The organism is Atopomonas sediminilitoris (assembly GCF_022601735.1).
Classification (GTDB): domain Bacteria; phylum Pseudomonadota; class Gammaproteobacteria; order Pseudomonadales; family Pseudomonadaceae; genus Atopomonas; species Atopomonas sediminilitoris.
The window spans coordinates 138,683-194,922 of record NZ_JAKUMM010000006.1; the positions used below are offsets into that span (position 1 = coordinate 138,683).

57 protein-coding genes (2 of these 57 running past the window's edge) are annotated in these 56,240 nt (G+C 57.7%); 26 read left to right on the forward strand and 31 right to left on the reverse strand.

Features of this window, described 5'->3' with window-relative positions:
- The 5 genes in view from dapC to MKI83_RS10715 are tightly spaced (at most 60 nt apart) and all read left to right on the forward strand, a layout consistent with a single transcriptional unit that may run on beyond the window.
- Positions 1–755, forward strand: partial view of a succinyldiaminopimelate transaminase gene (gene dapC / locus MKI83_RS10695; RefSeq protein WP_241585671.1) — the 3' portion only. Its footprint begins 448 nt before the window's first position; only the last 755 of its 1,203 coding nucleotides appear in the window; its start codon lies off the left edge, out of view; it ends in the stop codon at positions 753–755.
- The gene (locus MKI83_RS10700; protein WP_241585673.1) at positions 752–1,102 is read left to right on the forward strand and encodes an ArsC family reductase; all 351 of its coding nucleotides are present in this window, start codon (positions 752–754) and stop codon (positions 1,100–1,102) included. Before dapC ends, MKI83_RS10700 begins: the two co-directional genes overlap by 4 nt.
- Before the next feature lie 60 nt (positions 1,103–1,162).
- Entirely contained in the window at positions 1,163–2,197 is a 1,035-nt protein-coding gene (gene dapD / locus MKI83_RS10705; RefSeq protein WP_241585675.1) for a 2,3,4,5-tetrahydropyridine-2,6-dicarboxylate N-succinyltransferase, read from the forward strand.
- A 19-nt stretch (positions 2,198–2,216) separates the two neighbouring features.
- The gene (locus MKI83_RS10710) at positions 2,217–3,422 is read left to right on the forward strand and encodes an aminotransferase class V-fold PLP-dependent enzyme (RefSeq protein WP_241585677.1); all 1,206 of its coding nucleotides are present in this window, start codon (positions 2,217–2,219) and stop codon (positions 3,420–3,422) included.
- Positions 3,419–3,829, forward strand: a complete 411-nt coding sequence (locus MKI83_RS10715; protein WP_241585679.1) for a SufE family protein — start codon at positions 3,419–3,421, stop codon at positions 3,827–3,829. Before MKI83_RS10710 ends, MKI83_RS10715 begins: the two co-directional genes overlap by 4 nt.
- On the opposite strand, the gene MKI83_RS10720 is transcribed toward MKI83_RS10715, so the two are convergent.
- The 3 genes from MKI83_RS10720 to MKI83_RS10730 are packed head-to-tail and all read right to left on the reverse strand — an operon-like array spanning position 3,826 to position 5,599.
- Complete coding sequence (locus tag MKI83_RS10720; protein ID WP_241585681.1) at positions 3,826–4,224, reverse strand: VOC family protein; 399 nt, start codon at positions 4,222–4,224, stop codon at positions 3,826–3,828. The two genes, MKI83_RS10715 and MKI83_RS10720, sit on opposite strands and share 4 nt — an antisense overlap.
- Positions 4,225–4,283: 59 nt before the next feature.
- The gene (locus tag MKI83_RS10725; protein ID WP_241585683.1) at positions 4,284–4,580 is read right to left on the reverse strand and encodes a winged helix-turn-helix domain-containing protein; all 297 of its coding nucleotides are present in this window, start codon (positions 4,578–4,580) and stop codon (positions 4,284–4,286) included.
- Positions 4,577–5,599, reverse strand: coding sequence for an AraC family transcriptional regulator (locus MKI83_RS10730; protein WP_306423245.1), 1,023 nt, complete (start codon positions 5,597–5,599; stop codon positions 4,577–4,579). The genes MKI83_RS10725 and MKI83_RS10730 overlap by 4 nt, the downstream gene beginning before the upstream one ends.
- A gap of 114 nt (positions 5,600–5,713) precedes the next feature.
- Between MKI83_RS10730 and MKI83_RS10735 the strand changes: the two genes are divergently transcribed.
- Together MKI83_RS10735 and MKI83_RS10740 are read left to right on the forward strand one after the other, a co-directional pair.
- Entirely contained in the window at positions 5,714–6,550 is an 837-nt protein-coding gene (locus MKI83_RS10735) for a metal-dependent hydrolase (protein WP_241586270.1), read from the forward strand.
- Positions 6,551–6,639: 89 nt separating this feature from the next.
- Positions 6,640–7,488: a hypothetical protein gene (locus MKI83_RS10740; RefSeq protein WP_241585693.1), complete on the forward strand. Its 849-nt coding sequence runs from the start codon at positions 6,640–6,642 to the stop codon at positions 7,486–7,488.
- A 9-nt stretch (positions 7,489–7,497) separates the two neighbouring features.
- On the opposite strand, the gene MKI83_RS10745 is transcribed toward MKI83_RS10740, so the two are convergent.
- The gene (locus MKI83_RS10745) at positions 7,498–10,197 is read right to left on the reverse strand and encodes a winged helix-turn-helix domain-containing protein (RefSeq protein WP_241585695.1); all 2,700 of its coding nucleotides are present in this window, start codon (positions 10,195–10,197) and stop codon (positions 7,498–7,500) included.
- A 187-nt stretch (positions 10,198–10,384) separates the two neighbouring features.
- Between MKI83_RS10745 and arfA the strand changes: the two genes are divergently transcribed.
- Positions 10,385–10,540 carry an alternative ribosome rescue factor ArfA gene (arfA, locus tag MKI83_RS10750; protein WP_241585697.1) on the forward strand — a complete coding sequence of 52 codons (156 nt, stop codon included), beginning with the start codon at positions 10,385–10,387 and terminating at the stop codon, positions 10,538–10,540.
- A gap of 52 nt (positions 10,541–10,592) precedes the next feature.
- Here the strand turns inward: arfA and thrC are convergent, their stop codons facing one another.
- The 4 genes from thrC to xerD all read right to left on the reverse strand — a co-directional run bounded on the left by thrC (position 10,593) and on the right by xerD (position 15,155).
- The gene (gene thrC / locus MKI83_RS10755; RefSeq protein ID WP_241585713.1) at positions 10,593–11,999 is read right to left on the reverse strand and encodes a threonine synthase; all 1,407 of its coding nucleotides are present in this window, start codon (positions 11,997–11,999) and stop codon (positions 10,593–10,595) included.
- Positions 12,000–12,061: 62 nt separating this feature from the next.
- The gene (locus MKI83_RS10760) at positions 12,062–13,366 is read right to left on the reverse strand and encodes a homoserine dehydrogenase (protein ID WP_241585722.1); all 1,305 of its coding nucleotides are present in this window, start codon (positions 13,364–13,366) and stop codon (positions 12,062–12,064) included.
- Between the two features lie 64 nt (positions 13,367–13,430).
- Entirely contained in the window at positions 13,431–14,168 is a 738-nt protein-coding gene (locus MKI83_RS10765) for a DsbC family protein (RefSeq protein ID WP_241585724.1), read from the reverse strand.
- A gap of 90 nt (positions 14,169–14,258) precedes the next feature.
- On the reverse strand, positions 14,259–15,155 hold the full coding sequence (gene xerD / locus MKI83_RS10770; RefSeq protein ID WP_241586273.1) for a site-specific tyrosine recombinase XerD: 897 nt from the start codon (positions 15,153–15,155) through the stop codon (positions 14,259–14,261).
- 69 nt (positions 15,156–15,224) lie between these two features.
- On the opposite strand from xerD, the gene MKI83_RS10775 reads away from it, so the two are divergent.
- On the forward strand, positions 15,225–17,165 hold the full coding sequence (locus MKI83_RS10775) for a cation:proton antiporter (protein ID WP_241585735.1): 1,941 nt from the start codon (positions 15,225–15,227) through the stop codon (positions 17,163–17,165).
- A gap of 114 nt (positions 17,166–17,279) precedes the next feature.
- Positions 17,280–17,951: a cyclic di-GMP-binding domain-containing protein, MshE-related gene (locus MKI83_RS10780; protein WP_241585736.1), complete on the forward strand. Its 672-nt coding sequence runs from the start codon at positions 17,280–17,282 to the stop codon at positions 17,949–17,951.
- 132 nt (positions 17,952–18,083) lie between these two features.
- Here MKI83_RS10780 and rplS read toward each other — a convergent pair whose 3' ends face one another.
- From rplS to ffh, 5 genes are all read right to left on the reverse strand, one after another.
- On the reverse strand, positions 18,084–18,434 hold the full coding sequence (gene rplS / locus MKI83_RS10785) for a 50S ribosomal protein L19 (protein WP_241585746.1): 351 nt from the start codon (positions 18,432–18,434) through the stop codon (positions 18,084–18,086).
- Positions 18,435–18,475: 41 nt separating this feature from the next.
- Entirely contained in the window at positions 18,476–19,219 is a 744-nt protein-coding gene (trmD, locus tag MKI83_RS10790) for a tRNA (guanosine(37)-N1)-methyltransferase TrmD (RefSeq protein ID WP_241585756.1), read from the reverse strand.
- 5 nt (positions 19,220–19,224) lie between these two features.
- Positions 19,225–19,764 (reverse strand): ribosome maturation factor RimM, encoded by a 540-nt coding sequence (gene rimM / locus MKI83_RS10795; protein ID WP_241585767.1) that lies wholly within the window; start codon positions 19,762–19,764, stop codon positions 19,225–19,227.
- A 6-nt stretch (positions 19,765–19,770) separates the two neighbouring features.
- Entirely contained in the window at positions 19,771–20,022 is a 252-nt protein-coding gene (gene rpsP, locus MKI83_RS10800) for a 30S ribosomal protein S16 (protein ID WP_241585768.1), read from the reverse strand.
- Between the two features lie 142 nt (positions 20,023–20,164).
- Positions 20,165–21,541, reverse strand: a complete 1,377-nt coding sequence (ffh, locus tag MKI83_RS10805; protein ID WP_241585770.1) for a signal recognition particle protein — start codon at positions 21,539–21,541, stop codon at positions 20,165–20,167.
- A gap of 148 nt (positions 21,542–21,689) precedes the next feature.
- On the opposite strand from ffh, the gene MKI83_RS10810 reads away from it, so the two are divergent.
- Positions 21,690–22,490 carry a cytochrome C assembly family protein gene (locus MKI83_RS10810; RefSeq protein ID WP_241585778.1) on the forward strand — a complete coding sequence of 267 codons (801 nt, stop codon included), beginning with the start codon at positions 21,690–21,692 and terminating at the stop codon, positions 22,488–22,490.
- Positions 22,491–22,503: 13 nt separating this feature from the next.
- The gene (locus tag MKI83_RS10815) at positions 22,504–23,805 is read left to right on the forward strand and encodes an HlyC/CorC family transporter (RefSeq protein WP_241585780.1); all 1,302 of its coding nucleotides are present in this window, start codon (positions 22,504–22,506) and stop codon (positions 23,803–23,805) included.
- On the opposite strand, the gene MKI83_RS10820 is transcribed toward MKI83_RS10815, so the two are convergent.
- The 5 genes from MKI83_RS10820 to MKI83_RS10840 are packed head-to-tail and all read right to left on the reverse strand — an operon-like array spanning position 23,795 to position 27,037.
- Positions 23,795–24,517 carry an SGNH/GDSL hydrolase family protein gene (locus tag MKI83_RS10820; protein ID WP_241585782.1) on the reverse strand — a complete coding sequence of 241 codons (723 nt, stop codon included), beginning with the start codon at positions 24,515–24,517 and terminating at the stop codon, positions 23,795–23,797. The two genes, MKI83_RS10815 and MKI83_RS10820, sit on opposite strands and share 11 nt — an antisense overlap.
- Positions 24,514–25,695, reverse strand: a complete 1,182-nt coding sequence (purT, locus tag MKI83_RS10825; RefSeq protein ID WP_241585784.1) for a formate-dependent phosphoribosylglycinamide formyltransferase — start codon at positions 25,693–25,695, stop codon at positions 24,514–24,516. Before purT ends, MKI83_RS10820 begins: the two co-directional genes overlap by 4 nt.
- Positions 25,696–25,704: 9 nt before the next feature.
- Positions 25,705–25,908: a DUF1289 domain-containing protein gene (locus MKI83_RS10830; RefSeq protein WP_241585786.1), complete on the reverse strand. Its 204-nt coding sequence runs from the start codon at positions 25,906–25,908 to the stop codon at positions 25,705–25,707.
- A complete protein-coding gene (locus tag MKI83_RS10835; RefSeq protein WP_241585789.1) occupies positions 25,905–26,426 on the reverse strand; it encodes a gamma carbonic anhydrase family protein in 522 nt (173 codons plus the stop codon). Before MKI83_RS10835 ends, MKI83_RS10830 begins: the two co-directional genes overlap by 4 nt.
- Before the next feature lie 5 nt (positions 26,427–26,431).
- Complete coding sequence (locus tag MKI83_RS10840; RefSeq protein ID WP_241585791.1) at positions 26,432–27,037, reverse strand: CoA pyrophosphatase; 606 nt, start codon at positions 27,035–27,037, stop codon at positions 26,432–26,434.
- Between the two features lie 128 nt (positions 27,038–27,165).
- Between MKI83_RS10840 and MKI83_RS10845 the strand changes: the two genes are divergently transcribed.
- Entirely contained in the window at positions 27,166–27,723 is a 558-nt protein-coding gene (locus tag MKI83_RS10845; RefSeq protein ID WP_241585793.1) for an NUDIX hydrolase, read from the forward strand.
- Positions 27,724–27,800: 77 nt separating this feature from the next.
- On the forward strand, positions 27,801–28,307 hold the full coding sequence (locus MKI83_RS10850; protein ID WP_370867390.1) for a L,D-transpeptidase family protein: 507 nt from the start codon (positions 27,801–27,803) through the stop codon (positions 28,305–28,307).
- Between the two features lie 47 nt (positions 28,308–28,354).
- Here MKI83_RS10850 and MKI83_RS10855 read toward each other — a convergent pair whose 3' ends face one another.
- Positions 28,355–29,047 carry a lipopolysaccharide kinase InaA family protein gene (locus tag MKI83_RS10855; protein ID WP_241585796.1) on the reverse strand — a complete coding sequence of 231 codons (693 nt, stop codon included), beginning with the start codon at positions 29,045–29,047 and terminating at the stop codon, positions 28,355–28,357.
- A 201-nt stretch (positions 29,048–29,248) separates the two neighbouring features.
- On the opposite strand from MKI83_RS10855, the gene MKI83_RS10860 reads away from it, so the two are divergent.
- From MKI83_RS10860 to MKI83_RS10875, 4 genes are read left to right on the forward strand one after another with little or no spacing between them, the layout of a single operon-like run.
- Positions 29,249–29,467: a hypothetical protein gene (locus MKI83_RS10860; protein ID WP_241585806.1), complete on the forward strand. Its 219-nt coding sequence runs from the start codon at positions 29,249–29,251 to the stop codon at positions 29,465–29,467.
- Between the two features lie 49 nt (positions 29,468–29,516).
- Entirely contained in the window at positions 29,517–30,296 is a 780-nt protein-coding gene (gene yaaA / locus MKI83_RS10865) for a peroxide stress protein YaaA (protein WP_241585808.1), read from the forward strand.
- A gap of 2 nt (positions 30,297–30,298) precedes the next feature.
- On the forward strand, positions 30,299–30,760 hold the full coding sequence (locus MKI83_RS10870; RefSeq protein WP_241585810.1) for a multidrug transporter: 462 nt from the start codon (positions 30,299–30,301) through the stop codon (positions 30,758–30,760).
- Between the two features lie 21 nt (positions 30,761–30,781).
- Positions 30,782–31,600, forward strand: coding sequence for an SDR family oxidoreductase (locus MKI83_RS10875; protein ID WP_241585820.1), 819 nt, complete (start codon positions 30,782–30,784; stop codon positions 31,598–31,600).
- Positions 31,601–31,683: 83 nt separating this feature from the next.
- Here MKI83_RS10875 and MKI83_RS10880 read toward each other — a convergent pair whose 3' ends face one another.
- From MKI83_RS10880 to MKI83_RS10890, 3 genes are all read right to left on the reverse strand, one after another.
- Positions 31,684–33,051 (reverse strand): DUF1329 domain-containing protein, encoded by a 1,368-nt coding sequence (locus MKI83_RS10880; protein WP_241585822.1) that lies wholly within the window; start codon positions 33,049–33,051, stop codon positions 31,684–31,686.
- Positions 33,052–33,124: 73 nt separating this feature from the next.
- Positions 33,125–35,116 carry a DUF1302 domain-containing protein gene (locus tag MKI83_RS10885; protein ID WP_241585824.1) on the reverse strand — a complete coding sequence of 664 codons (1,992 nt, stop codon included), beginning with the start codon at positions 35,114–35,116 and terminating at the stop codon, positions 33,125–33,127.
- A gap of 250 nt (positions 35,117–35,366) precedes the next feature.
- Positions 35,367–37,049 carry a fatty acid--CoA ligase gene (locus MKI83_RS10890; RefSeq protein WP_241585826.1) on the reverse strand — a complete coding sequence of 561 codons (1,683 nt, stop codon included), beginning with the start codon at positions 37,047–37,049 and terminating at the stop codon, positions 35,367–35,369.
- Between the two features lie 223 nt (positions 37,050–37,272).
- Between MKI83_RS10890 and MKI83_RS10895 the strand changes: the two genes are divergently transcribed.
- Positions 37,273–38,454: an acetyl-CoA C-acyltransferase gene (locus tag MKI83_RS10895; protein WP_241585827.1), complete on the forward strand. Its 1,182-nt coding sequence runs from the start codon at positions 37,273–37,275 to the stop codon at positions 38,452–38,454.
- An 87-nt stretch (positions 38,455–38,541) separates the two neighbouring features.
- On the opposite strand, the gene MKI83_RS10900 is transcribed toward MKI83_RS10895, so the two are convergent.
- A complete protein-coding gene (locus MKI83_RS10900) occupies positions 38,542–39,024 on the reverse strand; it encodes a glutathione peroxidase (protein WP_241585829.1) in 483 nt (160 codons plus the stop codon).
- 15 nt (positions 39,025–39,039) lie between these two features.
- Complete coding sequence (locus MKI83_RS10905) at positions 39,040–39,522, reverse strand: FKBP-type peptidyl-prolyl cis-trans isomerase (protein WP_241585831.1); 483 nt, start codon at positions 39,520–39,522, stop codon at positions 39,040–39,042.
- Between the two features lie 245 nt (positions 39,523–39,767).
- On the opposite strand from MKI83_RS10905, the gene MKI83_RS10910 reads away from it, so the two are divergent.
- The 4 genes from MKI83_RS10910 (at position 39,768) to MKI83_RS10925 (ending at position 44,490) form a co-directional block, all read left to right on the forward strand.
- Entirely contained in the window at positions 39,768–40,973 is a 1,206-nt protein-coding gene (locus MKI83_RS10910; RefSeq protein WP_241585833.1) for an acetate kinase, read from the forward strand.
- Entirely contained in the window at positions 40,966–43,110 is a 2,145-nt protein-coding gene (pta, locus tag MKI83_RS10915; protein WP_241585835.1) for a phosphate acetyltransferase, read from the forward strand. Before MKI83_RS10910 ends, pta begins: the two co-directional genes overlap by 8 nt.
- A gap of 61 nt (positions 43,111–43,171) precedes the next feature.
- Positions 43,172–44,068 (forward strand): 1-acylglycerol-3-phosphate O-acyltransferase, YihG family, encoded by an 897-nt coding sequence (yihG, locus tag MKI83_RS10920; RefSeq protein ID WP_241585843.1) that lies wholly within the window; start codon positions 43,172–43,174, stop codon positions 44,066–44,068.
- Positions 44,069–44,097: 29 nt separating this feature from the next.
- Complete coding sequence (locus MKI83_RS10925) at positions 44,098–44,490, forward strand: hypothetical protein (RefSeq protein WP_241585851.1); 393 nt, start codon at positions 44,098–44,100, stop codon at positions 44,488–44,490.
- On the opposite strand, the gene MKI83_RS10930 is transcribed toward MKI83_RS10925, so the two are convergent.
- Positions 44,487–44,993, reverse strand: coding sequence for a DUF1993 domain-containing protein (locus tag MKI83_RS10930; protein WP_241585854.1), 507 nt, complete (start codon positions 44,991–44,993; stop codon positions 44,487–44,489). The two genes, MKI83_RS10925 and MKI83_RS10930, sit on opposite strands and share 4 nt — an antisense overlap.
- 69 nt (positions 44,994–45,062) lie before the next feature.
- Between MKI83_RS10930 and MKI83_RS10935 the strand changes: the two genes are divergently transcribed.
- On the forward strand, positions 45,063–45,449 hold the full coding sequence (locus tag MKI83_RS10935) for an MmcQ/YjbR family DNA-binding protein (RefSeq protein ID WP_241585856.1): 387 nt from the start codon (positions 45,063–45,065) through the stop codon (positions 45,447–45,449).
- Here the strand turns inward: MKI83_RS10935 and MKI83_RS10940 are convergent.
- Positions 45,437–46,405, reverse strand: coding sequence for an alpha/beta fold hydrolase (locus MKI83_RS10940; RefSeq protein ID WP_241585858.1), 969 nt, complete (start codon positions 46,403–46,405; stop codon positions 45,437–45,439). The two genes, MKI83_RS10935 and MKI83_RS10940, sit on opposite strands and share 13 nt — an antisense overlap.
- A 237-nt stretch (positions 46,406–46,642) precedes the next feature.
- Between MKI83_RS10940 and MKI83_RS10945 the strand changes: the two genes are divergently transcribed.
- Together MKI83_RS10945 and MKI83_RS10950 are read left to right on the forward strand one after the other, a co-directional pair.
- On the forward strand, positions 46,643–47,788 hold the full coding sequence (locus MKI83_RS10945) for a sterol desaturase family protein (RefSeq protein WP_241585860.1): 1,146 nt from the start codon (positions 46,643–46,645) through the stop codon (positions 47,786–47,788).
- A gap of 8 nt (positions 47,789–47,796) precedes the next feature.
- Positions 47,797–48,300, forward strand: a complete 504-nt coding sequence (locus tag MKI83_RS10950; protein ID WP_241585862.1) for a rod shape-determining protein — start codon at positions 47,797–47,799, stop codon at positions 48,298–48,300.
- On the opposite strand, the gene hemG is transcribed toward MKI83_RS10950, so the two are convergent.
- The 5 genes from hemG to hrpA all read right to left on the reverse strand — a co-directional run.
- Positions 48,297–48,827, reverse strand: coding sequence for a menaquinone-dependent protoporphyrinogen IX dehydrogenase (gene hemG, locus MKI83_RS10955; RefSeq protein ID WP_241585864.1), 531 nt, complete (start codon positions 48,825–48,827; stop codon positions 48,297–48,299). The two genes, MKI83_RS10950 and hemG, sit on opposite strands and share 4 nt — an antisense overlap.
- Positions 48,828–48,913: 86 nt before the next feature.
- On the reverse strand, positions 48,914–49,810 hold the full coding sequence (locus MKI83_RS10960; RefSeq protein ID WP_241585867.1) for a lipin/Ned1/Smp2 family protein: 897 nt from the start codon (positions 49,808–49,810) through the stop codon (positions 48,914–48,916).
- A gap of 934 nt (positions 49,811–50,744) precedes the next feature.
- Complete coding sequence (locus MKI83_RS10965) at positions 50,745–50,894, reverse strand: hypothetical protein (RefSeq protein WP_241585869.1); 150 nt, start codon at positions 50,892–50,894, stop codon at positions 50,745–50,747.
- Positions 50,895–51,814: 920 nt separating this feature from the next.
- Entirely contained in the window at positions 51,815–52,522 is a 708-nt protein-coding gene (locus tag MKI83_RS10970; protein WP_241585878.1) for an SPOR domain-containing protein, read from the reverse strand.
- Positions 52,523–52,750: 228 nt separating this feature from the next.
- On the reverse strand, positions 52,751–56,240 hold the 3' portion of the coding sequence (gene hrpA / locus MKI83_RS10975; protein ID WP_241585888.1) for an ATP-dependent RNA helicase HrpA. The gene runs 509 nt beyond the window's last position; 3,490 of the gene's 3,999 nt are visible here — the last part of the coding sequence; its start codon lies off the right edge, out of view — the gene reads right to left on this strand; the stop codon is at positions 52,751–52,753.

Below are 56,240 nucleotides of genomic sequence, written 5' to 3' on the forward strand. Positions count from 1 at the left end.
CCGAGCACGGTTTTATTCCGGACTTCAGCGCGGTGCCTGCCGACATTTGGCAGCGCTGCCAATTGCTGTTTTTGTGCTCCCCCGGCAACCCCACTGGGGCGGTGATTCCTAGCAGCACACTGCAACAACTGATCGCACTGGCCGATCAATACGACTTCGTGATCGCCTCCGACGAGTGCTACAGCGAGCTGTACTTTGATGAAGCCGCGCCGCCGGTCGGCCTACTGCAAGCCTGCGCCGAGCTAGGCCGCACTGACTTCGCCCGCTGCGTGGTGTTCCACAGCCTGTCCAAGCGCTCTAACTTGCCGGGGCTGCGCTCAGGCTTTGTCGCCGGCGACGCCAGCCTACTGCAAGCCTTTTTGCGTTATCGCACCTATCACGGCTGTGCAATGCCAATCGCCAGCCAGCTGGCCAGCATCGCCGCGTGGAATGACGAAGCCCATGTGCTCGCTAATCGCGACTTGTACCGCGCCAAGTTCGACGCCGTGCTCGCGATTTTGCAGCCGGTGCTCGACGTCGAGCGCCCCGATGCGAGCTTTTACCTGTGGCCGCGCACACCGATCAGTGACACCGAATTCGCGCGCCGCCTGTACGCGGCTGAACACGTCACCGTGGTGCCCGGCTCGTACCTCTCGCGCGAGGTCAACGGCGACAACCCTGGCGCTCAGCGCGTGCGTTTAGCCTTGGTCGCGCCGCTGGCCGAGTGCATTGAAGCCGCGCAACGTATCCGCCGCTTTGTGGAGAGCCTCGCATGATGACCCTGTACGGCATCAAAGCCTGCGACACGATGAAAAAAGCCCGCACCTGGCTCGATGAGCACGGCGTGACCTACACCTTTCACGACTACAAAAAAGACGGTGCGCCGAGCGCCGAGCTGCTCGCCACTTGGTGCGATGAGCTGGGTTGGGACAAGGTGCTGAACCGCGCCGGCACCACCTTTCGCAAGCTAAGCGACGCTGACAAAGCCGATCTCGACCAAGCCAAGGCCATCCGCCTCATGCAGGCGCAACCGTCGATGATCAAGCGGCCAGTGCTGGCATTGGCCGACCAGCATCTACTCGGCTTTAAGCCCGAGCTGTACGCCACTCATCTTGACGGCTAATGCCAGCTGCGCCGCGCTTTACACTGAATTGATTGCCACCCACAGACTTAAGGAAACGACATGACCGCCCTCTTTAGCCTCGCTTTTGGTATTGGCACGCAGAACAGCAACGGTGACTGGCTGGAAGTCTACTACCCCAAGCCGCTGCTTAATCCGCCAGCCGAACTGACCGCCGCCATTGCCGGCAAGCTGGGCTACCACGGCGGCAACCACGCCATCGCGCTGGACGTAGGCCTGTGCGCCGGCCTCGCCGAAGCCGTGCAAGCCGCAGGCTTTGCCGAGCAAGCGCAAGTGCTGGAGCAAATGACCCACAGCCGCAAGCCGCTGGTCGCCGTGTTATTGGCCGAAGACAACAACCCGGCTTCGACCCCCGAGGCTTACCTCAAGCTGCACCTGCTCTCGCACCGCTTGGTGAAGCCACACGGCGTGGTGCTGGCCGGCATCTTCCCGCTGCTACCGAACGTGGCGTGGACTAATCACGGCGCGATCGACCTCGCCGAACTGCCGCAGCGCCAGCTGCAAGCGCGCCTGAGTGGCGACGTGCTGGAAGTCAACTCGGTGGACAAGTTCCCCAAGATGACCGACTACGTGGTACCGAGCGGCGTGCGCATCGCCGACACCGCACGCGTGCGCTTGGGCGCTTACGTGGGCGAAGGCACCACCATCATGCACGAGGGCTTCGTCAACTTTAACGCCGGCACCGCAGGCACCAGCATGGTCGAAGGGCGTATCTCGGCGGGCGTATTTGTTGGCTTGGGTTCCGACTTGGGCGGCGGCTGCTCGACCATGGGCACCCTGTCCGGCGGCGGCAACATCGTCATCGCCGTGGGCGAAAAGTGCTTGATCGGCGCCAACGCCGGCATCGGCATTCCGCTGGGCGACAGCTGCACCGTCGAAGCCGGCCTTTACATCACCGCCGGCACCAAAGTGCTGCTGCTCGACGGCGAAGGCCAGCTGGTCAAAGAAGTGAAAGCCCGCGACTTGGCCGGCCAAGCCAGCCTGCTGTTCCGCCGCAACTCACTGACCGGCGCCATCGAGTGCAAAACCAACAAAACCGCCATCGAGCTCAACCACGAGCTGCACGCACATAACTAAGCCTCGTTAACGACACGCCATGTGGCATAACGACTTCCCCGCGCTGGCCGCTTTGGCTGCGCGGGGCATTACCTACTTAGACAGCGCCGCCACCGCGCAAAAGCCGGCGGCGCTGTTGCTTGCGCTACAGACTTACTTAAGCCAAGGCGTAGCCAATGTGCACCGCGCCGGCTATCGGTTGGCCGATGAAGTGACCACAGCTTTTGAAGCCTGCCGCGATGAGGTGGCCACGTTTATTGGCGCCGCCCAGCGCGACGAGATCGTCTTCACTCGCAGCGCCACCGAAGCCTTTAACTTACTGGCCTACGCCCTAGAGCCACAGATTCAAGCTGGTGACGAGCTGCTGCTCAGCCCGCTGGAACATCACGCCAATCTGCTGCCGTGGCAACAACTGGCCGCGCGCCGGAGTGCCACACTGGTGTGGCTACCCATCACCGCCAGCGGGCATATCGACATGACAGCGGCCAGTAAGTTGTTTAACCCGCGCACTAAGCTCTTGGCCGTTACCCAGTTATCTAACGTGCTCGGCACGGTTCAGCCGGTGCGCGAGCTGTGCGCGCTGGCAGAGCAGCACGGCGCGTTGTCGGTGGTCGATGGCGCACAAGGCATTGTGCATGGCACGGTGGATGTGCGCGCCTTGGGCTGCGACTTCTATGTGTTCTCGGCACACAAGTTATACGGGCCGGACGGCCTCGGCGTGCTGTATGGTCGCCACAGCCTGCTCAGCCAACTGCCGCCGTGGCAATTCGGTGGCGAGATGGTGCAACAGGTCAGCCGTGCCAGCGCCAGCTTTCAAGCCGCGCCACTGCGCTTTGAGGCCGGCACTCCGCCGATCAGCGCGGTACTCGCCCTGCGCGCCAGCTTGGCGTATCTGCGCGCGCTGGATCGCAGCGCCGTCGCTGCTCACGAAGCGGCGCTATTGCAGCACCTTAAAGACGGCCTCGACCAGCGTGCCGGTGTGCGCCGCTTGGGTGACAGCGATGCCGCGCTGGTGTCGTTTGTCGTCGACGCTGTGCACCACGCCGACCTTGCTCAATTATTGGATGAACAAGGCATCGCCGTGCGTAGCGGCCAACACTGCGCCCACCCACTGATGGCCACCCTTGGCGTGGCCGGCAGTACGCGCGTTTCCCTCAGCCTGTACAGCCAAGACGCCGACCTTGAGCGCTTTTTCACCGCGTTGGATAACGCCTTGGCGCTACTGCAAGAGGAACCCACGCCATGAGCCTGCCCGCCGCCGCACAACAAGTACTCAACCTGCTGCAACAATCGCCAAGCTTTGAAGGCCGCAACCGCGCTCTGCTGCAACTGGGCAACCAGCTACCGAGCTTTGCTAGCGAACGACGTAATGAGCAAGACCTCGTCCACGGCTGCGACAGCCAAGTCTGGCTACGTTGCGCCCAGCAAGGCACCGCGCTGCACTTTAGCGCCAGCAGCGACGCCCGCCTGATTCGCGGCCTGCTCGCCTGCCTGCTGCTGCGTGCCAATGGTTTAACAGCCGCCGAACTGGCGCACGTAGATTGGCCCGACTGGTTAACTCAGCTTGGCCTCAAACAACAACTCAGCCCTTCGCGGGCTAATGGGTTAAATGCGGTGGTGCAGCGTGTGCTCGCGCTGAGCCGCGCGACTTAAACGTCCTGCCACACCTCGCACTGAATCACCACCCGATAGCCGTCCACATCCTCAAAGGTTTTGCCCTGCACATCCCAGTACGGGTTGAACGAGGTCACGGGCGTAAAACCGGCTGCCGCCATCGCAGCGCAGCGGGCCTGCCACTCGGCTTCATCTGGCAGATAAAACACCAGCAGGTTGTCTTGCGTCGGTGCTTTGCCCACGCGATGGCCGTGGCAGTGGGTAAACTCCAGATGCACGCTGTGCGACTTCAGGCCGAGGATGGCGCCGTCAAAGCCGTGATGATCGGCAAAGCTGGCCAGCACCTGATAGCCCAGCCCTTGGCAGTACATCGCGACGACTTGGTCGAGGTGATCGGTGGGTCTGGCGACACGCAGGATGTGCAAACGCTCCATGTTATTGCTCCTTCTATTACGCCAGTTGTTGCGCCTGTTCTTGTGCCTGTTGTTGCGCCTTAGGGGTAATCCAACACCGCTTTGATCTGCGCCAGATGCGCGCTCACCCACGCGGGGTTAATCGCACCCCAGTCGCGAATCACATAAGCGCCGATATGGTTCGGCGCGCCGGGGGTTTGCGCAAACTCGCAGACAATATCCAGCTCGCCCAACGCGCTCAGGGTATCTTGCGCGGTGCGGCGCGGCATGCCGGTGGCTTCCATCAGCGCGGGAATGCTCGCCACGCCTTGTTCAATCAACCACGCGACGTATAAGCGCCGATAAAAGCTGGTTTTGGTTTTACTCGCAGCACTCATGGGCTCTCCTGCTCGGCGCGGTATTGACTGGGGTTGTTGCCGGTCCATTGTTTGAACGCACGGCGAAAATTTGAGGCATCGCTAAAGCCCAGCAGCGCGGCAATTTCATGCAGCGGCAGACGGGTTTCTAGGTACTGCAGCGCCAGGCTACGGCGCACATCGTCTAACACTTGCTGATAACTGGTGCCCTCACTGCTCAGATGTCGGCGCAAGGTGCGGCCACTGGTATGCAAAGCGCTGGCGGCATCTTCCAGCGAGGGGAAATCCCCCGGACGCGCCAGCAACAAGCGGCGCACGCGCGTCAGCAAACCATCGTGTACATCCAGCTTGGCCAGCAGGGCATCGCATTGACGCTCGCACATTTGCACGGTCGCGGGATTCGCCAGCGCCATCGGCCGCGCCAAGTAGTGTGCGGGAATGGTCAGGGCGTCCCACGGCTGATCAAAGCTCACCTCAGCAGCAAAAATCTGCTGGTACTGCGCGTGGTGACTTGGCCGTGGATGGCTGAAGGCCATGTGGTGGCCGGTAACTTTTTCGCCGAGCAAAAACTCGGCGATGCTAAACAAGCTGGCGAACAACGCCTCGACCGCAAACATCGCCAGCGGCCCCAGTGGAATCGACTGCTTGGCCTGCAGGATCACCGTATCGCTATCTGGCGCAGCCGGCAGCAGTTCCAGCTCATACGCCAAACCCAAGACCTTGTAATAGCGCAGCACAAACTGCAGCGCTTGGCGTAGGTCGCTACTGGCCATCACCGCATAACCCAGCATGCCGTGGCTCGACACATTGAGCTTTTGCCCAAAGGCCAAACCCAAGCCTGGGCTATCGCTACGGCTGATGGCCTCGGCGACCATGTAGCTGAAGTCGATAAAGCTCAAACGCCCATCGGGATTGGCCAACAACGCCGGCGACACCTTGCCCAAACGGCACAGCAGCTCGCTATCCACGCCGCGCTCTTGCGCTACGCTGAGCAAGGCTTGCACGTAACTGGTAGGGACCAACTCGGTGGTGGCTGTCATGCCCAAACGCATGGCGGACTCGCAAAATGGCCGGATATGACCTTAATAATGGCTGATCTTCACCTTGTCCGACAACCCAAGCCGGCGGATAGTCAAAACACAACCACAAGGAGGATCGCCATGACGAACCCCAACACCCTCACCATTGCCCCGCGTCGCCTGCAAGATCAGTTGCCTGATCCACTGCCGCGTTACTGGCATGGCGGCAGCGCCTTCAAGAGCCATTTCTTTAACGCCATGTCGGTGCTGTTCCCCAAAGGCGAGCGCTTTTTTATCGACTCCGTACGCCATTACCGTGAGCGCGCAGACGGCACGGCGCTGGCCGAACAGATTCGCGGTTTTATTGGCCAAGAAGCGCACCACAGCAACGAGCACATCAAGTACAACGAGCGCCTGCAAAACCTAGGCTACGACATCGCCGGCCTTGAGCGGGCTTTAGGCCGGCGCATTGGCTTTGCGCAAAAGCACCTACCCAAGCGCCGCCAGCTGGCCGCCACGGTGGGCGTTGAGCACCTGACCGCGATCATGGCCGACGCCCTGCTCACCCACCCCCAGTGGATGGACAAAGTTGACCCCACCATGCGCCAGCTATGGCATTGGCACGCGCTGGAAGAAACCGAGCACAAGGCCGTCGCCTTTGATCTGTATCGCCTGATCGGTGGCGGCGAAACCATGCGCCGCTTGGTGATGATCGAAGTTACGTTGTTCTTCACTTACGACGTGACCAAAGGCCTGCTGCACATGCTGAAAAAAGACGGCCTGCTGTTTAACTGGGCGACGTGGAAAGAAGGCTGGCGCTTTCTTTGGGGCCGCGAAGGCATTTTGAAGCCCATCATAAGGCCCTACTTAGACTACTACCGTCGCGGCTTTCACCCGTGGGACCACGACAACCGCACGCTTATGCAGCAATACCAAGCGCAATTTGCGCCCGCTGCCCCCAACGCCGCGTAAGCTTTTTCAGCCCACCCGACTTTGCGTAGGATTCACACCACGCCAAGTCGGGTTAAGCTTGCCGCCCGTTTACCGCTATTTGGGTTGTCATGCGTCGTTTATCTTGGATTACCTCACTGCTACTGGGGCTTGTGTGCGCTAGCGTGCAAGCGGCCGATATTTGGTATCTAGGGCAAAAAATCCCCGACCCGCAGCAACCTTGGCGCGCCGCCGACTACGCCCTGCTGCGCGAATCGCTGAGTAAGATCGACACCAACCAACCCGACGCCCTGCCACGGCGCAGCGGGCAATACACCGGCGCCATCTACCGCCGCCTGATTAGCGAAGAAAACTTTCGCTACCAACTGAACATCTACACCCCGTTGGAGCTGCGCCAATACGAAGCGCAAGCCATGCTCAACGAGCTCAAAGAGCTGATGCGGGTGTACTTTAACTTTCGCGCCAAGTTTCAACCCTACGGCAGCGAAGCCTTAGGCCTGATGAGCTACTCGCTGCGTCAACAAGCCGTGCAGTTCACCTTAACGGTGGAATACTGGACTACGCTGGCGCAAGCCGAGCAACAAAATCCCGGACGCTTAGACGGCCTTGCACAGACCAAGCAAGCGGCCGCCATGCTCACCAGCAGCGCCTTGGACTACCTTGGCCTCACCAGCCAATTCAGTCACAGCGACTTGAGCCTTTACAGTCACGAACTGGCGGCCTTGATGCCCGAGCTGTACGTGCACCTAGAAACCCCAGCCCGGGACGAGCTGCGCGCGCGCCTCACCCAACTCAGCGACGAGCATCCACTGCCCGAAGTCAAAAAAGCATTGAGCGAGTTGTTACCTGTGCTGCAAAACGTCGAATCAGACCTGCGCCAGAAAAGTGCCGAGCCCGTGCAAGCCCCCGCGCAAAAGGCCGCGCCGCGCTTAGATCTAAAGCTCGAAGAGGGGTTTTAAAGCTTAAGCTTAGCCCAGCAAGCCCAGCGCCTTCGCGCGCGCCACCGCCTGGGTGCGGCGCTGCACGCCCAGCTTGCCGTGAATATTGCGCACGTGGGTTTTGACCGTGTGCAACGAGATAAACAGCTTTTCGCTGATTTGCTGGTTGGATAAGCCCTGCGCCACCAATTGCAGCACATCAAACTCGCGATCGCTGAGCAGCTCCGTGCTCACCGGCAACGGGTCATCCCCCAGCTGCGGCGACAGCCACGCCTGTACCGCACTCGAGGCCTTATGCAACTGACTATGCAACAACTGCGGATAGCGCTGCAGCATGTCAAACAAATGCAGTCGTACGCCGCCACCGGCCAAGTGCAGCAGCTTGCTCATCTGCTCGTTCGCCGCCTCGTGTTGTCCGCGCGCCATGGCCACGTAAGCCAACTGCATATGGGCAAATTGGTGCATCAAACCTTGATGGCTGCTGGCCAGCGCTGCGTTAAGGGCTTGCTCACGCGCCTCAACCCCCGGCCAGTTACGCTCGACCGCATCGGTGCGTAACAGTAATATCTCGACCTGCAAGGCAATCTGCGGATGTAACTCAGGCGGCGCCGCGCGTGGCGCTTGGCAATACGCTTCGGCCAAGCTTTGCAGCCAGCTTTGCGCCGTTTGTAAGCGCCCTTGCTGCAGCCAAATCATGCATTTCTGCACGGTCATCATGCCCAGATAGTAAATCTGCGGCACATCCCACTGACTCATCAGCCGCTCGGCTTCTTCTAGCCACGCATACCCTGCCGCCAAGCTGTGTTTGCGCGCATCCAACATGGCCAAACCAAAATAGGCGGTTAATACGGCCACGTCGCGGCAGGCGCGGGCTTCTTCTAAGCCCAACAGCAACTCTTGGCGCGCAAAGTCAAAATCCGCCGCGAACAAGCTCACAAAGCCACGGTACAAGTGCAGACGCCCACGCACAGGGCTGAGCTTGCGCGCTTGGCGGGTTGGCACCAAGGCAAGGCCCTGCTGCACCTCATCCAGCGCCCGCTTGACCAAGCCACGCGCGAGCAGTACGCGCGCACGCTCATAATGCATCAGAGCTTCAAAGGCTGGGTTGCCTGAGCGGCGTGCTAGCTCGAGGCCACGCCGATTGTAATGCCGCGCCTGTTCAATATTGCCTTGCCCGATTTCGACACTGGCCAGCGCCGTTAGCAGCATCAACTGCGGGCCAAATAACTCATCAGGCATACCGGCCAGCGCTTGCTCACCCAGCTCACGGGCCTCCACCACCTGACCACGCGCCTTGGCCAACATGGCCTGCAAGGCCTGCCACTGCGCGAGTAAAACACGCTGCTGGCTCTCGCTTGGCGCCGGCAAAAAGCGCTGCAAATGTGCCAACAAATCTTCCGCCGCTTGCAGCTGACAAGCCAACAACAAAGCCCAGCTGTACAAAATAATGAGACGCGGCGAACTGTGCAGCAGGCTATCGGGCAGGATGCGTTTCCAGCGCAACAGCTGCACCACGTTTTGCTCGGAGAGCAGCTGCTCCTCGGAGAGGTTCTGCACTAAGCTGGCCACCACATCCGGCCGCTCGGCCAGCAGCGCATGCTCAACCGCATCTTCGGCCTCCCCCTGCTGCACAAACCACTGGCACGCACGCAGGTAAATTTGCGCAGGGTTGGTCAGCGCCAGCTCTTGTTGCCGTGCTCGCAGCAAGTCGCCAAACAAGTGGTGATAGCGATACCACTGTCCGCGCTCATCCAGCGGCACCAAAAACAACTGATGGCGGAACAAATAATCGATCATCGCCGCGCTGTCGTGACTGAGCCTGACGGCATCGCACAGCGCCGGACTGAAGCGATCCAGCAGCGCGGTGTCATACAAAAAGCTCTGCACATCCGCCGGCAAACGCTCGACCACTTCTTGCAGTAAGTACTCACTGATCAGCGGCGCGCGCCCCTGCAAGTGCGTCAACTCGAGCTCTTGACCACCATCACCGGCCATCCACAGCATTTGCAGACCAGCCAACCAACCTTCGCTGCGCAGCAACAAGGTTTCGACCAGCTCAGGGCTCGCCGCCACACCGCGCTTGGTAAGCCACTGCTCCACTTCTGCGGGCAACAGCCGCAAATCCAGCTCGTTGAGTTCCAGCAAGTGCCCTGCCAAGCGCAGACGCGCCAAATGCCAATTCGGCGCTTGGCGTGTCGTCACCATCAACGACAGCGAAGGCGGTACATGGTTGATGAGAAATTGCAGGCAGCGGTCCAGCACAGGGCCAGTCGCCAGATGGTAATCATCAATGATCAACAGCAGTGGCTTGCTCTCATCCAGCACCAGCTCAAGCGCCTCAAGCACTTCATCCAACCACTGTTCAAATGGAAAAGGCTGATGCCGCTGGCGCAAACGCAAACGCTCTAAAGCACCGCCTGCCAAGTCGGGATACAGCGTGCGTAGCGCTTCCAGCAGCTGCTCTAGGAATCGCCCCGGCTCTTTGTCTCGCGCGCTCAAACCCAGCCACAACACCTGCCAACCGCTAGGTAGCTGTTCACACAGCTCACTGGCCAACTGGCTTTTGCCAAACCCGGCCGGCGCACAAACCAAGCTCAAGCGCCCGCTCAAACCTTGGCGCAAGGCCTCGGTTAATCGCGGGCGATAGATATGCCCGGCGGGCAGCGGCGGACGAAAAAACCGCGCCGCACGCGAGTCGCTAGGGGTGGCCATGCCTTGCACTTCAGGCATTGTGACGGTGAACTCCTTGTTCTTGGGAACTGACAGGCTATCGGGTTGTCTCGCTAACTGCCTAGTGTGCCTGTAATAGTGAATACAGCGACATCACTTACGCGTAACCAATCGTAAACGAGCTAGACACTCGACCATAAAGCGCGCACGCTGCGCCCTGAAAACCACCCCGCAGAGGAGAAATCTCATGCCCCCACGTCGGCCATCCAAGGCCAAAGCCATGGTCAAGCAACCTTGTTTTCGCAGCCGCTGCGAAAAACCGAAAAAAGGTCGCGGCAGCTACCAACGCCACACCGACAAAGCCTCGCACGATTGCGAGGCTTTTGTCTTTTTAGCGGCATAAAAAACGGCCCCGAAGGGCCGCTTACAGACGATCTAACACCCAGCAACGCGGATTAAAGCGGCTTACCGCGATTGCCATGTTGACTGACAAACTGCTGCACAGCTTTCAAGTCATTAGCCAACACGGTGCAACGCTCTTCGCGCTGATGCAAATCGGCCAGATGCGCTGGCAGCTCAGGCGCTTGCACACCGGCCTTCTCTACCGCATCAGGGAACTTCACCGGATGCGCGGTGCCCAGCACTACCATTGGCGTTGCCAGGTGACGACGGCAATCACGCGCGGCACGCACGCCGATCGCCGTATGCGGGTCTAGCACTTCGCCCGTCGCCTTGTAGACCTCAGCAATGGTGGCGCACGTTGCTTCATCATCAACGGCCAGCGAATCAAACAGCTTGCGCGCCTCGCACCAACGGTCATCGTCAACCGACAGCTTGCCGCTGGTCTTAAAGGCATCCAGCAACTCCGCTACGGCAAGCCCGTTGCGGCCATGCAGATCAAACAACAAACGCTCGAAGTTAGACGACACCATGATATCCATCGACGGCGACAGCGACGGGTGCAGGGTGTCTTTGTCGTAGCGGTTGCCGCTCATGAAGCGATGCAGAATGTCGTTACGGTTGGTCGCCACAATCAGCTGGCTGATCGGCAAGCCCATGTTGCGCGCCAAATAGCCGGCAAAAATATCGCCAAAGTTGCCAGTGGGTACCGAAAACGCGATCGAACGCGCTGGGCCACCCAGCTGCAGCGCCGCGTGAAAGTAGTAAACGATCTGCGCCATGATGCGCGCCCAGTTGATCGAGTTAACCGCGACCAAGCGGGTGCCCTTCAAGAAGCCTTGGTCAGCAAAGCTGGCCTTCACCATCTCTTGGCAGTCATCGAAGTTACCTTCAATGGCGATGTTGTGGATGTTGTCACCCATGATGGTGGTCATCTGCTTACGCTGCACCGCCGACACGCGGTTGTGCGGATGCATGATGAAGATGTCGACGTGATCGCACGCCTTACAGCCTTCAATCGCCGCCGAGCCGGTGTCACCACTGGTGGCGCCCATGATCACTACGCGCTCGTTGCGCTTTTGCAGCACATGATCCAGCAGACGCCCGAGCAATTGCAGAGCAAAGTCTTTGAACGCCAAGGTCGGGCCGTGGAACAGCTCCAGCACCCATTCGTTGGCATCCAGCTGCTTGAGCGGCGCAATCGCGCTGTGGGCAAAGCCTGCGTAGGTTTCTTGCAGAATTTGTTTGAAGTCCGCGTCGCTGATGCTGCCGGCCACAAACGGACGCATCACCCGGAAAGCCAGTTCGTGGTAGGGCAAGCCCGCCCACGAGGCGATTTCTTCCACGGTGAAGCGCGGCAGGTTTTCCGGCACGTACAGGCCGCCATCACTGGCCAAACCGGCCAACAACACATCTTCAAAATTCAGGGCGGGCGCTTGGCCGCGAGTACTGATGTAACGCATAAATCAAACCTTTGAATTGAGCGACTGGCCGGCAACGCACGCTGCCGGTCAGGCAAAACACGTTAAATAAGGTGCTCGACGCGAATACGCACGACAGCGCCGCTCACGTCATCCAGCTGCTGCAACGCGGTGATGGCGTCATCCATCTTCTGCTCGGTGACCTCGTGGGTCAGCAGGATCATGGGCACGAGGCCGTCTTGTTCTTCGACCTCTTTTTGCATGATCGACTCAATATTGATCCCACGTTCGGACAGAATCTTCGCCACTTGGGCCAACACGCCCGGATGGTCTTTGGCTTGAATACGCAGGTAATACGCGCACTCGCAGGCGGCGATCGGCAGAATCGGCTGATCCGACAATGAGTCCGCTTGGAAGGCCAAATGCGGCACACGATTGCCCGCATCCGAAGTCATGGTGCGCACCACGTCGACCAAATCCGCCACCACGGCTGACGCCGTAGGCTCTTGGCCGGCACCAGCACCGTAATACAGGGTGTTGCCGACGGCGTCGCCGTTGACCATCACCGCATTCATCACCCCGTTAACGTTGGCGATCAGGCGCTCTTCGGGGATCAGCGTCGGATGCACACGCAACTCGATACCATCCTCGGTACGACGCGCCACACCCAAGTGCTTGATGCGATAACCCAACTGCTCGGCGTAATTCACATCAGCGGTGGTCAGCTGGGTGATGCCTTCGGTAAAGGCTTTGTCGAACTGCAGCGGAATACCAAAGGCAATCGAAGCCAAAATGGTCAGCTTGTGCGCGGCGTCGATGCCTTCGACATCGAAGGTCGGATCGGCTTCGGCGTAACCCAGCGCTTGCGCTTCGGCTAATACGTCATCAAAGGCACGGCCCTTCTCACGCATTTCGCTAAGAATGAAGTTGCCGGTGCCGTTGATGATGCCCGCCACCCAGTTAATCCGGTTGGCCGCCAAGCCTTCGCGAATCGCCTTGATCACTGGAATACCACCAGCGACAGAAGCCTCGAACGCCACCATCACGCCTTTGGCTTGCGCGCGGGCAAAGATCTCGTTGCCGTGCACCGCAATCAGCGCCTTGTTGGCGGTCACCACGTGCTTGCCGTTGTCGATGGCTTTCAGCACCAACTCCAGCGCCAAGGTGTAGCCGCCAATCAGCTCGACAATAATGTCGATCTCAGGGTTATTCACCAGCGCAAAAATGTCATTGGTTAACGCCACCCCTTGGGTGTCGTACTCAGGCTTGGGTGAGCGCGTGGCGATTTGCACCACCTCAATCCCTCGCCCTGCACGGCGCGCAATCTCCGCAGCATTTCGCTTGAGCACATTGAAAGTGCCGCCACCGACGGTACCTAAGCCACAGATGCCCACTTTGACCGGTTTCAAAATCCCCACTCCTTCATCACCAAAAAAGAAGCCGCACAAAAAGGCGGCTCCTCGCACATCACGATTACTGTTGTTTAACGTTTTGCTGCGCAGCCAACGCGGCCTTAGCCAGTTGCGGCGCCGGCTGATAGCCGGGCACTAAGGTGCCATCGGCGAGCACGATGGCCGGCGTGCCGTTCACGCCAATCAATTGACCGAGCTGATATTGCGCAGACACTGGATTGTCACATTGCGCTGCGGGCAAATCCTCACCGGCTTTGGCTTTATTCATCGCGTCTTGGCGGTCTTTCGCGCACCACACCGAAACCATGCTGCTATAGCCGTGCGACTGTGCGCCCTGCCGCGGGAACGCCAAGTAACGCACGCTAACGCCTTGACGGTTTAGCTGCGGAATCTCTTGATGCAGCTTGCGGCAATAGCCACAGTCCGTGTCGGTAAACACGGTGATCTGAGCCTTTTCATCTTTAGCGGCAAACACCACCATGTCGCTGAGCTTCACTTTGGCCAGCTCGCGCGCGATTCCTTGCTGCTCGGCCTTCTCGGTCAGGTTGCGGGCTTGGCCATCTTTAAAGTGGAACAAGTAACCTTGCAGCACGTACTGACCATCGGCGCTGGCATACAGGATACGACCGCCCTTGAGCTGCACTTGATAAATACCAGGCAGCGGGCTTTCTGCCACGGTCTCGACCGGCAGATCCAAACCTGAAGCCTTTAACTGCTGACGAATGGTGTCTTCCACCCCCGCCACAGCCACTGACGACACCAGCAAACTCAGTGCCGCCGCGATCATTTTCAAGCGCATGCCCTTCTCCTAACGCAAAGTGGCGCTAGCCTACCACAGAGCCCAAGCCATAGCGCAGCCTAGCGGCACGTTGGCAGACCAGTTGCGCACTTAGCCACGCGGGTGGTGTTCGGCATGCAAGCTCTGTAATCGAGCCCGCGCAATGTGGGTATAAATCTGTGTCGTGGACAAGTCGCTATGCCCCAACAGCAACTGCACCACGCGTAAATCCGCGCCGTGATTGAGCAGGTGCGTGGCAAACGCATGACGCAAGGTGTGCGGCGACAAAGCACTGCTAATCCCTGCCGTGAGCGCATGCTGCTTAATGCGATGCCAAAAGGTTTGCCGCGTCATTTGCTGAGCACGCAAGCTGGGGAAGACCACCGCACTGCTGACGCCATCCAACAGCACAGGGCGCGCCTCTTTTATATAGCGCAGCAACCAATCCAACGCTTCCTCCCCCAAGGGCACGAGGCGTTCTTTGCTGCCCTTGCCGGTCACGCGCAGCACACCTTGGCGCAGGTTAATTTGCTCAAGCTGCAAACTCACCAGCTCAGTCACCCGCAAGCCGCAGGCGTACAAGACCTCCAGCATGCAGCGATCACGCAGCCCCAAGGCCGTATCAACGTCGGGCGCAGCTAACAAAGCTTCAACATCCGCCTCGCTGAGCGCCTTCGGCAAAGGCCGCCCCAACTTGGGCAAGGCGACATCCAGTGTGGGGTCGGCACGCAACCAGCCCTCACGCAGACAGTAAGCGCAAAAGCCCCGCAAGCAGGACAAAAAACGCGCCGTGGAGCGAGCCTTCAAGCCCTGCTCTAAGCGCCAGCCTAAATAAGCCAACACATTTTCACGGCAAAGTGCTTCTAGACTGTGACCTTTAGCCATTAGCCAATCGTCGAATTGCGCCAAGTCTCGTCCGTACGCCTCACGCGTATTAGCGGACAAGCCTTTTTCCAGCCACTGAGCTTCGAGAAAGCGTGAAATCCAAGGATGAGGCATGGTAGTAATGAGCCACCGTGTGAAGCGCCACGACCATGACGGTCGTCAAGCATCGCCATAAAAACTAGAGGAGTGTACATGGAAGAGCATCAGATCGTGCTTGCCATCGCCGGCATCGCTGGCGGAGCCCTGTTATGTCAGTGGCTGGCGTGGCGCGTTAAATTGCCCGCCATTTTATTTTTGCTATTAACCGGCATCGTCGCAGGTCCTATGACCGGGCTGCTCGACCCACAAGCCGTGTTTGGCGACCTACTCTTTCCCATGGTCTCGTTGTCGGTGGCTATCATCTTGTTCGAGGGCAGCTTAACCCTGCGCTTTGACGAGTTCCGCGAAATCGGCACGGTGGTGCAGCGGCTGGTTACCGTCGGCGCACTGATCACCGGCATCATCATCGCCATCACCGCGCACTACGTGCTGAATTTCACTTGGGAAATTGCCCTACTATTCGGCACCCTAACCCTCGTCACCGGCCCCACCGTGATCATGCCCATGCTGCGCGTGGTGCGCCCCAAAGCGGCCGTGGCCAACATCCTGCGCTGGGAAGGGATTGTCATCGACCCGATCGGCGCCCTGCTGGCAGTCGTGGTGTACGAATACATTCTGGCCAGCAGCCAGGGTAACGGGCTGAGCCAAAGCCTATTGATCTTCGGCGCGGTCATCATTGGCGGCACCGCTTTTGGTGCTTTCTGTGGTTGGCTACTGGGGATTATTCTGCGTCGCCACTGGCTGCCGGAATACCTGCACAACCTCGCCGCCCTTTCCACCGTGCTGGTGGCCTTTATTGTCTCCAACCTCGTGATTCACGAGTCCGGCCTGCTCACGGTGACCGTGATGGGCATGTGGCTGGCCAACATGCGCGGCGTTGATGTGCGCCATATCCTGCACTTCAAAGAAAGCCTCAGCGTGCTGCTGATCTCGGTGCTGTTTATCATGCTGGCGGCTCGTCTTGACCTGCAAAGCCTGATTGCCCTTGGCCCCGGCGCACTAATCCTGCTATTGGTCGTACAGTTTGTCGCGCGCCCCCTGTCGATTGCCGTCTCCACTCACGGCTCCTCACTGAGCTGGCGCGAACGCGCACTGCTGGCGTGGATTGCTCCGCGCGGCATTGTTGCTGCGGCTGTCTCAGCGATCTTTGCCCTGCGCTTGCAAGAACACGGCTACGCCGGCGCAGGCCTGCTGGTGCCGATGACCTTCTTGGTCATCATCGGTACAGTGGTACTGCAAAGCGCCACCTCGCGCCCCTTAGCCAACTTACTTAAAGTGGCCGAGCCTAACCCTAGCGGCTACCTGATTATCGGCGCCAACAGCGTGGCGCGCGGCATCGGCAAAGCCCTGCAAGGCATGGGATACCGCGTCCTTCTCACCGACTCTAGCTGGGAAAACATCCGCGCCTCACGCATGGCGGGGCTGACCACCTATTTCGGCAACCCGATGTCGCAGCACGCTGACGAGCACATGGACTTAGTCGGCATTGGCCGCCTGATCGCCCTGTCACCGATTGCCGAAATTAACGTGCTCTCAACCATGCGTTTTCGTCATGACTTTGGCCCGGAAAACACCTTCTCGGTGATGACCGGTCAAGAAACCCGCCGCAGTGAAAAACACCGCGCCAGTGACGAACACCGCGGACGCATCTTTGGCGACGCCGACATGACCTTCCCCAAGATGGCCAGCCGCTTATCACACGGTGCTGAGTTTAAAACCACCACCCTGACTGAAAGCTTTGGCTGGGAAGAGTACTTAGAAAAGCACGGCGACAAGGCCACCGTGCTGTTTGCGCGCGACACCAAAGGCTGGCTGCACGTACTCCACGAAGGCCATCTGTTAAAGCCCGCTGCGGGCTGGACTTTGCTGACCTTGCTGGATAACGACCCAGAAGCCAAAGCCGCCAAAGCCAAAGAAGCCAAGGAAGCCAAAGAAGCCAAAGCCGCCAACAAAGAGGCGCGCGAAGAAGCCAAAGCGGCTCAAGAGGATGCCAGCGCAGATATCACCAGCGTTGCTAACAGTAACGCCAGCTAAAGCCAACGCCACCACCAAGGACAAGGGCAACAAAACCCTATCCTTGGTTGGGTGGCACAGCGCCAGCTGTAGAGCCATGCTTTACTCACAAGCCACCGCCTACGGAATGCAGCTATGAGCGTGCACCAGAACTCTCGCCTCGGTCAGTTACTGCTGGCGAAAAAACTCATCACCCCCATCCAGCTGGAAGCCGCGATCCATGCACAGCGCAACAGCGGCTTACGTCTGGGTGAAATACTCTTACAACAAGGCCTGCTTAGCGAAGCGCAGCTGAAAAAGGCACTGCGCAAACAGTCCAACTTACGCTTAGCCGCCACCATGATCGCAGCGCTGCTCGCTCCCTTTCAAATGGCCAGCGCCGATATACAGCGCCTGCCGACGCACAGCTACAGCCAGCAACTGGGCAAAGGCTTAGTTCCCATGAGCGACGAAGAGCTGGGCGATGTCAGCGCACAAGGCTTAGACTCCGCGCTGCAGGGCTTGTTTTTGAACGCCGAAAAAGGCGATGGCGTGGCGGTCATTCAGCAGCTGAGCAAACTGGTCATGCCAGCGCTGGATGCACTAGAGGCGGAAACCACCCTGCGCGACGTGCAATACGACACGCAAAAGCTGACTTCCACCCTCAATACCGACGGCTCAATTAACGTACGCCTACCCAGCTCTATCGGCGAAATGCGTTTTGACAATATTCGCGTCAAAGGCGCCGACACCAGCCAAAGCTTTGGCTCGCTCAGCCTGCACGATATAGATCTGTCACAAGCGAGCTTAAAGATCAGCTTGCGCTAAGGCACAACACACAAAGCCTCGGCCACAGCCGAGGCTTTGTGTTACCCCAGCAGCCAGCACAGCCAGCGGCGCTTCAAGATATCGCGGACACAAAAAAAGCAGCCGAAGCTGCTTTTTTTAACCGACCAAAACTTAGGCCAGTTTTTCCTTAATACGGGCAGCCTTACCAGACAGCGCGCGCAGGTAGTACAACTTAGCTTGACGCACATCACCGCGACGCTTAACAGCCAGACTGTCAACCAGCGGGCTGTAAGTCTGGAAAGTACGCTCAACGCCGACACCGTTAGAGATTTTACGCACGGTGAAAGCACTGTTCAGACCACGGTTACGCTTAGCGATAACCACGCCTTCGAACGCCTGCAGACGCTCACGATCACCTTCCTTTACCTTTACCTGCACGATAACGGTGTCGCCAGGGGCGAAGGTTGGGATCTCTTTAGTCATCTGTTCAGCTTCGATCTGCTGAATGATTTTGTTAGTCATGTTACTGCTCCTAAGACCGGCCTTAGCCTGCCATCGATACGTTAACTATCGTTCTGCAGGCGGAGATATTCCGCCAACAGCTTTTGTTCTTCTCCAGAAAGCGAGCGACTTTCCAGAAGATCAGCGCGACGTTCGGCTGTGCGGCCCAAAGACTGCATCAGGCGCCAGCGCCGGATATGCTCATGATTGCCGCTGAGCAGCACATCAGGAACACGCTTGTCCGCATAGACCTCAGGCCTTGTGTAGTGCGGACAATCGAGCAGGCCGTCGGTAAACGAATCCTCCTCGGCGGAGTCCACGTGCCCCAATGCCCCGGGTAGCAAGCGTGTTACCGCGTCAATCAGCACCATGGCTGGCAGCTCACCGCCAGACAGGACGTAATCGCCAATCGACCATTCTTCATCAACGTGCGCCTCAATAAAGCGCTCATCAATGCCTTCATAGCGACCCGCAATCAGAATCAATGACTCCGATGTTGCCAGTTCGCGCACCGCCGCCTGGCGCAAGGTACGCCCCTGCGGCGACAGATAAATCACTTTAGCTTGTGCGCCGGCTGCCTCTTTAGCACAAGCCAAGGCTCGCTCTAAAGGCTGCATCTTCATCACCATGCCAGGACCACCACCGAAGGGGCGATCATCGACAGTCTGGTGACGATCCTCAGTGAAATCGCGTGGATTACAGCAATGCAACGTCAGCAGACCTTGCTTCACTGCACGGCTGGTTATGCCGTATTCACTGATTGCCGCGAACATCTCTGGAAAGATGCTGATGACTGAAACGTGCATACGCCTCAGAAGTCCGCATCCCAATCGACCAGCATAGTGCCGGCCGCCAGATCGATATTCAGCACAAACTGCCCAGGCAGATAAGGCAACAGACGCTCACGTCCATCGACACTCCCCGAGCAGGGCTTGATCAACATGACATCATTGGAGCCGGTTTCTTGCAGGCTATCCACCTGCCCAAGTAACTCGCCCGACTGATTGGTTACGGTTAAACCAATCAATTGGTGCCAGTAGTACTCATCGGCTTGCAACGAAGGCAACTGATCTGCAGGCAGAATAATTTCAAAACCTGCGTATTCGCGCGCCACTTCACGATCATCGACACCTTTTAGGTGTGCGACCAAGGTATTGCCATGTGCGCGAATTTTGTCGACCTGAACCTGCCGCAGTTCTCCGTCACGGCGAATTTGCCATTGACGATAATCCAGCAGGTTTTCCATCGGATCGGTAAAGGAATGCACCTTGACCCACCCTTGGATGCCGTACACCGTGGTTATCTTACCGAGAACAACGTGTGCCTCGTTGGCGCCAGGTGTACCAGCCATAGTCTTTTAAGCAGCAGCCTGGGCAGCGTCTTTCAACAGCTTAGCTACACGCTCAGAGGGCTGTGCACCCTGGCTCAGCCAGTAGTTCACGCGCTCTTGGTTGACGTTCAGACGCTCTTCAGCACCCGAAGCAACCGGATTAAAGAAACCTACACGCTCAACAAAACGACCGTCACGGGCGTTGCGGCTGTTGGTTACAGTCAGGTGGTAGAAGGGACGCTTCTTAGAGCCACCACGAGCAAGACGAATGGTTACCATGTGAATTTGGTCCTATAGTCGGCGATTCACGAAAATACGAATACGCTGGGCCCATGGCCCGAAAGGCCGCACATTCTAAGGAATATGCGGCTGTTTGCAAACTGCTTTTTTACCTCAATCATGACGACTGACGTACGGCAGTTTATTTTAGCTTTGGCATACCGCCGGGAAGCATCCCGCCCATGCCGCGCATCATTTTAGCCATGCCGCCTTTGGCGGTGACTTTCTTCATCATTTTCTGCATTTGCTTGTGCTGTTTGATCAGGCGACCAATGTCTTGCACTTGCGTGCCCGAGCCCAGCGCAATGCGGCGCTTACGCGAGCCGCTAATAATGTCGGGATTGCGCCGCTCAGCGGGGGTCATCGAGTTGATAATGGCCTCCATCTGCACAAACTGCTTGCCGGCGGTGTCTTGCACACCATCCATCTTGGCCAGATTAACCCCACCCAACATCGGCAGTTTTTCCATCAGCGAGCCAAGCCCACCCATGCTTTTCATTTGTTGCAGCTGATCGCGGAAGTCTTCGAGATCGAAGCCTTTGCCTTTCTTCAGCTTCTTGGTGAGCTTCTCGGCTTTCTCACGATCCAGTGTTTGTTCGGCCTGCTCAATCAGGCTGAGCATATCGCCCATGCCGAGAATGCGCGAAGCGACACGGTCTGGATGGAACGGCTCGAGCGCCTCGGTCTTCTCCCCCATACCGAGGAACTTGATCGGCTTGCCGGTAATCTGTCGCACCGACAAGGCCGCACCACCACGCGCGTCACCATCCACTTTAGTCAGCACCACGCCCGTCAGCGGTAGCGCCTCATTAAAGGCACGCGCGGTATTGGCGGCATCCTGACCGGTCATGGCATCAACCACGAACAGCGTTTCAATCGGCTTGATCGCAGCATGCAGGGCTTTGATTTCGCCCATCATTTCTTCGTCGATATGCAAGCGACCTGCGGTATCGAGGATCAGCACATCGACAAATTTCAGCTTGGCTTCTTTAATCGCAGCTTCGGCAATCGCCAAAGGCTTTTGCTCGGCGGACGAGGGAAAGAATGTCGCGCCCACTTCGCCGGCCAGTGTTTCCAGCTGCTTGATGGCCGCTGGGCGATAAACGTCAGCACTGGCTACCATCACCGACTTTTTCTTACGCTCTTTTAAAAAGCGCGCCAGCTTGGCCACCGTGGTGGTTTTACCTGCCCCCTGCAAACCTGCCATCAAAATAACCGCTGGCGGCTGGGCATTTAAGGCCAAGTCTTCGTTGGCCGCCCCCATCAAGCTTTCAAGCTCGGCCCGCACGATTTTGACGAAGGCCTGACCAGGCGTCAGGCTCTTGGAAACTTCCGTGCCGACCGCGCGCTCTTTGATGCGCGCGACAAAGTCTTTAACTACCGGCAGCGCGACATCGGCCTCCAACAGAGCCATGCGCACTTCACGCAGGGTGTCCTTGATATTGTCTTCCGTCAGCTTCGCTTGTCCGGTGACATGGCGCAGCGTGTGGGAAAGACGGTCTGTTAGATTCTCAAACATGGCGCAATCCTGGCCGATAGTGGCAAATACGAGAGCGCGCATTATACGCAGCTCCCTGCTCAGCGTCAGGCCTGTCTGCCAAGAGGCTTTCCCAGCTTTCGACGGTGTGCGAAGATTCACCCTCTTGGCACGCTGACCACAAGGATCTATGCAGCCCCTTTTCCCCAGCCTGACCGCCGCACTACTGTACGGCCTCGCAGGCCTTTATCAGGCTAACCGCCTGCATGCACGACAAGCCCCCAACAAGCGCCTGCTGCTGGGCTTGGGCATGCTGGCACTGCTCGCCCACCTCATTAGTCTGCCCGGGCATTTAGTCAGCGCCGAGGGCCTTAATCTCGACTTTTTTAATGCCGGTTCGCTGATTGCCGCCTGCATCATCATGATGGGCGTGCTGTGCTGCGTCACCCAGCCGCTGGAAAACCTACTGGTTTTATTGTTCCCCATTGGCTTGGTCACTGTGTTGCTGGCGCAGTTTATCCCTGAAGGACAAGGCTTGGTCATCCCCGAGAGCCAAGGCTTGCTACTGCATATTTTGCTGTCGGTGATGGCTTACGGCTTGCTGTCGATTGCCATGCTGCAGTCGCTGCTACTGCTGATCCAAGACCGCCAGCTCAAGCTAAAACACCCATCCGGCATCATTCGCAACTTCCCGCCCCTGCAAACCATGGAGCAGCTGCTGTTTGCCATGCTCTGGTGTGGCTGGCTGCTGTTAACTGCAGCGCTGGTATCAGGCTGGATGTTTGTCGATGACTTGTTTGCCCAACATGTGGCGCACAAGACCTTTCTCTCGCTGCTGGCTTGGCTGGTGTTTGCCGCCTTGCTATGGGGCCGCCACTATTTAGGCTGGCGCGGCAATAAAGCCATTCGCCTGACCTTAGCCGGGTTTGTACTGCTGATGCTGGCCTATTTCGGCAGTAAGTTAGTCCGCGAATTTATTCTCCACATCTGAGGAATTACCCACGGTGAACGAACTTCACCCCGCCTTGCAGATCGGCTTGCTGATTCTGCTTTTGGCTCTGTCTGCTTTTTTCTCGAGCTCCGAAACCGGCATGCTCAGTCTTAATCGCTACCGCCTAAAACACATGGCCAACGAAGGGCACGCTGGTGCCAAGCGCGCGCACGCGCTGCTGCAGCGGCCTGACCGCTTGCTCGGCACCATCTTGGTCGGCAACAACATCGTCAACATTCTCGCCGCCTCCATCTCGACCGTGATTGCGGTGCAGCTGTGGGGCGAAGCCGGCATCGCCATTGCCACCGCCATGTTGACCGTGGCGGTACTGATTTTTGGTGAGATCACACCAAAGACCCTGGCCGCTTTGCGCCCTGAGGCCGTCGCGTTTCCTGCCTCTATCGTGCTGACTTTTTTGCAGCGTGTACTGTATCCCGTGGTGTGGCTGGCCAACTTCCTCAGCAATGGCCTGCTGCGCTTATTCGGCGTAGACACCAAAGCCAAGGCTAAAGACAGCCTCTCCGCCGAAGAACTACGCACGGTCGTCGATGAGTCCGGCCATGAGTTACCGGCCAATCGCCAGAGCATGCTCTTAGGGATTTTGGATCTCGAAAAGGTGTCGGTGAACGACATCATGATCCCGCGCAATGAGGTGTTTGGCATCGACCTCAATGACGACATGGACCGCATCATCACCCTGTTGCGCACCACGACCTACACGCGCTTGCCGGTGTATCGCGGCGACATCAACCATGTCGAAGGCATCATCCACATGCGCCAAATTGCGCGCCTGTTGACACGCAACCAACTCGATAAAGAGTCGCTGCTCGAAGCCTGCCATGAGCCGTATTTCGTCCCCGAGAGCACACCACTCTCGACCCAGCTATTTAACTTTCAAAAGCAAAAGCGCCGCATCGCCATTGTCGTGGATGAATACGGCGATGTGATTGGCATTGTGACCTTGGAGGATTTGCTGGAAGAAATCGTCGGCGAATTCAGCAACCAAGACGCGCTGCGCAACCCCGATATTCACCCGCAAGAAGACGGCACCCAAGTGATCGACGGCGGCGCCAACATTCGCGACGTTAACAAAACCTTGGGCTGGCACTTACCCAGCGACGGGCCGAAAACGCTCAATGGCTTAATCACCGAAGCGCTAGAGCAAATCCCCGACAACAACGTGTGCTTACGGGTTGGCCCGTACTGCATGGAAATCCTGCAAGTGGCCGATAACCGCGTGCGCAATGTGCGCGTTTGGGAGCTACGCAACACGCCCGCCAAACAAATGCACGCCCCCAGCGAAGCTAGCGAGTAAGCCTAGACGCCACCTGTTGCATCAGCGCTTGCGCCCACACTTGGGCGCCTAGCGCCGAAGGGTGGTAGCCGTCACGCGCCAAGTACGCCCCACTAAACGGCACCTCGGCATTCACATGCACAGCATCTCGGCGCACGACCAAGCGCTGCAAGGCGCGATCGAGCAAGTGTGCTCGCCAACCCAATAACTGCCGCAACAACCACGGCAAGGCATGAAAGTGCTGTAACGGCGGCACGGCCGTTAGCCAGATCGGTGCGGCGCTGCGCGCAGCCAAACCGCTGATAAGGCAATCCATCCCTTGCTGCCAAGCCCTCAGCGAGCTGAAGTGCGTGGTGTCGTTAACCCCGAACACCAGACAAATTTGATCGTAATCGTCTTGCACCTGCGGCAGCAGCTCCACCGCCGCCTGCCTTGCAGTGATGCCGTTTTTACCCAGCGCGCGCCAAGCCACCGGGCGCTGCAAGTGCGCACTCAGCGCCTGCGCTAGCTGCCCCGTTATCGCGTGGGCTTGCGACTCAACGCCCACGCCCGCGACGGGCGACTCACCCAATACCAACAAGCGAAAAGGCTGGCCTGCCAACGCCTGCCCGGCCACACCCGTTTGCGGGCCTGCTGCCTCCGGCAAGCGCAAAGCGGTGCGCTTGGTCCACAGCGCTTGCGGCAAACTGATCGGCAGGCTCGCCAGCAGCGACGCCCACCATAACCACGTCATAACGTAACGCTCACCTGAGTCGCCACCTGCCGCGCCTTGGCCCGCGCCTGCTCAATATCATCGGCCAGCGCCAGCCCAACCCCCATGCGACGCTCACCATTAACGTAAGGCTTACCGAACAAACGCAACGCGGTGTCGGGCACGGCCAGCGCCGCCGCCAAGTTGCCGAAGCTCACCTGTTCGGATTGTCCCGCAACCAAAATGACCGCTGAAGCGGCGGGCCCCAACTGACGAATCTGCGGAATCGGCAAGCCTAAGATCGCTCGTGCGTGCAGGGCAAACTCGGATAAATCCTGCGAAATCAAAGTCACCATACCGGTATCGTGCGGGCGCGGTGAAACCTCGCTAAACCACACCTGATCGCCCTTGATAAACAGCTCGACACCAAACAAGCCGCGCCCACCCAGTGCCTCGGTAATGCACGCAGCAATACGCTCAGACTCTGCCTGCGCCACCGCGCTCATGGCTTGTGGCTGCCAAGACTCGTGATAGTCGCCACCCACTTGGCGATGGCCAACTGGGGCACAAAAACAAGTGCCATCGCGGTGACGCACCGTCAGCAGGGTGATTTCGTAATCAAAATCGATGAAACCCTCGACAATCACCCGCCCCTGCCCCGCGCGACCGCCCGCTTGGGCATATTCCCAGGCTGGCAGCATGTCATCAGCGCTGCGCAACACACTCTGTCCTTTGCCCGAGGAGCTCATTACCGGCTTAACCACACACGGAAAACCTAGTGCCGCGACCGCGGCTTGATACGCAGGCAAATCATCGGCAAAGCGATACGGTGAAGTCGGCAAGCCCAACTCATCAGCCGCCAAGCGCCGAATCCCCTCACGATCCATGGTCAATTGCGCCGCGCGCGCGGTGGGCACGACGGTGTAACCCTCAGACTCCAGCTCTACCAAGGTCGCGGTGGCGATGGCTTCGATTTCCGGCACGATGTAGTGCGGCTGCTCTTGCTCAATCACCGCACGCAGCGCTGCGCCATCGAGCATATTGATCACATGACTGCGATGCGCCACTTGCATCGCCGGGGCATTGGCGTAACGGTCAACCGCGATCACCTCAACGCCTAAGCGCTGGAGCTCAATCGCCACCTCTTTGCCCAGTTCGCCGCTGCCACAAAGTAAAACACGCGTTGCGCTCGCACTCAGCGGCGTCCCAAGAGTTGGCATCTTCGTTCCTTATCGTGCGGTTGGCGTCGCCAAAAACTGACCACGCGCCAAGGTGCGCTCGTGACACAGGCGTAACACGGCACGCTTTTCATCGTTATTCATGCGCCCCCAGCGGGTGATTTCTTCACCGGTGCGCTGGCAGCCGATACAGATATTGTCGTCATCCAGCGCACACACGGACACGCAAGGTGACTTCACCGGCAGCACGCTCATTCGTCGTTCGCCAGCTCGCGGGCGTAGCGCTGCGCGTTATGCACATAGTGCGCGGCGCTGGCCTCGAGCATTTTCTTCTGCCCTTCGCTGAGCTCGCGCACTACCTTGCCAGGCGAGCCCATCACCAATGAGCCGTCTGGAATTTCCTTGCCTTCGGGGATCAACGCATTTGCGCCGATAATGCAGTGCTTGCCAATCTTGGCGCCATTGAGCACCACCGTATTGATGCCAATCAGGCTGTAATCGCCCACGGTGCAGCCATGCAGCATGGCTTTATGACCGATGGTGACGCCCTGCCCTAAGGTCAGCGGATAACCCATATCGGTGTGCATCACACTGCCATCTTGCACATTGCTGTGCTTGCCGATGTGGATCAATTCGTTATCACCGCGCAGCACCACGTTAAACCAAACGCTGGCGCCTTCTTCTAATTTAACCTTGCCGATCACATCGGCACTGGGTGCAATCCAGCTATCGGGATGGCATTCCACGGCCGCTTGGCCAAGACGGTATTTCATGCGATTTACCTCAAGTGAATGATGTCATGGGCTGCTGGCGGCTGATGCAAATCAATGGTGGCGCCGTACAGCACGTTGGTTAGCTCAGCAATCATGATCGCGGTCAGCCCCCAGATGCGAAAACCATCAAAGGTATAACTGGGCACGTACCAGCTTTGTCCTAAGTAATCGATGCGATGGGTGAGCTCGCGCGGGTCATCCCGAAAAAACGCCAGCGGCACTTCAAACACATGCGCAATTTCCGCCTCGCTAGGCACCAGCGGCAGCGCCGGCGGCACCAAACCAACCACCGGCGTCACGCGCAAACCAAAACGTGACACCAAAGCACCGAGGGTGCCCAGCACCTCTACCTGCGCATGCGCCAAGCCGATTTCTTCGTAGGTTTCGCGCAGCGCCGTGGCGATTAAGTCTGCATCTTCCGGGTCACGCCGCCCGCCGGGAAACGCCACCTCACCACTGTGAGTGGTCAAACTATCGGCGCGCTGCGTGAGGATCAGCGACGGCTCGGCGCCACAGATAATCGGCACCAGAACGGCTGCCTCAGGCAAGTGTGGCAAATCAATGCGGCGCGGCTCTAGGGTGCGCATGGTGGCGCGCAAATGCTCAAGCATGCTGATGTCCTTCACGTATACCTGCATGATTGCATGATTGCCCAGAGCGCCCAAGCCCATCATCCGACTTGCAGGCTACGCCGCTCTGCGCCCAACATGGGCATAACGCCCAAGACACAAGGTGAACCATGAAGTTTTGCAGCCAGTGCGGCGCCGGCGTCAGCCAGCGCATCCCCGAGGGGGACAACCGCCCACGCTTTGTGTGCCTTGAATGCCAGACCATTCATTACCAGAATCCGCGCATCATCGCCGGCTGCCTGCCTGTTTATGGCGAGCAAGTGCTGCTGTGTCGCCGCGCCATCGAGCCACGCCGTGGCTTTTGGACATTACCGGCAGGCTTTATGGAAAACGGTGAAACCCTCGCCGAGGCCGCTGCTCGCGAAACCCGCGAGGAAGCCTGTGCTGAAGTAGCCAGCCTTGAGCTGTACACCCTGTTTGATCTGCCCTACATCCATCAGGTGTATATGTTTTTCCGCGCCGAACTGGTCAATGGGCGCTTTGCAAGTGGCGAAGAAAGCTTAGAAGTGCGTTTATTTCACGAACATGAGATTCCCTGGTCGGAACTGGCTTTCCCCACCATCGGCCGCACCTTAGAATGCTACTTCGCGGATCGGCAACATGCCCACTACCCCATCCGCAACGAAGCCATTACCCGCTGGCAAAAGCCAAGCCCCCCTGCCGTATAAGAGTGAACGCGTTAATGTCCCGCTGCTTGCCTTGGTTTACCGCTATTACCGCAACCACTTCGCACTCTTATTCACGCATAGCGTTGCTGTTGTTAGCCGCTGCTCTAGCGGCAGTGTTGCCTGTGCAAGCCAGCCTAGCCAGCAGCCGCGACTCATCCAGCTTTATCGACAAGGTACTGGTAGAAAAAAGCGAACGCCGTTTGCACTTAATCAGTCGTGGCAAAGTGATCAAAAGCTACCGTGTCTCACTCGGCAAGCAGCCTTTAGGGGCCAAAGTGCAAGAAGGTGACAGGCGCACGCCCGAAGGTTTCTATTGGATCGACTGGCGCAAACCTAGCGACAACTACAACCTGTCGATGCATATCTCCTACCCCAATAGCCGCGACCTTGCTAAGGCGAAAGAGCTTGGCGTGCGCCCAGGCGGCATGATCATGCTGCACGGCACACCGGTGGACGAGGAATACCCTGAGTGGTATTTCCACACGCTGGATTGGACCGAAGGGTGCATCGCGCTGACCAACAAAGACATGCGCGATCTATGGCGCCGCGTTAAAGACGGCACCCTGATCGAGATCCGCCCTTAAGCTCGTAGGTCACTACTTATAAAAGAGGCGACTTTCAACGAGACGGCTTATATGGCGACTTTACGGCCAAAGGCTTGCTCATAGGCCGGCGTAAACACTGCCCAGTCGGCCGCGCCCCACTGCATGACTCGCCGCTTCAGCTGCCGCAGGTCATGCTTAGCCGCTTGCAGCTGGGTTAATCGCTTGCGAGCCCGTTCCAGATCGAGCGTAGCCGCTTCAGCCGTTAAGGCATCACCCTGACCTTTAAAGCGCACAAACAGGTGCTTGTCATACAAACCTGCATGCTGCCAGCCCGCTCGGTGCATACGCGCCAGCATGTGCGCTATCGCCTTAAGCAGCGCCTGCTGCTGTGGCGGGCTAGGCTCAGGCGTTTCACGGTAGAAGTCCTCCAAGCTAACAAAGCCCTCCGCCAGCGCCTCAGTCACCATGACCGCCTTCCACCGCTCATCCTGCTGCACACCGAAGAAACGCACATGCGGCACGCACACGCCGGCTTGCTCAAACGCAGCTAAGGCTTGGTATTCACGCAACGCAGTTGGCCGCCCCAGAGGGAAACGCAGCGAACGAAACGTGTGCCCTTCTTGACGTTTAATGTAAAGCACCCCATCACGCGCCTTATGACGTACTACACCGCTCAAGCCATCGCGACGCTGGTTAGGCTCTTCCACCCACTCACCGGGGGCCGACCACCAACGCTCAAAACTTGAACCGTGGCTGCCAGCTGAGACTGCATAGCTCATAAAATACCTTTATCTTTTTATTATTAGATTACCTATCTCATCTAACCCTAACGCAACATCCCCCTAATTGCAGCCGACAAGACCAACGCACTAGCTCAACATCAACACCGCACATAACCGCTGGTCGGAAAAGCATCGCACACGCACAGATAGCACTAGAGTAAAGCCTGTGATTCACCAGCACTTTCAAGGAGTTGGGCGATGAAACCAGAATTAACTATAGGTTTGACTCTCGTTGGCGGCATGCTGTTATCCGCCGTGTTAGCGGCTTGGCCAAAACCGATTGATCCACAGGCCAGCCTTGGTTACTGCCTCTTGCCCCCAAGCGCGCGTCACGCCGAGCCTGAGTTGCAGCCGGACGACCAAGGCATGCTGTTACTGTTTGCCCTCACCCAAGGGCCAGGACTACAAGGGCTTTAACCTGTGCAACTCCACACTGGTATGATCAAGCCAGAAGAGGAGTTTGCTTATGTTGATGGTGCTTTCACCGGCCAAGAATTTGGATTACACCACGGCCCCACACACCGACCGTTTTTCCCAGCCTGAACATCTGGCGCAAGCCCAAGACTTGATCAACCTGCTGCGTGAGTTAGCGCCGCAGGAGATAGCCCAGCTGATGAAGCTGTCCGACAAACTGGCCGGCCTAAATGCCGCGCGCTACGCCCAGTGGCACCAACCCTTCACGCCGAGCAACGCCAAGCCTGCTCTGCTGGCCTTTAATGGCGACGTATACACCGGTCTCGACGCCGCCAGCCTTAATGACGAAGACCTAACCTTCGCCCAACGCCACCTGCGCATACTTTCTGGCCTTTACGGTGTACTGCGCCCGTTAGACTTGATGCAAGCGTATCGTCTGGAAATGGGCACCAAGCTGGCCAATCCCAACGGTAAAGACCTGTATGCCTTTTGGGGCAACCAAATCAGCCAATGGCTTAATCACGCCTTAGATGAGCAGGGCGATAATATTCTGCTAAACCTCGCCTCCAACGAATACTTCAGCGCAGTTAAAAAGCAGACACTCAAAGCTCGCATCATCAATACCGAATTTCGTGATTTTAAAAACGGTCAATACAAAATCATCAGCTTTTACGCCAAAAAGGCGCGCGGCCTAATGGCGCGCTACGTCATCACCGAGCGCATTACCGCGCCAGAAGCCCTACAAAGCTTCAATGCCGAGGGGTACTATTTCAGCCCCGAGCACTCCAGCGTCGATACGCTGGTGTTTTTACGCGATAGCGTGGAGGCCTAACCATGTGGATTGGTGCCGTTCTTGCGCTGGGCTGGCTGATCTTATTGCTGCGCTTTCCGGCCCGCGCCTTGCCTATATCGCTGGCAGCGCTGTTGGTCTTATTCAGTATTGCCGGCAGCGTGCTCTGGCTTGATCACCGCCACACCCAACAAACCGCGCGCCTTATGCTGCACCTCTCATGGAGTGCCGAGTGCCCGCCTGAGCAACCTCTGCGCACAGCGCTGAACAACCAAAGCGATCACACCCTGTTAGCGCTGACGTGGCAAATCAGTGCCGAACAGCAAGGCCAAGGTATCGAGCTCACCAATGAGCGCCTACCGCGCGGCCATTTCCGCCTGAGCCAAGGCCTGGCTAGCGGTAAAACATGGCAAGCCTGCCTGCCCTTACCGCGCCTACGCGACGGGGTTAACCCCACACAATTGAGTTATCAGGCGCACCAACTGCACGCCACGTTTGCCGACTAACCCACCGACAAGGATGCCACCATGCGCCCACCCGTTGCTTTAATCACAGGCTGCTCCAGCGGTATTGGGCGAGAGTTGGCATTAGCTTTTAGCCGCTCGGGTTACCGCGTCTGGGGCACGGTACGCCGTGAAACCGACCAGCAAGCCCTGCGTGACACCAATATCCGTTCGGTGATCTTAGATGTACAAAACCACCAAGCCTTCGATGCGCTCGCCGAGCAAATCGCCAGCCTTGAAGGACGCGTGGATGTACTCATCAACAACGCCGGCATTGGCATCATGGGGCCGCTGCTGGATCTACCCGCCGAGCGCTTGCAGCAGCAGTTCATCGTCAACTGCGCCGCACCGATTAGCCTCACCCGCAGCCTGTTGCCGCTACTGCGGCAATCACAGGGCTTGGTGATTAATATCGGCAGTGTTTCGGGCTACCTCACCACACCGTTTGCCGGCGCGTACTGCGCCTCCAAGGCGGCACTGCATGCGCTCTCAGATGCGCTGCGTTTAGAATTAGCACCGCTGGGTGTTCGGGTGATGCAGGTTCAACCTGGGGCGATTGCCTCGCAATTTGGCGCCAGCAGCAGCCAAGCGGCTGAACAACTGATCCGTGAAGACTCACCCTGGTGGCCCTTTCGTGAAGGCATTCGCGCCCGCGCCAACGCCTCGCAAGATCAGCCCACGCCTGCCACGCAACTTGCGCAAGCCGTACTTAAAGCTAGCCAGCAAGCAACACCACCGGCCGTGTTACGCATCGGCAACGGCAGCTGGGCATTACCGTGGATCGCCCGTTGGGTGCCACGCGCCCTGCGCGACTTGCTGCTACGCCGGCATTTCGGGCTATAAGCGGCCAGGCCGCACCTTTATTGCCGTTTAACTGGGCATAAAAAAACGGCCCCGAAGGGCCGTTTTAGCTCGCCAAGTAAAACTTAGCGGATACCTGCGTTACGCAGCGCTGCCGGGGTGTAGTCCGCCTCGGAGGCCTTGTAGTCGAAGTCGTAGCTCTTCGATTCTTCGTTTTTCAAGCCAGTCACCAAGTAACGGCCGTTCTGCAGGTCGTGCAGGGTTTCGGCGGTGTACCAAGGAATCTGCTTGTTGTAGTAGTACTGGGCATGCGACTCAGCCACACGCCACAAGCTGCCACGGCCATCGTAATGGTCGATCACCGATGCCTGCCAAGTATCTTCGTCGAAGAAGAAATGACGCTTGGCGTAGATGTGACGCTGGCCAGACTTAAGGGTCGCTTCGACTTCCCACACACGGTGCAGCTCATAGCGCAGGTGCTCAGGGTTCAAATGACCTGCTTTGACGATATCGTCGTACTTAAGGTTCGGGTTATCCAGCTTGTAGGCGTTATAGGGAACCAGCAGCTCCTTTTTGCCTACCAGTTTCCAGTCGTAACGATCGGGAGCACCGTTGTACATGTCGAAGTTATCCGACGTACGCAGGCCGTCAGCCGCGGTACCCGGACCATCGTAAGCCACCTGCGGCGCACGACGAACGCGACGTTGACCGGCGTTGTACACCCACGCCAAGCGCGGCTCTTTAACTTGGTCGATGGTCTCGTGAACCAGCAGCACGTTACCGGCCAAACGCGAAGGCGCTGTTACGCGTTGCTTGAAGTAGAACATCACGTTACTGGCTTTACTGGTATCGACGCCTTTCAAGTTTGCACGGAACGTAAACTCGTCGTGGAACACTACCGGCGAGTAGCTGCCGTTGCTCTGCACCGCCATCTGGGTGATGAAGCGCTGGATCGAGCCGCCACGGTAACGAGTAATGTGGTTCCACACCACTTCCATGCCGTTAGCGGGGATCGGGAAGGTCACGCCTTCAACGAAGTTTTCCAGACCGTTACCGCCGCCGACCAGCTTGGTGTTGACCGCGTTCTGCTTGGTTTGATCCAAGATATTTTGCGGGTAAGTCACCGAGCGATGGGTTGGGTAGATATTCATCTTGTAGGTTTCAGGATAACGCTTGAACAGCGCTAGCTGGCCTGCAGACAGCTTGTCTTTGTACTGATCAGCATTGGCGGCAGTGATGGTGTACAGCGGCTTTTCGCTGGCGAACGGATCGCTCAGAAAGCCTTTGCTGTCTTCAGTGCCCGCATTAGCTGCCAGGCCGCCGGTCCACTCGGGGATAGAGCCATCGGCGTTGGCAGCTTTTTCAGCACCGACAGGCGTCAGGCTGGTGCCTAATTTCTCGGCTTCCGCCGGTGATACAGCGGCCATAACGCTGGTGGCCAGCAGCGACAGCGCGAAGGCACCGCCCTGCAGAATCTGCTTGTGTACGCTCATCTTGTTATTTTCCTTGTAAGCACAATCAAGAGGGGCAAGCGGGCTGCACAGCAACCCGCTTTGGCACTTTTTATTAGAAGCTCATACCGAAGTTGACCGACACGAAATCGCGGTCAACCAGCGTGTTGTAATCGCCACCGAAGAAATCGGTGTATGAAACACCGGCGGTGTAGGTGTTCAGGTAATCGGCGTCCAGACCGATACTGACAGCCTTACGGCCTTCTTCGAAGTTACCGCCAGGGCCTGGAGAAAAGCCTTCGACATCGTGCGACCAAGACAGGCTAGGCTTTAGGTTAATACCGGCGTAAACGTCGTTGTATTCCCAGATAGCACGTGCGCGATAACCCCACGAGTTAGCCGTGGTAAAACCATCACTGTCACAGTACTTTGAAACGTTATTCTGAGAGCCAGTAGCTAAGGTGTTAGCGTTAAGTGCTTGGCATGTGCCTGCTGGAAGCTCGCCAGGCCCGAAAATTGAGTCGCGGCCATAGCGAACATCGCTCTTACTTTCGAGGCCACCAACATGAGTCCAGCCAATTTCACCAATTAAGTTTAAACGACTAGCCCCCATCACTTGATCAAAGAAATGAATAAAGGTGGTTTGCAACTGAGTAACTTCTTTACGACGATAACCATGCAAGTCTTGACCTGGAGTAGCACTCAGCAACGAGGCGTTAGCCAAGGCACCGAATGGAGATACAGGTCCGCCGCCTGTAAGAACAGACATTCCAGCCAATGGCGTTGCAGCAGCATATAAAATATCCGTTGTACTTAATTGCACAGGAGCGTTGGGACGATAGCTTAGCTCACCCGACCACGCTGTACCTGTGGGCAAAGTAGTCGCAAAGCTTAAACCGTATAGTTTTATATCTTCTGGATACTCAATAAAATAATTTGCGTTTCCCGCAGTTACTGCCAAAGCACTAGTTAAAGAACTACTTGCCGTACCCGCCCCCAGCGCACCACTACCGACAGCAACACCAGTTACCGCAGCGGCATCATAAACACTCTGACTCGCGCCTTGAGCACTAAAAATAGGGTTACGGCTGTGATAATTCATAAAATATGCGCCGAACTCAGTATTAACTGGTTCGAAGTAATAACGAAAAGCAACACCCCATTGACCGTCGTCACGAGCGTCACGGTCACTGCCACGAGCGACAATATTGCCTTCATCAGTATAATCAACACCGTACTGACCCGGATCTACTACACCATTGACCCCGTATAAACCTGCAAAAGCACCTGCGTTTAGCGCCTGATTGGCTAACTCACCACCGCGGGGGCTCAACAGTGCTAGGTTCTCATCACAGCCATCAGCGACGATATCGGCTTGCGCAAAGAAAGTACCGCAGTTATCAACAACTGTTTGCTCCCAGTCCAGCTGGTAGAACAGTTCCATAGACAAGTTGTCGGTCAGACTCTGGGAAACATAGAACATGTTAACCGGAATCAAACCTTCTTTAATTTCCGCACCAGGACGGCGAAAGGCAGCAACGTCAACCGGGTTAACGGCGTTAATACCACTAAAGATAAAGGTGGACTCACCCCAGCTAACTACTTGCTTACCTAGGCGCACACTACCCGGCAGGCCGCCAATATCATAGTTGTGGTAAACGAAGGCATCTAACAACTCAGCGCCGGAGGCTTGGGCGCCTTCTTTGCGGTTGTGGTCGTCGATGTCTTTAAAAGTGCGGCTCTCATCCTTCAGCTCGAAGTCATACCAGTACTTGCCACGCAGGAACACGCCGGTGTCACCGTACTTCAGCTCAAGGTCATGGATGCCTTTGAAAATTTTGGAGAAGGTTTCACCCTGCTTGAAGTTTTGACGCGAATCGTCGGTGGTTTGGTACAGACCACGACCGCCGTTGTTAACGCCAATCAAGTCTTTATCGGCACCACGAATACCCCAACTCGCACCCACAGACAGCTGTGAGTCGAACTGACCTTCGATTTCCCCGATGTTGAAGTTAACCGCCATGGCTGCTGGTGCAGACAGGGCAGTGGCAAGGCCTACGGCTAATGGCAGCTTGGCCAAACGCCAGGTCGGTGTTGCTTGTGTCATCGACGCTACTCCAGTTATGGATGTTGTTTTTATCGGTAGTCCGACTATAAGCGAGGCATGCGCGGTGTCTTAATCACTCCAAAGGATGAAATATCCCCCAATGCGCACGGCGCAGCCGCTGCGCACCCCTCTTGCGCCGGCTAAGGAGTGATTACGCAATTACTGCGCCAGCTGCGTTTTGGGTAGGCAAAAAAAAGCGCCCGCCCCCCAAAAAAGGCTGCAGACGCCGGATGACGCGGGCTTTACGCGTTTATAGCGTTGAGAGGAACGGGCTGTTCTGCTCTTTCCAGCTGGTCATGTCCACGCGGATGCGTTTCTTATCCAACTTGCCCACGCTGGTCTTGGGGATTTCGGTAACAACGGCGATCTGAGTGGGAATCCCCCACTTGTTGATCACGCCCGCTTCAACGCTGGGTGCGAGGTGCTCTTTGATCACTTGCGCGGTGATGTTGGCACCGTCTTTGGCCACGATAACGGCATAAGGGCGCTCGCCCCACTGCGGGTCTGGCAGGCCAATCACAGCGACTTCGCGCACGCCTTCGCAGGTAGAGATCAAGTCTTCCAACTCCAGCGAGGACAGCCATTCGCCGCCAGTTTTGATCACGTCTTTGATGCGGTCACGGATATCGACATAACCCATGCTGTCGATCGCCGCCACGTCGCCGGTGTGCAGCCAGCCGCCTTCCCACAGTTCAGCGCTTTTTTGTGGTTCATTGAAGTAAGCCTGTGTCAGCCACGGGGCGCGCAGTACCAGCTCCCCCTGAGACTTATCATCGTGCGGCAGGCTGTTACCTTCGGCATCAATAATGCGCGTTTCCACAAGTGGCACCGGCATGCCCGCCTTCACGCGGAAGCTGATTTGCTCGTCTTCACTGCCGGCCAGCACTTGGTCATTGAGGTAGGCGAAGGAAATCAGAGGGCCGGTTTCACTCATACCGTAAGCGGCGGTCAGCTGGATACCAACGGCCTTGGCTTGCTTGTACAGCGATTTATTCAGGGCGCTGCCGCCGATGATGATGTTCATGCCGCCAAAATCGTGCCCCTTGGCTTCGTCGGCACCGAGCAGCATCCCCAAAATGGTCGGCACGCAATGACTGAAGGTGACCTTCTCGGTTTTGATCAGGCGCGCCAGCAAGTTGGGCTCATAACGGCCCGGGTAAACCTGCTTGATGCCCATCAGGGTCGCCGCGTAAGGGATGCCCCACGCGTGGACGTGAAACATCGGGGTGATCGGCATATACACATCATTACTGCCGAACAGGCGGTTGTTATCGAACGAACCGCAGCTGGTGCACAGGGCAAAGGTGTGCAGCACCAACTGACGGTGGGTGAAATACACGCCCTTAGGGTTACCGGTGGTGCCTGAGGTGTAGAAGGTGGTGGCGACGGAGTTCTCGTCAAAATCGGGGAAGTCGAACGCGGTATTAGCCGCCGCCAGCAGCGTTTCGTACTCACCTTTGAAGTTCGGCAGATCTGCCGTGGTATTGCCGGCATCGCTGATCAGCAACGTGCTATCAACGGTGGTCATTTTGTCTTCGATGGCTTTGAACAACGGCAAGAATTCGTCGTTGATGATCACCAGCTTATCTTCGGCATGGTTGATGGTGTACAGCAACTGATCGGGCGACAAGCGCACGTTCAGGGTGTGCAGCACCGCGCCAATCATCGGGATGGCGAACATGCACTCTAAGTAACGATGGCTATCCCAATCCATCACGGCGACGGTATCGCCCGGCTTCACGCCCGCCTCGGTCAGCACATTGGCTAAGCGACGAACACGTTCTGCGAACTGGCTGTAGGTGAAACGCTTGTCACCGCGGTAACTGATTTCGCGTTGCGCTTCGTAACGAATGCCGGATTCAAAGATGCGCTTGATCAGCAAAGGGTACTGATAGGCTTCCTGCGCAGGGGGCAATACACGTGTTTTGATCATCCAAAGTCTCCAAGGTGACGCGGTCTTACGAAATTGATCGGGTTTATGCCACGGTATGCCGATGGCTACAGAGAGGCATCACTCCAAAGCATTATTTCAATTTGTGACTGTTTTACCTATTTTGGTCACGCACGTAGAATATCCACCACGCTATTGCTCGCGCAGCCGTTTAAAACAAGCCATGGCCACGAGCCTACGTTTTTTTTGTGAGAGGAATGTTGAAATGTCTGATAACACTATTGTCATCGTTGCTGGAGCGCGCACCCCGATGGGCGGCTTCCAAGGTAGCCTCAGTGCCGTGGGCGCGGTGGATCTTGGCGCGGCAGCGATTCGTGAAGCCGTGCACCGCGCGGGTATCAGCGGTGATGACGTGCAAGAGGTGATCATGGGCTGCGTGCTGCCTGCCGGCCTAAAACAAGGCCCTGCACGGCAAGCCTCGCTGAATGCTGGCATTCCCAGCGCGGCGGGTTGCACCACGATCAACAAGCTGTGCGGCTCTGGCATGAAAGCAGTGATGTTGGCGCACGACAGCCTCAAGGCCGGCACCAATCAAGTCATGGTCGCAGGCGGCATGGAGAGCATGTCTAACGCGCCTTATCTGATGGAAAAAGCCCGCGCCGGATTACGCATGGGCCATGGTGAAATCAAAGACCACATGTTCTTTGACGGCTTAGAGGACGCGCGTACCGGCCGCCTGATGGGCTCCTTCGCGCAAGAAACCGCCGAACAATACGGCATTACCCGCGAAGAAATGGACGCGTTCGCCATTGAGTCACTTAAGCGCGCCCAAACGGCGATCAAAGAAGGCTTGCTGGACGCCGAAATCATCACCGTGACCGTCAGCACCCGCAAAGGTGACGTGGTGGTGAAAGATGATGAGCAGCCGTTAACGGCCAATCTGGAGAAAATCCCGACACTGCGCCCAGCGTTCAAAAAGGACGGCACCATCACCGCCGCCAACGCCAGTTCGATCTCAGACGGCGCCAGCGCGTTGGTACTGATGACCGCCGCCGAGGCCGACAAGCGCGGCCTGCAGCCTGTGGCAAAAATCGTCGCCCACGCCACGCAAAGCCAAGACCCGAGCGAGTTCACCATTGCGCCGATCGGCGCCATGAGCAACCTGTTTAAAAAGACCGGCTGGAGCAAGGACGACGTTGATCTGTTCGAAATCAACGAAGCCTTTGCCATGGTCGCCATGCTAGCCATGCGTGAGCACGGCTTGGATCACGCCAAGGTCAACGTATTTGGCGGCGCCTGCGCACAAGGCCACCCTGTTGGCTCGACTGGCTCGCGCATCATTCTGACGCTGATCAACGCGCTGCAGAAAAAAGGCGGCAAGCGCGGTGTCGCCTCACTGTGCATTGGTGGCGGCGAAGCCACCGCTGTGGCGATCGAGCTGCTGTAACAGGCATCCGTAAAGCAAAAAGCCCGTCAACACACAGCGGTTGACGGGCTTTTTACTGCGTCGAGATGGGCTGTTTAGACCCGTAATTTAGGCCAGCAACGCCTCAATCGCCTCAATCACCGCGGGATCATCCGGCGTGGTGCGCGGGCTAAACCGTGCCACCACATCACCCTGCCCGTTGACCAGAAACTTCTCGAAGTTCCAGCTGATATCACCGGGGAACGGCGCGCCTTCGCCTGCCAAGTAAGTGTACAGGCCATGGCGACCGGGGCCATTGACCTCAAGCTTACTGGTCAGCGGGAAACCCACTTGGTAAGTGGTTTCGCAAAACGTGGCGATCTCGCTCTCAGTGCCTGGCTCTTGCCCAGCAAACTGGTTGCATGGCACGCCAAGCACCACCAAGCCTTTATCGGCAAAGCGCGCGTGCAGCTGCTGCAACGTAGCGTACTGCGGGGTTAACCCACACGCGGAGGCCACATTGACCACCAACAAGGGCTTACCCTTGAACTGCGCCAACGGCAGCGGCTGGCCATCAATGGCCGTTAACGTAATGGCATGCAAAGCCGACATACCCACCTCGATCAATTAATGGCTGCAGCCTTCGCCGTGAATGTGGCCATGAGCCAACTCATCCGCCGTGGCCTCGCGCACTTCAACCACGTTGACATCAAAGTGCAGACGCTGACCCGCCAGCGGGTGGTTGCCGTCCACGGTCACTTTGTCGCCATCTAAACCAATGATAGTGACAATTTGCAGGCCGCCATCCGGCGCGGAAGCATGAAACTGCATGCCAACCGCCAGCTCATCGACACCTTCAAACATGTTGCGCGACAGCTCAGCAATCAGGCTGTCATCTTGCTCACCGTAAGCATCGGCAGGCTCAATCGACACCTTGAGGCTGTCGCCAGATTGCTTGCCCAGCAGAGCGTTTTCTAATCCAGCAATGATGTTGCCGGCGCCTTGCAAATACACCAACGGCTCGGCGTCCTTGGAGCTGTCGAGCACCTCACCGGCATCGTTGGTCAGCGTGTAATGAATAGAAACGGCGCTGTTGGCAGCAATCTGCATGGGAACAACCTTCGAAGTAATAGCAAAATGAAAGCCTAGTCTAGGCTGTTGAGAAAGGAGCGTCGAGCCGAGCGGGCGTGACAACGTACTCACTGACACCATTTGCTACGCTTTTGCCGCATTTTCGACCCCGCAGCCTACGCTTTTCTTGATAGAAGTCAGCCGCTTGAGCGCTGCTAGCGCGGACAATTCACCCCACACCTGCCAGTCACCGGCAGGCGAGGTCATTTGGAGGAACACCCGGCATGACGGGTAAGAACATTCTGGTTATCAATGGCGGCAGTTCGTCGCTCAAATTCGCCCTGATCAATGATCAAGAGAGCGCACCACGCATCAGCGGTCTGGCTGAACGCCTAGGCAGCCTTGAAGCCCAATTAGGCTGGAAAGACGCCGCCGGCAAGCACAGCAAATCAATTGCCAAAGCCGGCCACCGTGAAGCGCTCAATGAGTTGCTGCCGCTGGTACAAGCGGCGGCGGTCGAGGGCTTGCATGGCGTGGGTCATCGAGTGGTGCACGGCGGCGAAGCCTTTACCGGCTCATGCTTGATCGATAGCAGCGTGATCGACGCCATTCGCGACACCATCCCCTTGGCGCCGCTGCACAACCCCGCCAACTTGATGGGTATTGAGGCCGCGTTGGCGGTGTTCCCAGACCTGCCGCAAGTGGCGGTGTTTGACACCGCGTTCCACCAAAGTCTGCCGGATTACGCCTACCGCTATGCCATTCCTGCGGCGCTGTACGAGCAACATGCGGTGCGGCGTTATGGCTTTCATGGCACCAGCCACCGTTTTGTTAGCGCCGAAGCCGCCAAACAGTGCCAGCTGGACTACCACAGCAGCGCGTGGCTCACCGCCCACCTTGGCAATGGTTGCTCGACCTGCGCCATTGTCGACGGGCAAAGCCGCGACACCAGCATGGGCCTGACCCCGCTGGAAGGCGTGGTGATGGGCACCCGCTCCGGCGATGTCGATCCTAACCTGCACGCGCACTTGGCCAACGTGATGGGTTGGTCGCTGACCGAAGTCACCCGTGTACTCAACAACGAAAGCGGCTTAAAAGGCCTGTCGGGCTTATCCAACGACATGCGCACCTTAGAAGAAGCCGCCGGCAATGATCACGCCGGTGCCCAACTGGCCATCGAGGTGTTTTGCTACCGCCTCGCCAAGTCATTGGCCAGCATGGCCTGTGCGCTGCCCAAGCTGGATGGTTTGATTTTTACCGGCGGCATTGGTGAGAACTCACCGCTGATTCGCGACAAAACCGTGCAGCACTTGCGTTTACTCGGCCTGCAATTGGATGAAGCCAACAACCTGCGCTGCTTGCGCGGCGTTGCCGGCGAGATTCAAGCCGCTGGCAGCCCCCGTGTGTTGGTCGTGCCGACCAATGAAGAGCTGCAAATCGCTCTCGACACCCTCAGCCTGATCGCCCCTGAAGGAGCCGCTCATGCATAACTTTTTCATCGCCCCCACCGGTTTTGGTGTGGGCTTAACTTCGGTGTGTTTAGGCATGGTGCGCGCGCTGGATCGCGCCGGCCTCAAGGTGCGTTTCTTTAAGCCCATCGCGCAACCGCACCCCGGCGACGATGGCCCCGAGCGCTCTAGCGAGCTGATCGCACGCATGCAGGGCATCACCCCGCCGCGTTCGCTGAGCTTGTCCAAGGTCGAGCGCATGCTCGGCGATGGCCATCTCGATGAATTGCTAGAAGAGGTGGTCAGCCTGTACCAAGAGGCCACCGAAGGCGCCGACGTGGTGATCGTCGAGGGCATGGTGCCCACCCGTCATGCCACCTACGCCGCACGTTTTAACTACCACTTGGCCAGTACGCTCGACTCCGAAGTCATCCTCGTCTCGGCGCAAGATGAAGAGTCACTGGAGGAAATGGCCGACCGCATCGAGATTCAAGCGCAGCTATTTGGCGGCCCCAGCGACCCGAAAGTGCTCGGCGTAATCCTCAACAAAGTGCGCTTAGACGCCGACTTGCTCACCTCTGCCGACAGCAGCGTCGCCGCGCAGGCCGATGAAGAGGCGATTGCCGCCTTCACCGAGCAACTCAAGGCGCACTCGTCACTGCTGCGCCATGACAACTTCCACCTGATTGGCTGCATTCCGTGGCAGGCCGAGCTCAACGCCCCGCGCACCTTAGATGTCGGCAAGCTGATCGGCGCACGCTGGCTCAATGCCGGTGAGCGTGAACAACGCCGCGTGAAGCGTATTTCGCTGTGCGCGCGCACCGTGGCCAATATTGTGCCGGTCTTACAGCCGGGCACTTTAGTCGTGACTCCGGGCGACCGGGATGACGTGCTTCTGGCCAGCGCCTTGGCCGCGCAAAACGGTGTGCCATTGGCCGGCGTGCTGCTGACCACCGACTTTGCGCCGAACCAGAACATTGTCGATTTGTGTATGCCGGCGCTTAAAACCGGCTTGCCGATCTTGTCGGTGCAGAGCAACAGCTACGACACCGCCACCACGCTCAACCGGATGAACAAAGAAATCCCGGTGGACGACCGCGAGCGCGCCGAGAAAGTCACCGAGTTCGTCGCCAGTCATATCGATCACGAATGGCTGCGCCAGCGCTGCGGCACCGATCGCGAACTGCGCTTATCGCCGGCGGCGTTCCGCTATCAACTGGTCAAACGCGCGCAAGCCGCCAACAAGCGCATCGTATTGCCTGAAGGCAACGAGCCGCGCACCGTGCAAGCGGCGATCATCTGCCAAACCCGCGGCATTGCCCGCTGCGTGTTGCTGGCCAAGCCCGAAGAAGTGGCAGTGGTGGCCCGCGCGCAAGGTTTGGAGATTCCGCCTGGTCTGGAAATTCTCGACCCCGATACCATTCGCCCGCAGTACATCGGCCCCATGGTCGAGTTGCGTAAGCACAAAGGTCTCAACGCACCGATGGCCGAGCAACAACTGGAAGATACCGTGGTCATGGGCACCATGATGCTGGCCTTGGATGAGGTCGACGGGCTGGTTTCCGGCGCCATCCACACCACCGCCAACACCATTCGCCCGGCCCTGCAGCTGATCAAAACTGCCCCCGGCTTCAACTTGGTGTCGTCGGTGTTCTTTATGCTGCTGCCTGAGCAAGTGCTGGTCTACGGCGACTGCGCCGTGAACCCGGAGCCCAACGCGAAGGAGCTGGCAGAAATCGCCTTACAAAGCGCCTCCTCCGCCGCCGCCTTTGGCGTTAACCCACGCGTAGCAATGATCAGCTACTCCACCGGCGCCAGCGGCAGCGGGGCCGAAGTGGAAAAAGTGCGCGAGGCCACGCGCCTAGCCCACGAAGCAAATCCGGCGCTACTGATCGATGGCCCCTTGCAGTATGATGCGGCTGCCATTGCCAGTGTGGGGCGGCAAAAAGCACCGAACAGCCCAGTCGCCGGACGCGCCACTGTGTTCGTCTTCCCCGACCTCAACACCGGCAACACGACCTATAAAGCGGTGCAGCGCAGTGCCGACTGCATCAGTGTTGGGCCCATGCTGCAAGGCTTGCGCAAGCCGGTGAATGACCTGTCGCGCGGCGCGCTGGTGGATGACATTGTCTACACCATCGCCCTCACGGCGATACAGGCCGCCAGCCCCCAAGTCTGACAGCGGCCCTTAGCCCTAGCCCAGCGGTCACCCGCTGGGCTGGTTCTGTGAGGGGATGTTTATGCTGTCTGTCTTACCCGCACCGGTTCGCGGTGTGATTACTGCCCTACTGTTGGCAGTGAATACCATTTTTTGTTTTGTGCCCCTGCTGAGCTTGTCCCTGTTCAAGCTGCTGCTGCCATTGGTCTTCGTGCAAAAACACTGCCGCACCATCATGACGTGGATCGCCAATAGCTGGATTCGCATCAACAATGCGTGGATGAACGCCGTTGGCCCCACCGAGTTTGATACCCAAGGCCTGCAAACCCTCGACCTCCAGCACTCCTACCTGATCACCAGCAACCACCAGAGCTGGGTGGATATTTTGGTGCTGCAAAACCAATGCTTGGGGCGCATTCCGTTTTTGAAGTTCTTCTTAAAACAAGAGCTAATCTGGGTACCGGTGATCGGCCTGTGTTGGTGGGCGCTCGAATTCCCCTTTATGAAGCGCTACAGCAAGGCGTATCTGGCTAAGCACCCAGAAAAAGCCGGCACCGACTTGGACACTACCCGCAAGGCCTGCGACAAGTTCCGCACTAACCCTGTGGCGGTGTTTAACTTTCTTGAAGGCACGCGCCTGACTGAAGCTAAACACGCACGCCAGCAATCACCTTTTAAGCACCTGCTCAAGCCTAAAGCCGGCGGCGTTGCCTTTGTGCTCGACGCCATGGGCGATCAGCTACAAGGCATGGTCAACGCAACCATTTACTACCCAGACGGCGTACCCACCTTCTGGGACTTGCTCTGCGGCCGGGTGCGTAAAGTGGTGGTACGCGCCGAACTCACCCCGATTCCGGCCGAGTTTATTGGCCAGCGTTATGACCGTGACGAAGCCTATCGCCTGCGCTTTCAGCAATGGGTGAACGGCCTATGGGAAGCCAAAGACGCGCAGCTAGAGCAGCTCAAAGCCCACCCTTAACCGCCGCGTTAAACGCAGGAGCGCCAGCCATGCCAAGCCACAGATCACTCACACGACACTGGGGCTTGGGCCTGACACTGGCAGCCGTGGCCTTGCTGCCGTGCGGCGCTCACGCGGTATCCCAAGCCGAGTACGCGCAAAGCATGCTCGGCACTTGGCTCAGCGGCGAGCCCGAGCTGCAGGCGGACATCAACCGTTTGCTCGCCCAAGCCCCCACCACGCCAGGCCCCGATGGCGCCAGCGCAGACACCAACCTTAAAGAAGCGCTACTGCACTGGGCGCGCTTTCGCAGTGCGTTCTGTCGCTCGATGAGCGAAACCCACGGCGAACACAACCTGCAAGAGTCACTGTGCCGCGCGCAACTCAGTGACAGCTTGCGCAGCACCTTGCAGCATTACCTACCCCCGACTGACGCCGACTAAGCTCGACCGAGAAAATCCATCTTGCCGAGCGGCACCCCGTTATGGCGCAAAATGGCGTAGGCGGTGCTCAAGTGGAAATACACATTGGGCTGCACAAAGCCCAGCAAATACTCCTGCCCCGTTAGGCTGAGCTGCAAGTTAGGCAACTTCAGCTCAATGCTGCGCCCTTCACTGCCATCAATCTGCTGCGGCGTAAACGCCTGTAAAAAAGCGATGGTTTTGCTGATGCGCGCCTGCAACTCATCAAAACTGGCTTCGTCATCGGCATAGCTGGGTATCTCCACGCCGGCCAAGCGGGCCGCACAGCCTTTGACCACATCGGTGGCAATTTGAATTTGCTTAGGCAGGGCATACATATCCGGCGCAAGGCGCGCGTTAAGCAGCACCTCAGGCGCGATTTGCTTTTCTTCCGCCCACGCGCTGGCCTTAGCCAAAATCGCACTACTGGCCTGCAGCATATGGATAAACATCGGCACCGAGGCCTGATACATCGACAGTGACATGATCACGTTCCTTGCGAACAGAGAAGTTAGGCCTCTAAGGTTAGCCCATCCCCCGACGAGTGCAGCACCATGACACCTGACGAAATCGCCGAGTTTTGCCTCAGCCTGCCTGGCGCCCGTGAAGACTACAAATGGGGCAGTAATCGGGTCTTCTCCATCGCCCAAACCAAGATGTTTGCCATCGTCGATTTTTTAGGCGGCGAGCTGGCCTTTAAAGTTGGTGCCGATTTGTTCCTCGGCTTCACCGATCGCCCCGGCATTCGCCCTGCACCGTATTTAGCCCGCGCCCATTGGGTGAGCCTGCCAGCGCCGTTTGCCATGGGTGAGGATGAACTACGCGCCTGCCTGACTCGCTCGCACCAGCTGGTGGTGCGCAAGCTACCGAAGATTCGCCAAGCAGGCTTGCTGCTAGACGAGTCCACTAATGTCTGTAACCGCCCTGATCAGGCGGGATAATGGCGCGCGAGAAAACCCAGCAAGTGCTTGTTCACGACCTCGGCCTGCTCGCTTTGCAGCCAGTGACCGCAATCGGCAATCAGATGCTGTTCTAAGCGCGGTACCCAATGCGGCATTTGTTGCAGGGTGTAGGCCTCCAGCGTGCCGACCGGGTCTTTGTCGCCGAGTAAAAACAGCGCCGGTTGCTCGACCTTAGCCTCAGCCAACCCTTCGCTTTGCGCCCAATTACGCTCAAAGTTGCGATACCAGTTCAGCGCTCCGTAAAAGCCGCGCCCGGCAAAGGTGGCGCGGTATTGGGCAAAGGCTTGTGGCTCACACCACGCTGGCAGTTCAGCTGAGGCCTGCAGGCCATCGAGCAAACGTGCATTGACGGGTTTCTCTTGCACAAAGAAGTCTTTCGCCACCGCGCCGCTCAGGCTATGCAGCATTAAGCGCAGGGTGCGGTCGATGTCAGCATCCATCTCCGCCTCGGCAACGCCTATGTCCTGAAAATACAGAATGTAATTAAAGCGCTCGGCGTACAGCTTACGCATGATGGTGGTCGCCGGCAGTTTAGGCCGCCCGCCATAAGGCACCGCCATCGCGACCAACGCTTGCACCCGCTGCGGCTCGCGCAACGCCAGCTGCCACGCCACTGGCGCGCCCCAGTCATGCGCGATCAGCGCCACCTGCTGCTGACCCAAGGCGTCCCACGCCGCACGAATATCATCACCAATCGTAAACAGAGCGTAAGCCTCGGGCTCACGCGGCGCGCTGGTCTGACCGTAACCACGCATCTCTGGCAGAAACACGCGATACCCCGCCGCCAGCAATGGCGCTACTTGATGACGCCAGCTGTACCAACACTCGGGAAAACCATGCAGCAACCACACTGGCGCACCCTGCGCTGGGCCTGCGCTATACAGGCTCAAGGTAATCCCGTTGACCTCAAGTAGCTGATGATCGAATCCGTGCATAGCGTGCCTCATGCGCAATGTCTGTAAGTCTGCACTATAGAAAAAGGGACGCCCCAAGCGCCCCTCTTATTCAATGCACGAATGCGCCTAGTGGTGCCCGCCGCCATGCGACACGAAATCAGAGTGTGCCGCAGGCCCGCGCAAGCAGCGTCATAAATCAGCATAATGTGCGCCGCGCTCGGCCTGCCGCCCCGCAACAGGCCAGCACAGGGATCGTTACCTTCACAAGGACTTGTTATGAGCCAACGCCTACGCAACCGCTACGAAAACGTCGACCTCACGCCTGGCCAAGGCAAAACCAGCGCCGCCCTGTCGGTCAGCTTAGGCCTGCTGTCGCTGCTGGCCGCCGTGTGTTTTATCTGGCCAGAGCTATTCACCACCCCCGACTTTCGCGGCTTTTATAACCTCGACGTGCTGCGCACAAGCCTGCACATCAGCATCGCCATTGGCTTTGGCTGCGGCTTACTGTCGATGATGCGCCACGAGTCGATTCGCTACGGCGTACTCGGCATGCTGCTGGCAACCCTCGCGGCCTTGATTGGCTCGGGCAAAATTGAAGCGCCCGACATCAACACCCGTGGCCTGTACGTGGGACTGGATTACTTCATCCTGACCTTGATTGTGCTGGCGCTCATTTTCATCCCGCTGGAGCGCTTGTTCAGCAAAGAGCGCGCGCAAAAAGTCTTTCGCCCGGGTTGGATCACCGACCTTAAATACTTCATGTTCAGCCATTTGGGCTTACAACTGATCAGCTTCTTCACCATCATTCCGGTGCAAGTTCTGCTGCACGAAAGCACCACGTGGGAGCTGCAAAAGTGGGTCGCTGCACAGCCCATTTGGTTGCAGTTTATTGCCATCTTACTGGTGGTCGACTTCGGCACCTACTGGATACACCGCGCCATGCATGAGGTGCCGGCGCTGTGGAAGATTCACGCCGTTCATCACTCCACCACCCACATGGACTGGCTCGCCTCATCACGCCTGCACGTGCTAGAGATTCTGACCAATCGACTGGTCGGCTACCTGCCTATTTTTGTGCTCGGCTTTGCCCCTTCGGCGGTGTACGCGTATTTGGTGTTTATCTCGTTTCACGCGATTTTTATTCACGCCAACCTGCGCTTACGCTTCCCGGTATTACGCTGGATATTGGCCACGCCCGAGTTCCACCACTGGCACCACTCTTCAGAAGAGGCGGCCATCGACAAAAACTACGCCGGCTTCTTGCCGATTTACGATGTGATCTTTCGCACCACCTACATGCCGGGACCACTGGCCAGCACTTACGGCACGGTGAACGACCCGATCCCTGCGGGCATAATCGGTCAGTTTCTCTATCCGTTTAAATGCTGGCTACAAAAGCCCAAGCACCAGCCGAACAGTTGATCACGCTCATGCTCAAGCACCTACTTAGCCACCTAAACACCACCCTGTATCTGCAGATCTGGCCTGACAAAATCGTGCTGCGCAACCTCACCAACAATGCCGTGTTAGAGGATGAAGCCGTCTTAGTCGTCGATAACAGCCAAGCCAAAGCACGTATCGTGGGCTTTGGCCATGCCGCACGGCAGAAGGCCGCTGCACACCACACGGTGATCAGCCCCTTCAGTCACCCGCGCACTTTGCTTTCTAACTTTTCCCACGCGGAAACGTTATTCAAGCTGGCTGTACAAGCCATCTACCCCAAAGGGTTTCTCAAGTCGCCGCCTTTCTTGATCATTCACCCAATGGCCAACACCGAAGGCGGCCTGACACAGATTGAGCGACGCTGCTTGCGCGAGCTAACGCTGTGCGCTGGCGCCAAGGACATGATGTTGTATCAGGGCGAAGTGCTCAGCGCCGAACGCTTTGATTTAGCCGAGCTTAAGCGTGCCCACCCAAACTGGCGCGATGATTAAGATTGCGCCAGCAAAGCATCTGCAAAGGCGGTTACCGCCGCCCAGTCCGTGTACTCACGCACACTCCAAGGCCAGACATGCTCGCCTGAAGCCCACATCGCACTCATGGCCATCAGGCGATCTTTCCAGCGATAGCGCTGCATGTTTAGCTTGCCGGCAAACACGCCGACATGATCTGGCCGCCAAGGCGTGCTTTGCAAAAACTGCTGCAGATGCGGATTGCCTTCAGGGGTGTCTTTCGGCGGCGTACGCGCTTGCAAATTGACTGAAAAAAAAGCCGACTTCATGCGCTGCAGCTGCTCAAGATTAGCGGCGGCAAAATCACTGGCAAACACCTGATGGCGCCCGCCGCGCACACTGGCACCGAGCACCACCCAGTCAAAAGCGGCCAAGTCATAACGCAAGGGCAGCGATACATCCTGCACACTGACGTCATGCTCCGCCGCCTGCCAATGCTTGGCCATAAACTCAGCTATGTGGCGCGTATGGCCGTCGGTGGTGGAGTAAAGCAATAGAAACCTAGTCATCAATTGCCCTCCCAAATAATTCCAGCCTATTACCGCAGCGCCATACTCGCCTTGACGTGAGCCAAGCAATTAACACTTCTTTTAGCCTACGGGCATGCCGAAGGCGTGCTCTGCACTACGGTACTGAAGTGGTAGCTGTAATCACCACTTAACGCTTGCGTACCGCTGTGCCCGGCGTTACTACCTATGATCCACGTGTTCTGCTTTGCCAAACCAGCGGCAGCGTAAGCTTCGATATCGGTGCTGGCATTACCGTAGGCGCGGACAATATCCAGCCCCACCTGTTCACGCAGGTACTGAATGTAACCTGCTTTATGCGCAACCGTATTCGGTGGAATAGGGCCGTCGCCATAAGGATTGGAGCGGTAATGCCACTGCGGCAGGTTCTGTTTAACAAACCACTCGCGGGCATCTTTGGTCACCCAGTACGGGCGTGCCGTAAGGAAAATCAGCTGGTAGCCCTTATCGCGGTATGCCTGCACGGTTTGTGGCGCATAGTAATAAGCTTGCGCCGTTTTTACGCCTACATAGTCGGCATAGGCCTCGAAATCATTGATCGTCAGCGTGCCGTCGATATCAAACAACACGGCTTTGCGACCTTGCTGCACCACGCTGAGATAACCATCCACTTGACTCAAGTCGCCTTCCACCACAAAGCGCAGGCGGTACTCACCCACAGGGCGCACGCCCACCGGCACACGAATTTTGCCGTCGCTGTCAGTGCGATAACTACCGACAGCTTGCCATTGCTGCATACCGGGGCCGAACAGATAGGCGTGCACGGTTTCACCTTCGAGGTCTTTGTGCAGCACAGCGTCGTAATCGAACTTAGCCGTGACGGTCGCCGCCTGACCGGCGCGCACCATCTCGTCGTGCACCATGTGCCAAGGCTTATAAAACTTGGCCAAGATACGATTACCAAAGTGACGGAAGGATTTCTTCGCCGGTTGGCTGAGCGCTGGTGGGTTAAGCGCAGCGCTCATATCGGGGCACTGTGGTTGAGCGTAACTGGTGGCAGTGGCTGTCAAAAGCACACAACAGGCGAGCAGTCGCATGGGTGAGGTCCTTAATATTGGAGTTATTGTTCAAGGCCCGCGCCACGGCAGGTGGCGCAAGAGCAAGCACAGTGTATGAAGCGGGGATGACATGCAGGCCAACCAAGGGCGGGGCGGATAGCTGTTTAGTGATCAAGCGTGACAGCTGTGTTGGATTAGCGCTTTGAGCCAAACGAATTGGGGCTCGATCGACACTCGCGCGAAACTAGCTTGATACCGACTCAGAAAGCGGCCGCTTTTTACGAACTACGCCAAGCTAATTACTGAGCGTGCGGTACGCTTTTGTTCCGCCCTTCCCGGGCGACTCACTTTTGCCAATCGCGGCAAAAGTAAGCAAAACCGCTTGCCCCTGCTATCCGGCTCGGCTGCGCCGAGTGCCTTCACTCCGGCAGTCCTCCGTGGGGCCACGGCGAAGGGCTATCCCTAGCCCATCGCCGCTTGCGCCGCATCCCTGCGGCTTACCCCACTACAGCCTGCCTGCACTCAGCCGGATAAAAGGGGCGACTGGTGCAAGCTGAACCGTTTGTCTCCCTCTCCCGCTGGGAGAGGGCCGGGGTGAGGGATTGCAAATAAGTCACAAGCCCAAACTAACCGCCAAGCCATCGACCGGCACCAACGCCCCCTTCAGCAGGCCGAACGGAGTCATTGTGTTGGAGGTTGAGCGGCAGGGATGCCGCGAAAGCCGCGATGGGCCAGGACGGCCCTTCGCGGCGGGCCTCTGGAACAATGACGCAGTGAGGGGACTCGGCGTAGCCGAGCCAATGGCAGGGGCCTGTTTCTTTTGCCTTCTTTTCTTTGCGCCAAAGAAAAGAAGGTCGCCAGGAGGCGAAATCAGCGCGATCGCCTACATGCAGGCAATTAGCTAAAAATAAATCTGATACCTTTTCGAGGGCAGCGATACATCCTGCACACTGACGTCATGCTCCGCCGCCTGCCAATGCTTGGCCATAAACTCAGCTATGTGGCGCGTATGGCCGTCGGTGGTGGAGTAAAGCAATAGAAACCTAGTCATCAATTGCCCTCCCAAATAATTCCAGCCTATTACCGCAGCGCCATACTCGCCTTGACGTGAGCCAAGCAATTAACAGTTCTTTTAGTTTAGGGGCATGCCGGCGGTTGATTTATCGAGCCCTTCCGTTTCGCCCTGCCCGGGCGACTCACTTTTGCCAATCGCGGCAAAAGTAAGCAAAAACGCTTGCCCCGACTATCCGGCTCGGCTGCGCCGAGTGCCTTCACTCCGGCAGTCCTCCGTGAGGCCCCGACGAAGGGCTATCCCTAGCCCATCGCCGCTTGCGCCGCATCCCTGCGGCTTACCCCACTACAGCCTGCCTGCACTCGGCCGGATAAAAGGGGCGACTGGTGCAAGCTGAACCGTTTGTCTCCCTCTCCCGCTGGGAGAGAGCTGGGGTGAGGGATTGCAAATAAGTCACAAGCCCAAACTAACCTCCAAGCCACCGACCTGCACCAACGCCCCCCTCAGCAGGCCGAACGGAGTCGTTGTGAAAGAGGTTGAGCGGCAGGGATGCCGCGAAAGCCGCGATGGGCAAGGACGGCCCTTCGCGGCGGGCCTCTGGAACAATGATGCAGTGAGGGGACTCGGCGCAGCCGAGCCAATGGCGGGGGCCTGTTTCTTTTGCCTTCTTTTCTTTGCGCCAAAGAAAAGAAGGTCGCCGGGAGGCGAAATCAGCGCTATCGACTACATGCCGGAAATTAGCTAAAAATAAATCTGATACCTTTCCCTTACATCCCTGCGGCTTGCCCCGCTACAACTAGCCAAATAGATCAGTTGGCCGCCCATGCCACTAGCGGCGAATATAAATACAAACTCAATGAGTTGCTCGTCTTTCAAGAGAAGCACAGGGATCAAATCAAAAAAGACACCTTATGCCTTTCCAATCCATAATTTCTGGGCAGGTTCAGAGAGCACCCTATTCACTTATCATCTTTATAGATAACTACAAATCCGTTCAGCTTGTGCTGAAGCTTTATTTGGTTTCGTAACAAGTCCGCCTCTCCGCGCCGGGCCATTGGCCCAACAAAAACCCTATTGAATCCTTCTGAGGTTATTATATAAGCTTTGTGTCCTGTCTTGGCGAGATCGCTAACTAGCCTTTCTGCTGCATCTCGATTAGACAACGTTGCTATTTGAACTACCCACTCCAAACTATCCCTGTCAGATTGCTTGATTTTTAGGTTCTCTGTAATTGCAGCCTGAACCTTCCTCCATTCATGTTGTACTAGGAATGCGAATTGACCGGGACCAGCACTCCAAATAAGCTTTTCACCATCAGAAATCACAGTTATTGCTATTGGATATTGCGCTTCTTCCAGCGAGATGTATGCAATGCCTTTGTATCTATTACCCTCTTCCATTACTACGCTTACCGAATCAACCTGCATTCCGTACTTGCTGTATTTTTTATCAGAGTCCAGTGTCTCTTGTATTGAAGTCTTAGTGTCAGATTCAATCCTCTCAATACTTGGCTTGCACCCAGCCAGGATTAAGAATACAACAATTAAAAACACTTTTACAGAGAGCGTATTGGCGCTTTTGGTAAGGGATCTAAAGGTATAGTGACTATCTTGAAATGCGTTAGCACTCATCCCTGAACTGATAGAGAGTTTCCCATCATTGTCCATATTGTTAATTCCTGTCTGTTGTCCTTCAGGATAGCCTAGTCGTGCCCATCTACAGACTGCAAGCCATGTAAGGCGGGTCATTTGACCCGCGCGAACTTCGCTCTGGCAATACTTCAAGCGCAATGAATACCCCGTATAACGCAAACTTCCCTGAGCAGCGCCATCGCTTGGCGGGTTACGCCGTTGGCTAACCCGCCCTACGTTTCTCTCCACTCTGCAATACACCCATTACCCCTCCACCTCAGCCCACTGCTTGTTTAAGCGCTTATCTGAAATAGGCAGCTTGGTGCCCAACTGCTGGGCAAACAGCGATACGCGGTACTCCTCGAGCATCCAGCGGTACTGGATAAGGGCGGGATCACGTTTGCCTTCTTGGCCGTGCTTGGCCAAGCGCGCTTGGTATTGCTCCCAGTAACCGGCCAGTTCACCACTCCAGACACGGTCACGCTGTACTTGTGCGGCCACACGCTCAAGACGTTGTTCGATGGCCTTTAAGTAGCGCGGGAACTCCTTCAACCACTCGGCTGGGGTATCGCGGACAAAACCCGGATACACCAAGTGCCCCAGCTGCGCTTTGATGTCGTTGAGTGCCACGGCCATGGCAAGGTCGATGCGGCCTTTGAAGCGCTTTTGCAGCGCGTGCCAGCGCTTAAGAATATCGAGCACCAGCCGCGCCAAGCGTTCGGCTTCTGGCTGCCAGTCGCTGCGTTTACGCTCGGCCAAGCTGGCTAAGGCGTGCGTTTCACGCGGCATTTCGGCGAGCCCTTGCAGCATGCAGCTATCGAGACTGGCCAGCAGGATATCTTCTACCAACGCCTCAATACGCCCCATGTCGCGATACAGCAGGCCCATGTCGGTTTGCCCCGGCAGCTTGCTGCGCAAGTGCTTGGCTTGCTCGGGCAGCTGTTGCAACAACAAGCGCTGTAGCGCGCGACGATGCTGATACGCCGCTTCCGCGGCGGTCGAGAAGCGCCCTTCTTGCACGCTGCCGCCGTCTTCGACCAAGGCCGGATAAACCGTCATCGACAGCCCGGCCACCTTGTGTTGCGCGCTGGCATGCACGGCAAAGTCGTCGGCTTTGATCGCCGCGGGCTTGGCTTTATGGCTGGGCAGCGCCAACGCCGCTTGGCTGGCGGTGGCAAAGCGTGCCGTCAGCTCGGCTAAATCTCGGCCCTCGCCGAGAGGCTTGCCTCGCGCATCGACCACTTCAAGGTTCATCTGCAGGTGAGCATCCAGTGCTTGCTCAGCCTCCAACCAGGCGTCATCGGCCACGCGCACACCGGTCATTCGCAGCAGCTCATGGCCCAGTGCCGCATGCAGCGGGCCTTGGCCAAACACCAACTTGCTCAGCGCGGCATCGACAAAGTCAGGCACTGGAACAAAGTTCTTGCGGATCGCTTTGGGCAGCGCGCGCACCAGAGCCACGCATTTATTCTTCAGCAACCCTGGCACCAACCAGTGCAAGCGCTCGACCGGCAACTGCGGCAATAAAGGCGCCGGCACACGAAGGGTTACGCCATCGCGCGGGTGATTCGGCTCAAAGTGATAACTCAGCGCCAGCGTCAAATCGCCAAGGCTCAGGGTGTCCGGATACTGCGCGGCGGTCACTTCATTGGCGTCACGCGCCAGCACATCGGCCTCGCTCATCAACAGCAGCTGCGGGTCTTTGGCGCTTTCGCGCTTGTACCAACTGTCGAAGCTGGCGGTTTGGTAAATATCCGCCGGCAGGCGCGCGTCGTAATAGTCAAACAAGGCGTCTTCATCGGCCAAGATATCGCGCCGGCGCGCTTTGGCCTCTAACTCATCGAGCAACTCGAGCAGCTCGCGATTGGCTTGCAAGCACTGGGCGCGTGCGTTGATATCACCGCGCACTAAGCCTTCACGGATAAACAACTCGCGCGCCACCACCGGATCATGCGGGCCGTAATGACAGGCGCGACGGCCGACAATAATCAGACCGTACAGAGTGACCTGTTCGTAGGCCACCACTTGGCCGCGCTTCTTTTCCCAGTGCGGTTCGAGGTAGTTCTTTTTCAGCAAATGGCCGGCCAGAGGCTCAAGCCACTCGGGTTCAATCTTGGCCACCATGCGGGCGAACAGCTTGCTGGTTTCGACCAGCTCAGCGGTCATCAACCATTGCGGGCGCTTACGCCCAAGACCTGAACCTGGGTGAATCCAAAAGCGGCGCTGACGCGCGCCGAGGTAGTCACCGTCCTCGCTTTTTTGCCCCACTTGGCTGAGCAAGCCCGCCAAAATGGCTTTATGCACCGCCGCATAACCGATACCAGCAGGCTGATCAGCCTCTGTGCTCGGCAACGCCAGTGCAGCACTTTGCTTGGCCGGTTTTGGCTTTTGCGCGGTTTTAGCGCTCACGCGTTTCGGCGCGCTACTCGCAGCCAATTGCAGGTCACGACAAATCAGCAGCAGCTGGCGGTGCGCATCGCGCCATTCACGCAGGCGTAAATAGTTCAGGAAGTGCTTACGGCACCACGTGCGCAGTGCATTGCTGCCCAGCGCTTGGCGCTGCTCTTCAAAACCACGCCACAAACTGATCAGCGCGGCGAAGTCGGAGTCTGGATCTTTCCATTGCGCATGGGCTTGGTCGGCAGCCTGCTGCCGATCCTGTGGCCGTTCGCGCGGGTCTTGCACCGACAGGGCGCTGGCGACGATCAGCACTTCATCCAAACTGCCTTGGCGAGCGCCCTCCAGCAACATACGGCCCAAGCGCGGATCAATCGGCAAGCGCGCCAACTGACGGCCAATATCACTTAACTGATTGTCGCGGCCCACCGCAGAGAGCTCTTGCAGCAAAGTAAAACCATCGGTGATGGCCTTGCCTTCTGGCGGCTCAATAAAGGGGAAATCTTCGATGCGCCCCAAACGCAGGTGCAACATCTGCAAGATCACCGCCGCCAAGTTGGTGCGCAGAATCTCCGGATCAGTAAATTCGCTACGCGCCACGAAATCTTCTGCGCTGTACAAACGAATACAGATCCCCGGCTCAACCCGCCCGCAACGGCCTTTACGCTGATTAGCACTGGCTTGCGAAATAGCCTCTACCGGCAGGCGCTGGACCTTGGCTTTATAGCTGTAACGGCTGATGCGCGCGGTGCCGGTGTCAATCACATAGCGGATGCCCGGCACGGTCAGCGAGGTCTCTGCAACGTTGGTGGCCAACACCACGCGCCGCCCCGGATGACTTTGAAAGATCTTTTGTTGCTCGGCCGCCGACAAGCGCGCGTACAACGGCAAAATTTCAGTGTGCTTGAGCTGCGCTTTACGCAGGTGATCGGCGGTTTCGCGGATCTCGCGCTCGCCGGGCAAGAACACCAGCACATCCCCCGGACGCTTACCTTCGCTGCGTTCAAACGCCGCTACTTCATCCAGCGCAGCCAAGATGCCTTGCTCGGCGGACAAGTCCGCTTCCAGCGCGTTGCCTTCCTCGTCCATCTCCGCCAGCAAGGGGCGATACCAAACATCCACCGGATAAGTTCGGCCCGACACTTCAATAATCGGCGCGCCGTCAAAGTGCTGGCTAAAGCGCTCCAGATCGATGGTGGCCGAGGTGATGATGACTTTAAGGTCTGGGCGCCGCGGCAGCAGGGTTTTCAGGTAGCCGAGCAAAAAGTCGATATTGAGGCTGCGCTCGTGCGCCTCGTCGATGATCAGCGTGTCGTAACGCTCCAAGAACCGGTCGCGCTGGGTTTCGGCGAGCAGA

Bases quoted from the DNA above. Each gene is read 5' to 3' on its own strand.
- MKI83_RS10940 (WP_241585858.1), bottom strand. From the start codon at position 46,405: ATGCACGGATTCGATCATCAGCTACTTGAGGTCAACGGGATTACCTTG.
- MKI83_RS10900 (WP_241585829.1), bottom strand. From the start codon at position 39,024: ATGTCGGCTTTGCATGCCATTACGTTAACGGCCATTGATGGCCAGCCG.
- MKI83_RS10710 (WP_241585677.1), top strand. From the start codon at position 2,217: ATGTGGCATAACGACTTCCCCGCGCTGGCCGCTTTGGCTGCGCGGGGC.
- MKI83_RS10950 (WP_241585862.1), top strand. From the start codon at position 47,797: ATGCTCAAGCACCTACTTAGCCACCTAAACACCACCCTGTATCTGCAG.
- MKI83_RS10730 (WP_306423245.1), bottom strand. From the start codon at position 5,599: ATGACAGCCACCACCGAGTTGGTCCCTACCAGTTACGTGCAAGCCTTG.
- MKI83_RS10740 (WP_241585693.1), top strand. From the start codon at position 6,640: ATGCGTCGTTTATCTTGGATTACCTCACTGCTACTGGGGCTTGTGTGC.
- MKI83_RS10725 (WP_241585683.1), bottom strand. From the start codon at position 4,580: ATGAGTGCTGCGAGTAAAACCAAAACCAGCTTTTATCGGCGCTTATAC.
- trmD (WP_241585756.1), bottom strand. From the start codon at position 19,219: ATGCACGTTTCAGTCATCAGCATCTTTCCAGAGATGTTCGCGGCAATC.
- rplS (WP_241585746.1), bottom strand. From the start codon at position 18,434: ATGACTAACAAAATCATTCAGCAGATCGAAGCTGAACAGATGACTAAA.
- hemG (WP_241585864.1), bottom strand. From the start codon at position 48,827: ATGACTAGGTTTCTATTGCTTTACTCCACCACCGACGGCCATACGCGC.
- pta (WP_241585835.1), top strand. From the start codon at position 40,966: ATGCATAACTTTTTCATCGCCCCCACCGGTTTTGGTGTGGGCTTAACT.
- dapD (WP_241585675.1), top strand. From the start codon at position 1,163: ATGACCGCCCTCTTTAGCCTCGCTTTTGGTATTGGCACGCAGAACAGC.
- MKI83_RS10835 (WP_241585789.1), bottom strand. From the start codon at position 26,426: ATGAAATACCGTCTTGGCCAAGCGGCCGTGGAATGCCATCCCGATAGC.
- ffh (WP_241585770.1), bottom strand. From the start codon at position 21,541: ATGTTTGAGAATCTAACAGACCGTCTTTCCCACACGCTGCGCCATGTC.
- MKI83_RS10875 (WP_241585820.1), top strand. From the start codon at position 30,782: ATGCGCCCACCCGTTGCTTTAATCACAGGCTGCTCCAGCGGTATTGGG.
- MKI83_RS10930 (WP_241585854.1), bottom strand. From the start codon at position 44,993: ATGTCACTGTCGATGTATCAGGCCTCGGTGCCGATGTTTATCCATATG.
- MKI83_RS10780 (WP_241585736.1), top strand. From the start codon at position 17,280: ATGAGCGTGCACCAGAACTCTCGCCTCGGTCAGTTACTGCTGGCGAAA.
- MKI83_RS10715 (WP_241585679.1), top strand. From the start codon at position 3,419: ATGAGCCTGCCCGCCGCCGCACAACAAGTACTCAACCTGCTGCAACAA.
- MKI83_RS10810 (WP_241585778.1), top strand. From the start codon at position 21,690: ATGCAGCCCCTTTTCCCCAGCCTGACCGCCGCACTACTGTACGGCCTC.
- MKI83_RS10820 (WP_241585782.1), bottom strand. From the start codon at position 24,517: ATGACGTGGTTATGGTGGGCGTCGCTGCTGGCGAGCCTGCCGATCAGT.
- MKI83_RS10945 (WP_241585860.1), top strand. From the start codon at position 46,643: ATGAGCCAACGCCTACGCAACCGCTACGAAAACGTCGACCTCACGCCT.
- yihG (WP_241585843.1), top strand. From the start codon at position 43,172: ATGCTGTCTGTCTTACCCGCACCGGTTCGCGGTGTGATTACTGCCCTA.
- MKI83_RS10765 (WP_241585724.1), bottom strand. From the start codon at position 14,168: ATGCGCTTGAAAATGATCGCGGCGGCACTGAGTTTGCTGGTGTCGTCA.
- purT (WP_241585784.1), bottom strand. From the start codon at position 25,695: ATGCCAACTCTTGGGACGCCGCTGAGTGCGAGCGCAACGCGTGTTTTA.
- MKI83_RS10885 (WP_241585824.1), bottom strand. From the start codon at position 35,116: ATGACACAAGCAACACCGACCTGGCGTTTGGCCAAGCTGCCATTAGCC.
- MKI83_RS10905 (WP_241585831.1), bottom strand. From the start codon at position 39,522: ATGCAGATTGCTGCCAACAGCGCCGTTTCTATTCATTACACGCTGACC.
- yaaA (WP_241585808.1), top strand. From the start codon at position 29,517: ATGTTGATGGTGCTTTCACCGGCCAAGAATTTGGATTACACCACGGCC.
- MKI83_RS10935 (WP_241585856.1), top strand. From the start codon at position 45,063: ATGACACCTGACGAAATCGCCGAGTTTTGCCTCAGCCTGCCTGGCGCC.
- MKI83_RS10970 (WP_241585878.1), bottom strand. From the start codon at position 52,522: ATGGACAATGATGGGAAACTCTCTATCAGTTCAGGGATGAGTGCTAAC.
- MKI83_RS10720 (WP_241585681.1), bottom strand. From the start codon at position 4,224: ATGGAGCGTTTGCACATCCTGCGTGTCGCCAGACCCACCGATCACCTC.
- MKI83_RS10745 (WP_241585695.1), bottom strand. From the start codon at position 10,197: ATGCCTGAAGTGCAAGGCATGGCCACCCCTAGCGACTCGCGTGCGGCG.
- MKI83_RS10890 (WP_241585826.1), bottom strand. From the start codon at position 37,049: ATGATCAAAACACGTGTATTGCCCCCTGCGCAGGAAGCCTATCAGTAC.
- MKI83_RS10700 (WP_241585673.1), top strand. From the start codon at position 752: ATGATGACCCTGTACGGCATCAAAGCCTGCGACACGATGAAAAAAGCC.
- MKI83_RS10845 (WP_241585793.1), top strand. From the start codon at position 27,166: ATGAAGTTTTGCAGCCAGTGCGGCGCCGGCGTCAGCCAGCGCATCCCC.
- MKI83_RS10965 (WP_241585869.1), bottom strand. From the start codon at position 50,894: ATGACTAGGTTTCTATTGCTTTACTCCACCACCGACGGCCATACGCGC.
- MKI83_RS10830 (WP_241585786.1), bottom strand. From the start codon at position 25,908: ATGAGCGTGCTGCCGGTGAAGTCACCTTGCGTGTCCGTGTGTGCGCTG.
- MKI83_RS10960 (WP_241585867.1), bottom strand. From the start codon at position 49,810: ATGAGCGCTGCGCTTAACCCACCAGCGCTCAGCCAACCGGCGAAGAAA.
- MKI83_RS10880 (WP_241585822.1), bottom strand. From the start codon at position 33,051: ATGAGCGTACACAAGCAGATTCTGCAGGGCGGTGCCTTCGCGCTGTCG.
- thrC (WP_241585713.1), bottom strand. From the start codon at position 11,999: ATGCGTTACATCAGTACTCGCGGCCAAGCGCCCGCCCTGAATTTTGAA.
- MKI83_RS10870 (WP_241585810.1), top strand. From the start codon at position 30,299: ATGTGGATTGGTGCCGTTCTTGCGCTGGGCTGGCTGATCTTATTGCTG.
- MKI83_RS10925 (WP_241585851.1), top strand. From the start codon at position 44,098: ATGCCAAGCCACAGATCACTCACACGACACTGGGGCTTGGGCCTGACA.
- MKI83_RS10775 (WP_241585735.1), top strand. From the start codon at position 15,225: ATGGAAGAGCATCAGATCGTGCTTGCCATCGCCGGCATCGCTGGCGGA.
- MKI83_RS10860 (WP_241585806.1), top strand. From the start codon at position 29,249: ATGAAACCAGAATTAACTATAGGTTTGACTCTCGTTGGCGGCATGCTG.
- MKI83_RS10895 (WP_241585827.1), top strand. From the start codon at position 37,273: ATGTCTGATAACACTATTGTCATCGTTGCTGGAGCGCGCACCCCGATG.
- MKI83_RS10840 (WP_241585791.1), bottom strand. From the start codon at position 27,037: ATGCTTGAGCATTTGCGCGCCACCATGCGCACCCTAGAGCCGCGCCGC.
- MKI83_RS10855 (WP_241585796.1), bottom strand. From the start codon at position 29,047: ATGAGCTATGCAGTCTCAGCTGGCAGCCACGGTTCAAGTTTTGAGCGT.
- arfA (WP_241585697.1), top strand. From the start codon at position 10,385: ATGCCCCCACGTCGGCCATCCAAGGCCAAAGCCATGGTCAAGCAACCT.
- rimM (WP_241585767.1), bottom strand. From the start codon at position 19,764: ATGGCTGGTACACCTGGCGCCAACGAGGCACACGTTGTTCTCGGTAAG.
- MKI83_RS10910 (WP_241585833.1), top strand. From the start codon at position 39,768: ATGACGGGTAAGAACATTCTGGTTATCAATGGCGGCAGTTCGTCGCTC.
- rpsP (WP_241585768.1), bottom strand. From the start codon at position 20,022: ATGGTAACCATTCGTCTTGCTCGTGGTGGCTCTAAGAAGCGTCCCTTC.